We start from the raw sequence: 57,671 nt of genomic DNA on the forward strand, positions 1-57,671 counted from the left end.
GTCGCCGGGCGGGTGCTGCAGGGCATCGGGGCAGCGGCGCTGAGCCCCGCCTCGCTCGCCCTGCTCACCGCCGCCCACCCGGTGCCGCAGGAACGGATCAAGGCGATCGGCCTCTGGGCCGGATTCAGCGGCATCGGCCTGGCGGCGGGCCCCGTGGCCGGCGGCGTGCTGACGGATGCCTTCGGTTGGCCCGCCATCTTCCTGATCAATCTGCCCATCGGCGTGGTTCTCCTGCTGGTCGGTCTGCGCAGCCTTGAGGAGTCCCGCAATCCGAGTGCCCCCGCGATCGACGTCCCGGGGACGGTGCTGTCCGTCCTGGGGGTGGGGGTGCTGACCTACGGGCTGATCGAGGGTGGTGCACGCGGCTGGACGTCGCCGGTGATCCTGGCGAGCTTCGCCGCCGCGGCGGCACTCCTCGCCGCCTTCGTCACTGTCGAAGCACGCCGTTCCGCTCCGATGCTGCCGTTGCGACTCTTCCGGCAGCGCCTGTTCACCGTGTCCAACACCGCCATGGTGGTGGTGGGGTTCGCCCTCATGGGTTCGTCGTTCTTCTTCTCCCAGTTCTTCGTGTACGTCCAGGGCAGCTCGATCCTGCGCGCAGGTCTGCAGACCCTGCCGGTGTCCCTCGCCATGGTGTTCGTCAGCCCGTACGCGGGCCGGCTGGCCGCGCGCTACGGCTTCCGGATCGTGGTCACCACCGGCCTGGCCCTGGCCGGCCTGGGGCTGCTGGCGCTCGGCGTGGTGCACGCCGACACCGGATACGGGAACGTGTGGTGGCGACTGGCCGTGGTCGGCGTCGGCTTCGCCCTGACCCTGCCCCCGCTGACGGGAGCCGCCATCCACGCGGTCAGCCCTCAGGAAGGCGGCCTCGCGTCCGGCATCAGCAGCACGACCCGGCAGATCGGCGCGGTGCTCGGCGTGGCGGCGCTCGGAGCCGTCGTCCGCACCCGCCAGTCCGGCGGCGCTTCCTTCGAAACCGGCCTCAACAGCGCCTTCGTCACGGCCGGCGCCATCACCTTGGCCACTGCCGTGGTCACCGGCCTGTGGCTGGCGCACTCCAAGCCCGCGGAAGGCTCCGCGGTCCCGCGGCGCCCCACCGGTCCAGAGACGGTCGCCACCCCGGGCGAGGCATCCGCGAACAGTACGAACTAAACCGCTGTCACGGCGCGGAAAGGGGCGCCTCCTCCGGTCCGAAGCGCACGTGGCAGCCCCGCACGAGACAGCACCCGCGGCGGAGCCTCCAGAAGGCACGCGGGCCCCGAACCGTACCGTTCTGGACGTGAGCCGCGGCCTTCATGGTCTCGTTGGTGCTCCGCAAGCGCAACGCCTGAGTCGGCTGACCACCAGCGTGCGAGAACTCGAAGCCGCTGCCCGGCGCTGTGCAGCGCTCGGTACCGTTGCCGGTTTCCGCCCAGTGTGCCTGGACGTTGGAGTTCATCGCACCGACCGCCCCGACGATCTGGAAGCAGGTGACAGGGGAGAGCGTCGAGGCTCCGCACACGGACTCCGGCCCGCCCCCGACCACCGCGCCCGCTGGACAGGTCAACCACCTGCCGCAACTCCCACCGGAACGACGGCGGTCGGCCCTACCATCGCGGGATGACCTCCCCACCACCCTCCCACCGCCGGTCCCTGGGCACCGGCCCGCAGCACCACCCCGGCGCCCCCGCGGCGCTGCCGTCCTCGAACCCGGATGCCGCCCCCCGCCGTACGGTGCGCGCGACGGAGGCCGACGTGCAGCCCGCCGCCCTGTTGTACCGCCCCGGACAACTCGCCGACGTCGCCGTCCTTCGAGCGCGCGGGGTCCTCGGAGGCACACCCGACCCACCGGCCGAGACGCGACCCCGACTGCCGCGCCGCGCACGGTAGGTCACGGCGGTCCGCCTTCGGAGACGAGCCGTCGCGTCGACCGCTGAACCGGCCTCGGTCGCCGTGCCTTGCCCACAGAAGCGGGTGCGGACAGGGCATCGGCCGGGCCCCGGCGACAGCCCGGACCGGCCTGGTGACAGCGCGGACCGGCCTGCGAACAGCCCGGCGGGCATCTGGCGCGCCTTCAGCCGCGCGGCTCTCGACAGCGGAGAAGTGGTTGATGCGATTCCGCGCAAACTCCCTATCGCGGGCGATCTTGCGAATGCCACGATCAGCGCGGCGTATCCGCCTCGTGTTCGTCTCCTGACCGAAAGAGTGACCTGCAGCAGATGCGAAGATCCCTCGGCGCGGCGCGCCGAACCGCCGGTGCGGCCGTGCTCTCCCTGGCCACCGCCCTCACCGGACTCGCCTTCCCCGCCACCGCGCAGGCAGCCGTGACCTGCTCGGCCGGTGTGTGGAAGGCCCAGTACTACGCCAACACCTCCTTCACGGGCACTCCGAAGTCCACCGTCTGCGACACCTCCATCGCCGAGAACTACGGCCAGGGGGATCCCGCGGGCGTCACCCTGCCGCGGGACAACTTCGGCGTCCGCTGGAGCATGACCCGCAACTTCGGCTCCGGCGGCCCCTTCGACCTCGCCGTCACCGTCCAGGACGGTGCCCGCGTCTACCTCGACGGCACCCGCAAGGTCGACCTGTGGCGCAACGTCACCCGGGACCAGAAGAAGACCACCCGCCTCGTCATCCCGCGCGGGGTGCACACCCTGCGGGTGGACTTCGGCGCCTACACCGGCGCCGCCAACATCGCCTTCTCCCACAAGCCCGTCATCGGCGCGGCCCACGACAAGACCGCCCCGCTGAGTCCGGCAGGCCTGAAGGCCGGTTACGCGCCGGCCACCCTGAAGACGAGCCTGACCTGGGCCCGCAACCACGAGCTTGACCTGGCCGGCTACCGCCTCTACCGCCGCGCAGGCAGCTCCGAGGCCTGGAGCCTGCGCAACACCGCTCTGATCACCGGCAACACCTTCACCGATACACCTCCGGCGACCGGCGCCACCTACGAGTACGCCCTGCGCGCCGTCGACCGCTCCGGCAACGTCTCCCCGCTGACCGGCGTGACGCGCGTCGTCAGCGCGGACAGGACGGCCCCCGCCGCCTGCACCGGACTCACCGCCACGTACGACGAGTTCGGCGCCCGGCTCTCCTGGTCACCGGTGAGCGGGGCCAGCTCCTACGAAGTGCAGCGGGCCCTCGCGCCCGAGGGACCGTTCTTCTCCCTCGACGTACCCACACAGAGCCCCTCGCTGACGGACGTCGGCGCCGTCGCGGGCACGACCTACCACTACCGGGTGCGGGCCCTGGACAGCGCGGGCAACGCCTCCCCGTACTCCGCGCCCGTCCAGCTCGACACGCCTGTCCTCGAACCCGCTCCCCGGGCACCCGCGGTCGTCTCCGCCAACGGCTGGATCGACCGCAACACCGTCGGCTGGAAGTACGACGGCGATCCGGCCCACCAGTTCCACGTCTACGCCGCCGAGTCGGCCACCGGCCCGTGGACCCGGCTGACCGCGACCCCGGTCACCGGCCGCGCCTACGACGACTTCACCGCGCCGGTCAGCCAAGTGCGTTTTTACCAGGTCAGGACGGTCGCGGCGGACGGCACGGAGTCGGCCGCGTCGACGACGGCCTCGGCCACCCGCACCGGCGACCTCACTCCGCCGCGCATGCCGCACGGCCTGGACGCGTGGAACGGCACCGATGGCGTGCACCTCTCCTGGACGGCCAACACCGATGACACGGACCACTACCTCGTCATGCGCAAGCCGCTGCTCGGCGCGTGGGAGCAGATAGCCGTGGTGCAGGGTGCCAGGTACGTGGACGCCGACGCCCCGGTGGACGTGCAGTTCGGCTACACGGTCCGCGCCGTCGACGCGGCGGGCAACGTCTCGCCCATGCCCGAGCCCGGCTACGGCACCGTCTACGGCAAGCGCCTGCCGGTCAACGAGAAGCCCGCCGCGCCCGCCGCGCTGACCGCGACGGCCGAGAGCGGCAACGTCAAGGTGGAGTGGACCGCGAGCACGTCGGCCGATGTGGCCGGCTACTACGTCTACCGCACCACCTCTTCGGACCCCGCGACGGCCTACGCGGTCTCTCCGCTCCTCACCGGGACGACGTTCACGGACAGCAACGTGCCCGCCGGCAAGACGTGGCACTACGTGGTGCGCGCCGTCAGTACGCGCAGCATGTGGTCGGACTTCTCGCCGATGGCCGAAGTCACCATCGGCTGCCCGGTCATGACCGCACCGCCCACTCCCCGGATCACCGGGGGCGGCAGGGGCGCGGACTCCGTCCGGCTCAACTGGGAGGCGGGAGCGTGCGACCAGGGTGCCACCGTCTCGTACAACGTCTACCGGTCCACGTCCGGATCGGACGTCTTCACCCCTGAGCGTCGCATCGCTTCGGGTGTGACGGCCCTGACGTACACGGACCTCGGTCTGGCGCGCGGGTACTACCACTACGTGGTCACCGCCGTGGCCGCCGACGGCACCGAATCGGCGCCGCAGGCAAAGCCGTTCGAGATCTCGCTGATGGCGCCCTGAGGCCCAGACGCGCGGTTCGATCCCTTGGCCCTCGTGGTCCGGGCGCTTCACGCGTCCGGACCGCGAGGGCCTCTGCCGTTGCCCGGACCCGGAGGTACGGCCACGGGACGAGCCCCCGAGGCCGCTGGCCGCCGTCCTATCCGTCCGTGTCGAACGAATCAGCCGCAACCAGCTCCTGGACGAACGTGCGGAAGTCCGCGGCCAGCGGGAGTTCCGTGCCGTTCTCCGCGTCGAACCACGTCACGGACGGCTCCCCGTGCTCTCCGCGTGCCCGGTAGTCGAGAGCGATCCACCAGTGGCCGTCCCCGGAGAGCAGAACCAGAGGAGACGGCAGACCCCACTCCCCCACCAGGTAGGCCGAGTCCAGCAACGACAACTGGCCGTCGCGACGGCCGATGCCCATCAAGGCGTCGAGCGGCACATGGTCCTCGCTCCACGAGGTAGGCGCCACGGTCGGGAACGCGTTCCACGACTCGGCCACCAGCCCGCCGTTCTGGACCCGCAGGACCTCAAGCAACGAGGCCGGCAATCGGACGCCGAGCCGACGCTCGGCGTCACGCACGACCTCATCGGTCAACGAGGGCTGCACCCCGTACAGCCCCTCGCCCCAGAACGTCGCCTTGACCTCATCGAACCGAGCCACGAACACATCCTATGGACTCCGCGGACCGGCTTGACGATCTCCAGGTGGTTCCTCGACGGCCAAGTGGCCGGCGCGGAACCGGTGTCACCGGTGCACTACCACGCCAGGCTCGTGGGGACGTCCGTCGCCGAGCAGGCGCGGTCGGCGCGGCAACGGCTGGCGGACCGATTGGGCAAGGAACCGGCCGATCGGCGCGTGGCCGTCCTGCACGCGCTGGCCGGACGCGAACGTGACGTCGACCAGGCCCTGCGCGTGCTGTAGGGGGGACGGCCCGACGGCGAACCCCTGGCTCACACCGCTAGCCTCCCGGTGGCGGCTGCGTGTCGACCAGGAAGTCGAAGGCGAGGCCGCTGGAGCCCTCGCCCCTGCCGGTGCCCCGGCGGGCGCTGAGCCAGACCGCGACCCTGCCGTCGCGCCACCGGGTGCGGTTGTACGACACGGTGATCCGGGTGCCGGACTGCGGCACCTCCTCCTCGTTGACGTAGTACGGACGCCCCTGGTCGAACCCCTCGCGCAGCAGCGCCGTGCGCGGGCGGACCGGCCGGCCGTCGACCACGCCTGGCATCGCGGCCCGCTGGAGCTGGACGTCGCGGTTCTGGCCGGGGACGTGCACCGGGATGAACGGAATCCAGTTGTCCGGTACGGAGTTCATCGCCTCGTACGCGACCGGCGCGGCCGGGGCCGGCGGTGTCGGCGGCGGGCGCAGGCGCAGCCGGTGCGCGAGGAGCTCCGCCGCGATCTCGGCTCCGCGCCTGGCTTCTCCGGTGGCCGTGCGGACGGTCTGTTCGACGCCCCACACCATGTTGGCGCTTTCGTCCCTGATCAGGGCGACCTCCTCAAGGACCGGCCCTTCCGCGACCTTCGGGACGCTCGGCGGCAGCAGCAGGCCGGTGTCGGCGGCCACGTCCTCGTCGCCGATGGTGTCCAGGGTGAACATCGACCAGCGCTGCCAGTCGGCGTCGCTGCCCGATCCGGCCGGGGTGATCCAGCGCTTCTGCCCGAAGACGTCGGTGACCGCGAGGCCCTGGATCTGTGCCAGGGTGCCCGCGGGGAGGTCGCAGGGCAGCTGGTACCAGTCGTTGCTGTAGACGAGGGCGAACTCCAGGAAGATCAGCCGTGCCAGGTCGGTGCTGTCGGGGCGTACGGCGGCGAAGTTGGTGCGCCCGTCCTCCAGGGCCCACCAGCGCGGCAGCGGCATTCCGGAGAAGCGGACCGGGGCGGGGAAGACCGTGCGGTGGAAGGCGGTCGACGTGGGTGCGGTCCCGCCGACGGGAGGTCCAGGGTCGATCGAGAACGCGTGCCAGTCGAGGGTCCCGCCGGGGTACTCCTGCACGGTCAGGGCCTTCTCGCCCGTGCCGCCCGGTACGGCGGCCGCGACCGTGAAGCGGTGCTCCAGACGGCGCGGGTCCCAGGTGGCGTTGGCGGTGTGCCGGGCCGCGTCCTGCGCGGGCTGGTCGATCAGCGTGTCGAACCAGGCGACCAGCTTCTTGCCGAGCCTGACCAGTTCGGCGTGGTGCAGCCCCAGCAGTCCGCTGATGCCGTCGTGCGCGAGCCCGCCCGCCTTCAGGTGGCGGTAGAACTCGTAGCCGTCCATCCGCCGCCCCGACACGGCCTGCAGCGTGGACCAGACCTCGGGGTGCGCGACCCGCGGGCTGTCGCCGTCCGCCGCGGGGTCGGGCAGGGCGATCGGATAGCGGGCGATGTACTTCTGCCGGACGTTCAGGCTGAGGATGTTGAGGATCAGGTTCTGGCCGAGCAGCTTCATCCAGCGGCGGCCGATGGCGAGGCGCAGATCGTAGGAGATCCGGTCGGCGCCGAAGGCGAAGGGCACGGCGCGCCGCTCGGCGAGCGTCTCCAGCGGCCGGTCGGCGGGCAGCGCCTCGGCGGTGCCCCCGGCCGGCCGGAACCGGCTCGGTGCGGCGGTGGCGACGGAGTAGGTCGCGGTGACCGGGGATCCGCCGTCCGTGCCCCGGAACTCGCCGAGCTGCCACTGGCGGGTGAGCAGCCACAGCGGGTCGCGCACCTCGGCCCGCAGCGCACGCTCGAAGTCGACGGTCCGCGGCCTGCCTTCCAGCCGGTTCCACAGCCCGACGGTCGGGGTCGCGCGGTTGTCCAGTTCCTCGCGGAGGTTCTTGACGGGCGGCTCAGTCATGGGATTTCCACCGGAGGTTGGAGGTGGCGAGATCGGTGCTGATGGTGATGGGCCTGCGGGTCGCCGACATGACGGTCGCCGGGAGGAGCTGGGCGTACGCGGTGTCGTCCAGGTGCCCCGGCTCCACCGCCCTGATCCTGGCCAGGTCGAACGTCTCGTGCACCGCTGCGAGCAGATCGCCCTGGGTCCACTTCTGGCCCTTCACCGGGGGCACGACCAGCAGCAGTGCTTGTGGCGGCTCGGAGTCGGGGCCGTCCACGTGGACGGCGATCCCGGTGGTCTCCCGTTCCGCGGGCACCACCTCCGTCCACTCGTCGAGGAGCAGCCCGCAGCGGCCCGCGCCGATGAGGGGCTCCGCGGCGTAGTGCGCGGTGAACAGCAGCCGGTCCTCGACGATCTTCGTACCGGCCTTGAACTCCATGGCCAGCCAGGTGTCGGCGGCCCTGTAGGGCAACTGCACGGGCGTCAGGGCGGGTTCCTGCCATCCGGCGATGTTGCCGAGCAGCCCGCCGGGGCCGCGCAGCGCGTCGCCCAGGGCGACGGCCTTCTCCCACAGGCGGGGTTTGTCCCTGACCCGGGCGATGCCGTGCACCCAGTCGTCGACGGGGAAGTCCCGGCCGAAGTCGTCGGTGAGGTGCTTGATCAGGCGCGTGCTGTCGTTGCGGGCCTTGCGCCAGTCCGTGGCCAGCGGCTCGGGCGGGGTGAACTCCGGTACGGCCAGGACGTCCTCGCCGATGAGGGCCTTCAGCGCGTCGGTCGCCGCGGTGACCCGGTCGGGTCCGGTCACCGCCTGGTCGTAGGCGGTGAGGGCCAGGTCCGCGACGCGCAGGCGCTCGGCGATGTCGCGCTGGAGCGCGTTCCCCCGCTCCAGCAGGTCCCTGCCGTAGGCGACGATCCGGTCGCCGAAGGGGGTCAGGTCCAGGCCTGTGGGGTCGAACTCGGCCAGGGGAAGGAGCGCGCCGACCTCGGCGAGCAGTCCGCTGAGGGTGGTCCTGGTGGTGCGCGCCACCTGTTTCAGCTGCTGGAGGCGGGAGTTGAAGGCGACGCGCCGGGTGGTGAGCTTGGCGCGCAGCTGGGAGGGGCGGGCGGGGCGGGGGCTGGTCGGCTTGGTGGTGAGCAGCCGCTCCGCCTGTTCCAGGAGCCGGAAGCGCTCCTCGTCGGGTGTGGCGGCGGGCAGTGCGTCGTAGCGGGCGATGAGCGTGTCCGCCTCGGCGAGTGCGCGGCCCATCCGCTCGGCGACCACCGCGACGGCGGCGAGCACGTCGACGTACACCCCGCGGCGCCAGCCCGTGACCTCTCCCCATCCGCTGCGCACCATGCCGAAGCCGCCGGCGAAGGTGACGAGTTCGGCGTAGGTCGTGAGGAATCCGTCGATCCCGGTGATGATCTGCTGGCGCCCCGGGGCGGCGGGCTCGGGCGGGTAGAGCGGGGCGAGGTCGGCCAGGTGGTCGGCGAGGTCGTCGCGCAGGTCGACGAGGGCCTTGCGGACGGCGGCGGGGCGCTCCTTGGGCAGTGCCACGGAGTCGTCGGCCGAGCGGTCGACGGTACGGGTCCCCGCGGTGGCCACCAGGTCGGTCGGGCGCAGCGGGCGGGAGGTCGTCAGCAGGGAGCGCAGGGCGTCGACGAGCGGCGACAGTTCGAACAGGGTGATCCGGCCGTCGACGCGCTGGGTGTAGCGGATGGTGAGGACGGCGTCGGGGCGCGGTGCGTCCCGGTCGACGACGGCTCCGATGATGCGGTCGTCCAGGTCGGTCATGGCCGCCTGCCCCGCGGGGCGCAGCGCCCACAGGAGGTCGATCGGCTGGAGGCCGAGGTCGGACTGGGTGACGACGCGGCTGCGGGCCTGGCCGCCGACCGGGTCGGTCCAGGTGACGAGGACCCCGACGTCCGCCTGGCGGGGCAGGAGTGCGGGGAGCCAGGCGTTGACGGCGGGTTCGGCCTTGGCGCGCGGGCCGTTGCCGGTGAAGAGGGTGGAGCCGTGGTCGGGGCCGAGGCCGGGGGTCAGCTGGAGGGCGAGGCGGTGGGTGAGGGTGATGCCGCTGCGCGGGGTCTGGACCACGGCGGGGTCGGGCGGGAATCCCTCCTTGGCGTAGGCGTCGAGGGTGGCGGCGGCGCGCTCGGTGTTGCCCAGGAGCGCCTGGTGGGTGCCTTCGGCGACGGCGAGGTCGGCCAGTGCGTCGTGGACGTCGAGGAGGCGGTCCACCTCCTTGTTCATGGCCTGTTTCTCGTCGTCGGTCGCCGGGGGCATGTTCGGGGCGCCGAAGGGGTACGTGGGGGCGGCGGGCGGCCGGGTGGCGCGCCGGACGAGTTCGAGCCCGTCGACGACGTTGCGTGCCTCGACGACCTCGACGGGGACGCCGGGCCCCGGTTTCACGTCGGAGAGTTTGCCCGCGCGCAGCGGGAAGGCGCCGCGCAGGGCGGGGAGGAACTTGTCCAGTTCGATGCCGGGGTGGCCCTCGTGCAGACCGCGTTCGAAGCGGTAGCCGAGGAGTGCGCCCAGTGACTGGCCCTGGCGCAGCCCGTCGAGGAGCGAGAGGGCGGTGCGCACCCGCTCGGAGCTGAGGTTCACGGCGAAGGAGTCGGCGTCGGCGGGCGAGCCGTTGGCGAGGTATCCGGCGCGCAGGACGGCGGCGGTCCTGGCGTGTGCGGGCGACGGCGCGTGGATGTAGCCGCCGTTCCCGGGATCGTGGGTGATGGACGTCGTGCCGAACACTTCGGCGAGCTTTCCCGTGAGCGGCACCTGGGTGAGGTGTCCGCCCGGATCGGGGACGATCTTCTCCAGCCAGCCGTACGCCCCGATGTGGATCCCCTTGCGGGGTGCGGACGTGCCGTCGGAGCCGTAGCGCAGCTCGGAGAGGCGTTCGTTGGCGAGGCCGAGGAGCCAGGCGTCGAGCCGGTAGGTGGCCAGGTCGACGTGTTCGGCCAGGACGCGTTCCAGGCGGGCCGTGGGCAGCCGGGACAGCTGTCCGATCGCCTTGGTCTGCTCGTCGAGGAGCGCGGTGGCCTGGTGGGTTCCGATGACGCCCGGGATGAACTGGTGGACCAGCAGGTTCGGGTCGGAGCTGCCGGTGATCGCGGGGTCCGGCGCGTACAGCTGCCGGAACCTGCTCTCGCTGACCGGCGGCTGCGACTCGCCTGGGCGCTGGGTTCTGACGTGGACGAAGAGCGGGTCGGCGAGCGGGGGCGCCGGGCGGCCCGCGGCGACCGCGAGGCGGCGGGCCGCGTCCTCCCAGCCGAGGAACACGGCGTGCCGCAGCAGCAGGTACAGCAGCGCCGCGGGCGGGCGCCCGCCGTCGAAGCCGTCTTCGAGGCGGACCGCGTCCAGGTCGGTGCGGGAGTGGTGGGCCAGCCACTCCAGGTAGTTGAGGCCCTGGGGCAGCGGTGTGTACGGGCGGACCGGGTCGCTCTCGGAGAGCGGCCGGTCGTCGACGAGGGGGCCGACGAGGGGGTACTGCTCCCCCACGAAGAGCCGTCGGATCAGATCGGGGTCGGGGCGCTCGGGCGGGTGCGGCGGATAGCCGAGCCGGGTGAGCAGGGCGCGGATGGGCTGGGGCATCCGCAGCAGGTTCTCCAGGGCTTCGGTGACGGTGGTGCCGAGGCCCGCGAGGTTCTCCCGGTTGAAGACGTCCTCGACGCTCTGCGCGTACCGCTGGTGGTACTCGGCGGAGGTCGGGTGCAGTGCCAGGATGTCCAGGAGCCGCTGGTGCGGATCGCTGCTGCCGCCTTCGATGTGGGCGACCTTCGCGGCCGCGGTCGTCCAGTCCTTGCGCGCCTCCTGGAGCAGCCCCAGCAGGAAGCGCCGGTGGGCTGCCAGGGGTGACGCGGCGGGCCAGGCGAGTTTGCCGAAGGCGGTGGTGACCAGGAGTCCGTACGGCTGCCGGCCGATCTTGACGGAGGGCAGCGGGCCGCGCCCCGACACGTTCTTGAGGAAGAACTCCCTGGTCTGTGCCACGGCCGTGGGCGGCACCGCCGGGTACAGGGTGGTCTGGAGGAAGTTGCCCCAGGTCGCGGGCCACAGTGCGGTGTTGGCGGCGCGCGCCTCGCGCTGGTCGGTGCCGTCGGCGTGCGGCATTCCGGTCAGGACCGCGGGGTCGAGGCCGAGGAGTTCGGCGAACCACTGGCCGTCGGTCTTCGTCGTCCAGTCGGCGGCCGCGGCGCGCGGCCCCTCGGCGGTGCGCAGTGCGGCGTCGGCCTCCGTGCGGGCGTCCTGGCCCGCCGGGGTCCGCTCGGAGTTGTTGGTGGCGGTGCCCTGGGGCAGCAGGCCGTAGCCCGACGGGCTCTGGAGCTGCCGGGTGATGAGCGCGCCCAGGTCGGCGCCGGACTGTTCGGGGGTCTTCAGCTCCCGCAGTCCGATGGCGACGAGGCGGTCGAGGCCGCCGCGGAAGCGGTCGGTGAGCGCGATCCGCAGCCCCATGCCGCGTCGTACCGCCTCGTCGAAGTCGGTCAGCCACTTCAGCGCGGCAGGGACGCGCAGGGTCCCGCGTTCCTCGTCCAGCTTCAGCTGGTCGCTCTCGCCCGGGTCCGGGCTCACCTTCAGGTCGCCGGTGATGGTGGCTCCGGTCGCGGTGAGGACCTGCTCGCCGTTGACGTACCCGAAGACGGTGAAGCGGTCGGGCAGCAGCTGGGCGGTGGCGGGCTTGGTCCAGGAGTCGGCGGCGATCGCGGCGGGGCGCGGCAGCACCAGGAAGGCGACGACGACGTTGTCGTACGTGCTCGTCGCCGCGGCCTCCACGCCCGCGGGCGGGCGGCTGCGGACGGCCTGGGCGCGGGTGGTTCCGACGGCGGTGAGCAGCGCGGCGTCGGCGGCCCTGAGCTTGACGCGGTCGCCGTGCGCCTTCCAGACGGCGGTCCAGTAGGTGACGGTCGGCTGCCGGTCGTTCGCGGCCGGGGCCGCGGCGGTGAGGATCACCAGGACGGCGGTGTCCCCGGGCACGGAGGCGGGCTTCTCGGCAGGGTTGGCGGGCGGGAACCTGCCCGTCAGCCAGGAGGCCCTGCCCACCGGTACGCGCGCGGTGAACTCGTGCCACGCCGCCTGCTCGGCGACGGCGCCGCCCGCCGCCCGCCACAGTCCCGTCCAGTAGGCGCCGAGCGCGCCGAACTCGGCTTCGCTGGGGAGGGGTTCGGCCTTGTCGATCGCCCATTCGTCGGGGAAGAACCGGACCAGCAGCTCGGTCGCGGTGAACCTGGTCTCCAGCCGTACGGGGCCGAGCAGCACCGGGTAGTCGTCACTCAGCGGGTCGGCCATGGGGCAGCATCTCCTCTGCGTGTACGGCGATCAGTACCGGCGCCTGGAAGAGCATGTAGGCGATGTCGGCGGAGTTCAGCCGTTCGGACCAGAGCGGCAGGGCCGCGTCCTCGCGGCGCTGCTCCTGTTTCTCCGGGTCGTCCTCGGACCCGTCGAAGGGCAGCAGGGGTACGGTGACGGCCGGGTCGAGCTCGATGAAGTTCCGGTTGCCCGGGTCCACGTCCCGCCAGGACAGGTCGTTCCACACCTCGACGGGGGTGCCCTGCCCTTCGTCGGCCCCGAACCGCGGGTCCCCGGGCCGCTCCTTGATCACGAAGAACCATCCGGCGTCGTCCGGCGCGTGGCCCCGGGCCTGTGCGGCGGTCAGGTCGAAGCCCAGCAGGGTGATGTCGGGGGCGACCTTCGCCTCGTAGATCGGCAGTTTCACCAGGTGCGGCGGGGGCCGCTCGGCATCGGGGAATTCGGCCAGGACCCGCTCCTGGCCCGGGTCCGGGCGGCCTGCCGCGTCGCGCGCCCAGTCGGCCTTGTGCGCGTAGACGGCCGCCGTCGGGTACTTCTTCAGCAGTTCGCCCCGGATGACGAGGACGAGTTCCTCCTCCTGCGGCCCGCCCGTGTCCCGGTTGTCGTGGCCGCCCAGCGGCGTGTCCTTGCCCCAGGTGTGGATGCGGGTGATGTCGTACAGCCGCTCTCTGCGCTGCTCGGGGGTCTCCCCCGGCAGGGGCAGCGCGGGACGCGGGTCCCAGAACTGGCGGAAGACCGAGCCCATCTGGTCGGTCGGGTACTCGCGCCAGAGCAGCTCGCGGGCCATCTCGTGGTTGAGGCCGACCATGAACGCCTCGATGAACTCCTGGTCGGTCGCGAGCAGGGTGATCGTGTTGGGCGGGACGAGGTTGAGGTTGGGCACGAAGGTGTCCACGGACAGGTCGATGAGCGACTGGAACATGGGGAGGTCGAGCACCGGGTAGGCCATCGCCTCGATGAACCGGTCGGCGAACGGCCGGAGGCGCTCGGGCAGGCTGACGGCGCCGAGGAGCGTCCTGGGGACGGTCGTGTCGGAGCGCAGCCCGGTCAGCATCCGGTCGCCGGTCTCGGTGACGCCGAGCGGGTCGCGGGGGTCCGTGCGGCCGCCGACCTCGGCGTCGGCCCAGCCCCGGTAGAGGTCGCGCAGGCCGTCCTTGAAGCGCCGGGCCTCCGGGCTGTCCGTCCCTCCCGGGGTCGGGACGATCCCCTCGCCGGGGACGCTGACGAAGAAGTCGTCGCTGGTGGGCAGCGCGTCGACGGGGTCGCCCGCGGCGGCCGCGGCGGGGCCCGGCGGATGCAGGACGCCGTCGAGGTCCTTCGGGGTGACGACCGCTTCGGGGACCGTCTTGGGCGCCGCTGCGGTGACCGCTCCGGTGGCCCGGTCCATCTTCGGGAGCAGGACGTCCAGTTGTTGCCTGTGCCCGGTGCCGAACGGGAGCTCTCGCACGAGCCGTGCGCCCGGCCGGGCCACGCGGCGCATCTGCGGTGACACGGGCGTGGCGGCGAGCCGGCTCCTGGACACCTTGAAGCCGACGGCGACGTCCGCGGCGAGGTCTCCGACGGCTTCCGCGAGCCCGGCCGCGACGCCCGGGGCGCGAGGGGTGTCGGGGGCGGTCACCCGGGACTGGGCGGGTGCGGTCAGACGCAGGCTGCGGCCCGATTCGGCGGGCGCGTCGACACCGGGCGGTGCGGCCGGGGGCGACAGGTGCTTCTCCTGGAGCGCGTGCCCGACCTCCCGGGCCAGCTGGGCCGCCCTGATGCGGCTGTTGGCGGCGAGCACGTCCCCCACCTGCTGCCAGGCCGCGGCCATGAACTCCTCCTGCCGCGCCTGGACGACGCGGGTGCCGAAGTTGGCGGCGATCCTGAAGCGCGGGTCCAGATTGAGCCGGTGCACCCAGTTCTTGTTCAGCGGGTCGGGAACCGGCGTGCCGTCCCGCTCCCTCAGCAGCCGGGAGGTGCGGGCGTGCCAACGCCCGTACAGCGGCGGGGTGATGACGGGGTCGACCTCCTCGGCCAGGGTCAGCGCCTCCGGCGCTCCGGCCGCGGCGGCGTGGTCGGCGTTGGCCGTGGCGGGGGTGTTCACCAGATAGGCGTCGGCCAGGTTGACGAGGCCCGCCAGCGCTTCCTGGAACGGATGCGGGTAGGGCTGGGTCGGCGGCGGTTGCGGGAAGCGGCCGTCCCAGTTGTCCCACACGTCGGCGGTGCGCTCGGGGATCCGCAGCGCCCCGCCGAGCTTGAGCACGCCCTTCAGGCCGGCCGGTGTGGTGATCCCGGGCAGCCCGGGGCCGGGAGGGCGCTGTACGTCGACGTCCCGCCGGGCCACCCGCTCGTCGGGCTCGCGGGGCTCCAGGAGCCGCACCAGGTACTCGAAGTCGCCCGCGTCTCCCGTACCGAAGAACCACCGGTGGTAGTAAGGGAGTTGACCGGCGGCCTCCCTGCCCTGGTAGTTCGGCCCCCAGCTGGAGTGGAGGGCGCTGGGGGCACGGCCCGGCTGAAGGCCGAGCCCGGCGAGCCGCCCGGTCTCGAAGGTGGGCACCAGGAAGGCGTGGTACGGCGTGTTCGGCTTCAGACGCCGGGGGCAGATCAGCCGGGAGCAGGCGCTGTCCGCGTTGGTGCGCAGCACCTCGCGCAGGGCCGCGAGGGCTGCGGGCATGTTGGCGGTTTCGGAGACGATCCGGTCGTCGAGCCCGCCGTTGACGTGCACGTGGGCCCAGGCGCCGAGTTGGTCGGCGCGCGGCAGGGTGGCGGCCGGGTCGGTGACGACGATCGCGGGCAGCGGCCGGTCCGCGTTCGCGACTTCGGTGAACTCCGCCGGCTCACCGGAGTCCCGCTGACCGGCCAGCACGATCAGGGCGAGCCAGGGCAGTACGCTGCCCCTCCCGTCGGGGGCCGCGGGGCTGTAGCGCCAGAGGAAGTTCTCCTCGTAGAACTCGATGTGCGCCAGGTAGTTCGGTTCGGCGTTGGTGACCCAGGGGCGTGGTTCGGTGCGCGAGACGGCCCGTGCGTCGACACCGGTCACGTCCCCGGGGCCGTACAGCTGGATCCGCTGCTCGACGGTCCTGGTCCGCGCCTCGCCCGTGACCGGATCGCCCCGCAGGTTCAGTACGACGGGGATGGTCGCGCGCACGGGCTCCGCGGCCGCGGCGGCGTTCCCCGCGGCGTCGGCGCCGATCCTGGTGGCGATGCCGGTGCGCAGCCACGGCAGGAAGGAGTAGGCGTTGGCGCTCATGCGCCGCCCCCGACGCCGAAGACCTCGGTGGTGGCGGTCAGCTGGGCGAGTGCCGGGTCGGCGGCCGTCAGGCCCGCGCCGGTGGTCCCGCCCGTGACGAGGACCTTGCCCGCCGCCAGCGCGACGGCGCCGGGAGCCCAGCGGCCCGTGGGGAGACCGGCGGCCGCGGTCCAGGACTTCGCCGCGTCGTCGTAGATCAGTGCGCTCTGGTAGCCCGCCCCGTTGTGCTCGTCGTCGGTGCCGCCGACCACCAGGAACTTGCCCGAGCCGAGTGCGGCCACCCGGTGCAGGGTCCGGCCGCCCGGTGCGCCGGGCAGGGCGGTCCACACGCCGGTCGCCAGGTCGTAGCGCTCGGCCGTCGTCGCGGTGTACGGGTCGAAGGTGCCGTCGCCCGGCGTGCCGGGGGTCGCGCCGCCGATGACGAGTGCGGTCGTGTCCGTGGCGAGCACGGTCCGCTGCCCGCTCCTGGGCTGGAGCAGGCTCCCGGTCGGCGTCCAGGTCTTCGCGTCCGGGTTGTACAGCTCGCAGAACGCGAGCGGGACGGTGTCCCGCCCGGAGACGGGCGCCGCTCCCCCGCAGACGAGGACCTGCCCGCCCTTGAACAGCACGGCGGAGTGACCGGTGCGGGCGTCGGTCATGGGGGTCGCGTCGGCCCAGGTGTCCGTCGCCGGGTCGTAGATCTCCGCGGACGTCAGGGCCTTGACCGAGTCCCCCGACCGCACCGCCACGCCTCCTGCCACCAGGACCTTCTTGTTGGCCAGCAGCACGGCGCTGTGCCCCCACCGGCTCTGGCGCATGCTGGCTGCGGGCTTCCACGTCCCGTCGGCGGGGTCGTAGAGCTCGGCGGCGGTCAGCCCCGGGGACAGCGGTGACGAGCCGCTGGTGCCGCCGACGACGAGGACCTTTCCGTCGTCCAGGAGCGTCGCGGTGTGGAGCCTGCGGGGGAACTGCAGGGGGTTGCCCGCGGTCCACTTCTGGTCGGCGGGGTTGTAGACCGCGGTCTTGTTGAGCGCCACGCCCGCTCCGTCGGTGCCGCCCGCGACCAGTACCTTGCCGGTCTTCAGCAGCAGCGCGCCGTCGAACTGTCCGTGCCAGGCGGCGGCCGTCGGCAGGTCGCCGGCCTTCGTCCAGGACCCGGTGGCCGCCAGTGTGGGACTGCTCATGGCGTCGACCCTTTCGTGGTGGTGTCCGTGGTGACGGTGGCCGCGCTCACGGTGTGAAGATCTCGGTGGTGGCCGTGGTGACATCGGCCCCCGCGGGGGCCGCCGCGCCGGACAGCGTCACTCCGCCGACGGCCAGGACCCGTCCGTCGGCGAGCTCGACCGCGCCGAAGTCCCGGCGCCCGGTGGCCAGTCCGCCGGTGGTGGTCCAGGTGCGGGCACCGGGGTCGTAGAGGGCGGCGGCGCGGAAGCCCGCCGTGCCGTTCCCGTCGCCCGAGCCGCCCAGGACCAGCACCTTGCCCGTGCGCAGCGGGAGGCAGCGGTGCCGGGTGCGGCCGCCGGGCAGGGCGGGGAGCGTCGTCCAGGTGCCGGCGGCCGGGTCGTACTGTTCGACTCCGTCGAGGGACGCGCGGCGCAGACGGCCCCCTGTGGGGATTCCGGTGCTCTCTCCCCCGGTCACCAGCACCGATCCGCCGGGCAGCGCGATCGCCTGGTGGCCGTGGCGCGGTGCGGCCAGGCTCGCCGCCGGGGACCAGGTGCCTGTTGCCTGGTCGTAGAGCTCGCAGTACGCGAGGGGGGCGCGGCCCGCGCCGGTGGCGAGCGCACCGCCGATGACCAGGATCCGGCCGGTGCCGCGCAGCGCCACGGCCCGGTGGCCCGCGCGGGCGTCGGTCATGGGCGCGGCCGGTTCCCAGGTACCGGTCGAGGGGTCGAAGAGCTCCGCCGACGCGAGCGAGGTCTCGCCTTCGGCGCCTCGGGCCGCGGTGCCACCGGCGATCAGTACCTTGCCGCTGCTCAGCAGGGTCGCCGTGTGCTCCGCGCGGGCCCTCTTCATGGGGGTGACCGCGGTCCAGGCCCCCGCGACGGGGTCGTAGATCTCGGCGGAGTCCAGCTCCGCACCGCTCGCTCCCCTGCCGCCGCAGACGAGCACGCGGCCGTCGGTCAGGACGGTGTGCGCGTGCAGGCGCCGCGCCGCCTTCAGGTCCTGCGCCGGGGTCCAGAGCCGCGTGACCGGGTCGAAGAGCGAGGCGCTCGCCAGTGCCCCTCCCGTACGGTCCGTGCCTCCCGCGACGAGCACGGCGCCGCCCGCGAGCCGCACCGCGTCGAGGTCGGCGGCCTCGGCGCGCAGCGGTCCGCACTCCGTCCAGGTACCGGGCGCGGTCAGCGGCGCCGACGCCTCGGACTCCGGGATGACGTGCAGGGTGCCCGCCAGTCGGGGGTCCTGGTGGATCCACTCGTCGAGTGCGTCGGCGGCGCTCGCCCGGCTGCGGAAGCTGGTGGCTCCCCTGGCGACGTCGGCGGTGGGCGGGAAGGCCTGGAGGTTGTTGCGCAGCTGGGCCACGACGTACCGCTGCCCGGTGACCCGCACGGTGTCCTCGGCGGCGAAGGGCTGCCTGAGCTCCGCCTCCCGCTGGGACAGCGGTGAGCGGCTGGTGCTGCTACCGTCGAGGAGTTGGTTGAACACCGCCGGGCTGACGTTCTGGAAGCGTTTGGGTGCGCTCGGCGGGACAGCGGCGCCGACTCCGGCCCGCGCCCCGCGCGCGGTGCGGCGCGCTTTGTTGTCGATGATGTGCAGCTCGTAGCGGGCGCTGCGGCGCACGGCCCGCGAGGAGGCGAACGCGTCCTTGGCGCCCAGTTCGAGGCCGGCGTCCTGGCTCTCGTACGCCGGTTTGGACAGTTTCGCCGCGTCGTCCATGTCCTGGAACTGGGCCATGGCGAACTTGTCGTCGGTCACCGACAGTTGGACGAGTCCACTGTCGGGGTCCGGGGTGACGGTGAAGCGTTTGCCGTCGCTGGGGCGCTGGGAGCCGACGCGGTCGACGCGCACACCGAGCGGAATGGTCCGCTGCCGTACGAACAGGGTGCCGAGCGGATGCAGCACGAGCCGCTCCGCGTCGGCCAGTTTGCGCAGGGTGACCAGTGCGTCCGTACGGCCCGTGGGCAGCCGGGTCTCCCAGCCGTCCGCCTTGTCGAGCTCTCCGGAGAGCAGGGCGAGCACCTCGACCGGGGGCAGGGTGGTGGTGCGCTCCTCGCCCCAGGTGATGTCGAAGTCGGCGGAGATCTCGAAGAACAGCAGGGAGATGGAGCCGCGGCCGTGCGCCCGCCAGGGCGAGACGCCTTCGAGCTGGAAGCGCAGGTCGATGCCGAAGAGCCCGACGCCGAAGGCCTTGAGGGAGACGCTGGCGGAGATGCTGATGACGAAGGAGAACGGGGAGAAACGGAACAGCGCGTCGAAGCTGAGCTGCCCTTCGATGCCGAAGTCGGAGAAGCCTAGGCGCAGTTCGGCGTGGGCACCGAACTGGACCGTGTTGCTGGTGACGGCGAAGTACCCGGAGACCCTGATCAGCCGTCCCGGCATGTTGATGATGTCGACGCACAGCCGGTTGGGGACGGGGAAGGGCAGCGGGGGCGGGGTGAACGAGGGGTGGAACCCGCCGACGGTCAGCACCAGGTCCGGGTTGTCGCCCCAGGCGACGAGCAGGCCCATGCCGCCGTCGATGGTCATCGTGAGGATGCGGGAGTCGAAGAGCTGCGCGTAGAACCACATGCGCGACTTGTCGAATTCGAAGGCGCCGATGAAGTCGACCTGGAGGAGCAGCAGGGCGAGTTCCTCGGTGGGCAGGGCGCATTTGAGGACGCCGAGGACCGCGAGGTTGCCCGGGATCTCGATGATGACGCCGAGCGAGACGGTGAGCAGCGGCGGGGTGCCCCAGCCGATCTTCGCCATGGGGCCGATCAGGAACTTCCCCTGCTCGGGCGGGAAGTAGGCGCGCAGGTCGCTGATGATCCTGGGGGCGTTGGCGACGACGTCCCGGGGGAACATCACCGATTCGATGCGGCCGGTCCGTACGCCTTCCACCAGTGCCCGCAGGTTCATGCTGCGGTTGAGGCCGATCAGCCCGCCGACGGCGAGGAGGGTGAATCCGTAGCCGAGCTGGATGCCTCCGCCGCCGAATTCGGTGGTGATCACGACGAGCAGCGAGAAGCCGTCGGAGCCGTCCGGCATGCGGGTGCTGATCAGGCCGATGGCCTTCAGCTCCAGGAAGTGCGCGAACTCCAGCTCCAGCGCGCCCGCGTACTCGCCGCGCTCCGGGTCCGCGTACAGGTAGCCGCCGCCGGAGATGACACCAGCGTCGACGCTGAGCCCGATGCCGCTGGGCGGTTTGAAGGCGAAGTCCAGGTCCAAGGGCCCGAGATTGCCTCCGCCGTCCTCGCGGAAGCGGGCCGTGACGATCAGTCCGACCCGGTCCACCGCCGCCTTGACCGGGCCGAGTTCCGCGGTGAAACCGCCGGACACCTCCAGAGGAAGCGCGCCGCCTTCGGCGATGCCCGCACTGAGGTAGAAGGTGGTGATCTCGACCGGGCCGAGTTCGATGTGGACGGGGATCGCGAGGTCGAGCGATCCGCTGCCCTCCAGCTGGAGTCCCTTCGACGGCGCCCACAGGGCTCGCAGTTCGAAGGTGGACTCGATCTTTCCGCCGCCGGTGACGGTGCTGATGAAGCCGTCTCCCGACGAGAGGTCGATCACCAGGTGGCCGCCGTCGAGCTCGGCCCTGGCGGCGGGCTCGACCGTGACGGTGCCGCCCGTGCCCGCCTCGGCCCGCAGGCCGAGCGCGACGGCGAACCTCTTGATCTCGATGCGCGATCCGTTGGTCTCCCCCAGCAGGAGGATGGGCTCGCCGCTCTCCCGTGCGGCCTCCAGCGCTACGGAGGCGTCGAGGGTCAGCCCTCCGGCGTGCGGCTTGAGTTCAATGGCGAGCGGCGGTGTGAAGCGCGCCTCCACGCCGGAGGCGAAGCGGGCTCGCGCGGCGGCTGACAGGGTCCACAGCGGGCCGAGTTTCACCGTACGGGTCAGGTCTTCGGTGGCCGCGATGCGCAGGTCTCCGGAGAGCGCGGCGGGACGTGCGGCCGGATCGGCCCTCAGCCGCACGAGGAAGGCGTCCAGTGTCGGCACGCTGTCGGGCGGGCCCTCGTAGACGAAGGGCAGCCTGCGCTCGACGAGGTACTCGGCGACGATCCGGAAGAGCTTCGTGCCGTCGAAGGACGCCCCGCCGAAGTCGAACACCTCACCGAGGAGTTCCGCGGGGTCGGTGAAGAGCGTCAGCAGCCGGCCGAGGTGCAGGGCGCGCCTGCGGACCGGGAGGACGGTGGGGTCGTCGGGGTCGACGACCGCGGGGAGGTCCTCCACGATCCCGATGAGTGCGAGGACGTCGACGACGTCGGCGCTCTTGCCTTCGAGGTAGCCGATCAGGGAGTGGTCGAGCATCCGCTTGGGCAGCTGTCCCGTCTCGGCCCGCAGGCGCGCGCGCTGCGCGTCGCTCAGGCCCGCCGCGGCGGCGACCGCGCTGTCGAGCGCGGGGCCCAGCGCGGTGAGCGCCGTGAGGACTTCGCGGACCGTGCCCAGCAGGGTGCTGCCCTCCTGGACGATGCGTGCGGTGTCGCCGCGCTCGATCGCGTCGGTGAGCCGGACGACGACCGGTCCCAGGCCCGCGGAGTGCACGGCGAGGGTGCCGATCGCGCCAGCCGCGGCGTCCAGGCCGTTGCCGGGCAGCCACAGTCCCAGTTCTTTGAAGAACGCGGTGCGCTGGTCGGCGGCGAGACGCTGTTCGAGGGGTTTCAGGGCGTTGGCGATCTCGCGGGCGATCAGCTCGACTGTTCCTGCGGCCATCTCAGTTCACCTGCGCGTGCTCGTCGAGGTCGAGATCGGACAGCAGAGCCCCGGGGAGGGCGAGCAGAAAGGCGCGGTGCGCCGCGATGTCGGCCCGCAGGGCGGGGCTCGCGGCGCGTGCCAGGGCGTCGAGGAGGCGGGCGAGTCCTTCGGCCGCGGGTGTCCCGTCGAGCGTGGCGGGCAGCGGGGCTTCGGTGTCGAAGTCCGCTTCTCCCAGGAGGAGTCGGCGCAGGAGGAGCGGTCCGTGCATCCGGTGCCAGGCGACCAGGATCCGCCGGTCGGTGGTCGCGAGCCGGGTCACCTCGGTGTGGTGCGCGGCGATCAGGGCAGCCGCGCGACGGCCGGCCGGGGTCCCTCCGGCGCGGGCCTTCAGCCGTTCGGCGAGCTCGGCCGGCGGGAGGTGCGCGGCCGGGTAGGCGGCCACGGGGAGGATCAGCGGCCCGGCCGCGCCGGGCTCGGCGTCCGCCGCCGTGGCGGTGGGAGGCGGCACGGCCTTGACCGCGTTCTCGGCGTTCACCCTGCCGTACCCCCAGCCGCTGTCCAGCTGGGTGGGGGGCACCGGGGGAACCGGCTTGTCGCAGGTGTCCTGGAGGATCTTCTTGATGTTGACGTGGTCGAGGTTCTTGTTGACCTGGAGCATCAGCGCGATGACGCCCGCCACGTAGGGCGCCGCCATGCTCGTGCCGTACTCCATGTGGTGGGGGTTGGGGGGCTGCCCCAGGTTCTTCGCCGTGGGGACGGCGACGCCGGGCCCGCACACCTCCGGTTTGACGCGGAGGTCGGTGGTGGGTCCCCGGCCCGAGAAGCCCGCGAGCTGTCCGCCGTCGGTGTTGTACGCCCCCACGGTGACCGGGAGGCGGGCGGTGCCCGGCGAGCAGACGGTCCTGCTGCGGATCTGGTCTCCGGCGACGAACCTGCCGGGCGGGTCGTCCTTGGCGTTGTCGATCCAGCAGTCGAACGTCGTCTCGATGCCCTCCGTCTCCGTGAGGCTGATCGAGTACGTCCCCATGGCGATCTTGTTGCTCGGCGCCAGCGGGAGGAGCCTGACCTCGATGAGCCGCTTCGCGGTGCCCGGTGCGAGCAGATAGGACGTGACGTACACGTCCGTGCTCCCGAAGGTGTGCGCGTGGGTGGTCGGGGTGAAGGCCGGGTGGATGACGGCGGGGAGGGCGGGCGGGGTCGTCGTGGTTCCCGTGCTCGCGGGCGCCGTCATCGTGAAGTCGAGCTTTCCGGGGCCCGGGTACCAGATCCGCAGGGTGTCGGACTTCTTGTCGTTGTCCTCGACGGCGAAGCGGAACGTGAACGTCGAGTTGGCGGCCATCTTGCGGAACGTGTGCTGGCCGCCGCCCGGTTCGGCGCGGGGCACCGGCAGCGGGGTTCCGGGGGCGGGCGGGGTGTAGAGGTCGCCCTCGTTTCCCGCGGCGATGGTCATCGCCCGCCCCGAGGAGTCGGTCAGCAGGTCGTCGAGCATGATCTCGAAGGGGTCGGTGCCGTCACCGGCCCCTGCTGAGTTCCCGAAGCTCATGTTGATGACGACGGGCTGCTTCGGGGTGCCCGGCGCCAGCCACGGCTGGTCCAGGAGGTACTGGACGCCCTGGAGGTTCTCCGCGTCCGTGAGCGGCGAACGCACGACGACGAGGTCCGCCCCGGTCGCGACGCCGATGGGGATGTCCGAGGTGCAGCAGCCCATGTCGATGGGGGTGCCCGCGGCGACGCCGGCGACGCTCGTGCCGTGGCCCTTCATGTCGCGGGAGATGAAAGGCGGGAACGGGCCCTGGAGAGCGGCGTTGATCTCGGCCGGAGTGATGGCGCGGCCGGGCGTGACGATCATTTTGGGGTTGGTGCCGCCGGTGGGCTGGAAATCGAGGCGGAATCGCGAGATGTCCGCACTGTCCATGTGCCTGCTGTCGAACTGGCCGGTGAAGTCGACCACCACGGGCGTTTCCGGAAGAGGGCCTCCCGAAACGGTGAAATCGCCCGGCCTGATCGGGCTCGGCGGGTTCGGAAGTGCTTCCAGGGCGGTCTGGAGCGCCGCGGCGGTGACGGGCAGGTTCAGCGGGACGGTGGATGCTTCCGGCGCCGTGCCCGGCGGCTTCCACCGCACGGCCAGCACACCGCCCGTGGGACTGCCCTGGCACGAGATGGTCTGCCGCAGGGTGAGGTCGAGCAGGGAGACGATCCGTGTCTGCTTGGGGTTGCCGGGCTTGATGAAGCACGGGTGGAAGATGTCGATCCCCGTGTCGATGATCCCGACGAGCACCCCGCGCCCGGTGACTTCGGACGAGAGGGTGCTGACGGGTCCGGCGGCACGCCCGGCTCGCGCATGCCCGGCCGCCGTGCGCCCGGCCAGTGCTCCCATCAGGCCCGTCGGCAGGTCGGGGACTTCCAGCGGCCGCATCTGGCGGTTGCTCCGGAGCGCTTCGACACCGGTCGCCGACGCGACTGCCAGCAGGTCGCCGACGGCGACCGTGCCGACCGCGACCCGCGCGGTGTGGAACTCGGTGGCCAGTCCGGCTTCCTCGGCCGCCGCGAGGGCGTCGGGGCCCGCGATGCGCACCAGGACGGTGACCCGGTCCCGCCCTTCGAAGCCCGCGTCGGAGTCCGTGCCGGCCCGTGCGGTCCGCTCCAGCGCGCGCACGCGCGCGGCGAGCGGTGTGTCCAGTTTGCCGTACACCATGGGCGTGCCCCCTGACTTCCCGGCCCATACAACGGGGAATGACGGGGAATACAGGATTCGACTTCTGACGCAGAACACGCCATGACACTCACCCGTATAACCATCACCAGAATGAATCTCGGGAAAGCACAGTGTCAACCGTTTATTTCTGGCCAACAAATAAACGATTTGCCCGGCGACCGGGCGCACGGTAATTGCCGTGAGATATCTCCGGTCCATCGTGCATATATCTAAGGAGTCTCACTCTTTCGAGTTAACAAGCGAACTGAACCAATTTCGATTCAGACGGCTGCGGTACCCTTCCGCGCTTCCCGACCAGCAGGCTTCCGGACGACCATGGCGCGAAACGGGCACCGGCGCCCCGGCTGGAGCCGCAGGGCTCGGGCGGCGCGGTCAACGATCACGCAAAAGGCGGTAACCGCACAGGTCATATGATGCTAAGTACAACTTACGGCCCTGGCCGGGCCGGAACGGGGAACGAACGATGACGGCTGACGAGGTGGTCGGCGACCTGGGCTTCACGCTGCTCAACGGTGTCATCGCCCAGCGGCACGGAACCGCCGTGACGCTGGGCCCGCCCCAGCGCCGGGCCGTCCTGTGCGTTCTGGCCCTGCGCCGTCGCCAATGGGTCTCCGTACCCAGCCTGCTGGACGCCCTGTACGAGGAGGATGCCCCGCTCCGGGCGAACAAGGTCGTCCAGACGCACGTCTCGGCGCTGCGCGGCGTGCTGGAACCGCCACGGCCCGCCGGGACGCCGCCGTCCGTCCTGCTGTACGGGCACGGCGGCTACCAGCTGCGCGTGTCCGACGAGCAGCTCGACCTCGGCCGCTTCGAACGTCTCGTCGCCGAGGCCGAGCGGGCCCGCGCCCGCCTCCAGTGGCAGGAGGCGGACGCCCTCTACACCCGGGCGCTCGACCTGTTCTGCGGCGAGCCGCTGGCCGGTGTGCCCGGCCCGTACGCGGAACGTCAGCGGATCTCCCTCGCCGAACGTCGCCTGGTGGTCCTGGAGGACGGCCTGGAGAACGCGATCGTCGGCGGGCGGGCGGAGCAGGTCGTCGACCGGCTCCGCCTCGCGGCCTGCGAGCACCCTCTGCGGGAACGTCTGCACGGGCTGCTGATGCAGGCCCTGCACGCCGGAGGCAGACAGTCCGAGGCACTTCACGCCTACCGTCGCGCCAGGGAACTCCTGGTGGAGCAGCTGGGCGTCGAGCCCAGCAGCGAGCTGCGGGACCTGCACGCCCGCATCCTGGTCGGCGAGGAACCGCCCGATCCGTACGCGCGGACGCGGACCGTGGTGTCGGACCCGGCGCGAGTGCCGATGCCGGTGCCGGTGCCGCCGACCGTCGTGGCCGTGCCTGCGTCCGAGCCCTCCGCGCCCGCGGTCGTCCCCTCCGGGGGCGTGCCGGGTCCGGACGGCGGGCCGCCGTGCGTGGGCAGGGAGTCCGAGATCGGCGCCATCACCGCACTCGCCGCCCAGGCCCGCTCCGGTTGCGGCGGGATGGTGGTGGTCTCCGGAGGGACCGGGACGGGCAAGTCGCTGCTGCTCCGCGAGACGGCCCGCCGACTGCCCGCCGCACGGTGGATGTCCCTGTCCGGTACGGGTGGCGTGCCCGCTCTCGTCAGCGGTCTGCGCGACGCGCTCGGGCCGTCCCCACAGGACGGGCCCTTCCCTCCGGCGGACGTCGACGCCCGCCGACTGGCGGAGTGGGCCCTTCGGGCACTGGACGAAGTCCGCGGTCCGGTCGTGCTGTTCGCCGACGACGTGGCGGAGGCCGACGGCACGTCCCTGGAAGCCCTCGCCCTCGTGGGCCGGGGACTGCCGCGCCGCCCCGTACTGCTGGTGCTGGCCGCGTCCGACGTACCGCTGGACGACCCCGACACCGCCCGGTACGCCGCACTGGAGGCCCACGCCCGCCTCGTCCTCACCCCGGGGCCGCTCGACGTACCGGCCATCGCCGCACTCGCGCACCGACGGCTCGGCGCACCGCGCCCCGAGGACGCCACGACACCCACGCCCGCTTCCGAAGCCCCGGCCGCACTCACGCCCCTGGCGACGGCGGTGCGCGAGATCACCGGTGGCCTCCCCGTCCTGGTCGCCGCGCTGCTCGCCGACCTCGACCCGGTCCGCCACCGCGACGGCATCACGCCCGACCTCGTGTCGGACCGGTTCGCGCGGGCCCTCTGCCACCTGCTGCACCAGCACGGACCCGCTGCCGTACGCCTCGTGCGGGCGCTCGCCGTCCTCGCCGAACGCGAGCCGGACGTCGAAACACTGGCCGCGGTCTTCGAGCAGGACCCCGCGGCGACGCGCCGGCTCTGCGCCAGGCTGGCCCGCCGCGGGGTCCTGGCCTCCGCCGAGCCGCCGCGGCTCCCCCACCCGTTCTTCGCCACCGCGCTCCTGCACGCGTGCACGCCCGAGGACCGGGCCCGCATCAGCGTGGCGGCGGCGCGCCGGGCCCAGATGACCCACCGGCCGACCCGCGAGGTGGCCGATCACCTGCTCGACCTCTCCGGCACCCAATGGGCGCCGTGGGCGGCCACTCTCGTCGACGCGGCGACCGACTGCCTCCGCGGCGGGGCCGGCCCACGGGCCGTCCGCTACCTGGAAGCAGCGGCACGGATCACCGCGTCGTCCGAACACGCCGCCGTGCTCCTGCACCTCGGGCAGGCCGAACTCCAGACCAATCCCCACGCCGCCCGCCTCCACCTCCAGGAAGCGCTCCAGATCCAGCGCGAGCGCGCGGAGACCCCGACGGCGGTCGTCCCCCTCGCCTGGGTCATGGTGTCGCAGGGAGAAGCCCAGGCCGCCGTCCGGCTCATGGACACCGTCACCGCCGAGACCGAAACCGTCGACCCCTGGGGCGCCCTGGCCATCCGGGGTGCCGGATGGTTGATCACCTCCCTCACCCCCGGCCCCTGGCACGCGCTGATGCGGAAGATCAGGGCCACACCGCCCGAACTCGTCGCCCACGACCCGGTGGCGACCGCACTGCTGGTCTACGACGACGCCGCGAACATCCGGCTCACCGCACAGGAGGCGCTGGACCGTTTCCCCACCCCCCGCACCGTGGCCGAATGCTCCGAGCTGCCCCGCCAGCTGGTCGGTCTGTTCGCGATGCTCAGCATGTGGGCCGACCGGATCTCCGTGGTCGAGGAGCTGTGCGAGCAACCGAGCGACCAGGACTTCGCGGCCGTCGACCTCTACCGGGTGCTGCTGCGGGCGGAGATGGCGCTGCGGCGCGGGGACCACCGGCGGGCGCTGGCCGAGTGCCGCCTGCTGACCAGCGTGCCCCTCGACCAGGACGTGCACCGGCCCCACGCCCTCGTCGCACTCCACGCACGGGCACTCCTCGGACTCGGGAGGCTGGACGAGGCGGAGCAGTGGCTGGACAGCGTCAAACACCACCCCGACACGGAGTCCTGGTCCTGGACGACCGTCCTCTACGTCCGCGCGATGCTCTGCTCCGCCCGGGGAGACGCACGGCAGGCGGCGGCGCACTTCCTCGAATGCGGCCGCCAGATCGCGCTCTGGGGGGTGACCCACCCGGGCCACCAGACGTGGCGCTGCTCGGCGGCGCTGGAACTCGCCCGGCTGGGCCGTCACGAGGAGGCGCGCGCCCTGGCCGAGGAGGCGCTCGACGTGGCCGTCCGCTGGGGCCCTCCCCGCTACATCGGGCTGGCCTGGCGGGCGATGGCCGCCACGTCCCCCGCACACCGCTGCGTCCCGCTCCTGGAGAAGGCCCTGGCCTTCCTGGAACGGGCCGAATCCCCGATCGACGTGGCCACGACACTGACCGACCTGGCGGAGGCGTGGGCGGGCGCGGGCGCACCCGAACGCGCTCGGCCCCTGCTGCGCCGGGCACGGGCGACGGCCGAGGAGCTGCACGCCACGCTCCTCCTGCGGCACATCTCAGCCGTGGAGGAGCAGACGGCCGACGACCGGGTACCCCTGCCCGAGTCATGGCTCGTCCCCGTACCCACCGGGACCGCGGCTTCCTGACCGGAAGGACGCGAACTGCCGGACGCCCCCGCAGGGAGGACGGCGCCCCCGCCGGGAGGGCGGGACCGTCGTGACGGATCCGGTGACGGATGCGCCCTCCGCGGGACTCAGGGCAGATTCGTCACCGCACGGACCGGTCCTCGCCCTCTTCGAACCGGGGCGCCGACGAGCCGTGCCCGCCGGAACTCCGTCCGGCCCACTCCTCCGGCCACCGGCCGCCGGGCACCGTCCCGGACACACCGGTGCGCCTCCTCCCACTCATTTGGAATCACGCATGAACGACTCACGTCACTCCCGGCCCCGCGCTTACCGCAACCGCTACGTCCTCGGGGCCACCGCCGCCGCCACCGCGGTGGCGGCGGGACTGCTCGCCACCTCCGCGTCCGCGGAGCCGAAGCAGGAGAGCGTCACCCCGGTCCACCGGACCAAGCCCACCGTCGTCCTGGTGCACGGCGCGTTCGCCGACGCCTCGGGGTGGAGCGCAACCGTGGACCGGCTGCGCCGGGACGGCTATCCCGTGATGGCCGTCGCCAACCCGCTGCGCGGGCTCGACTACGACTCCTCGTACCTCACCGGCCTCCTCAAGGACGTCGCGGGCCCGAAGATCCTGGTGGGGCACTCGTACGGCGGCGCGGTCATCGGCAACGCCGCGGTTTCCGTGCCCGACGTCAAGGCGCTCGTGTACGTCGCGGCGTGGGTGCCGGACAAGGGCGAGTCGCTCGGCGGGCTGATCGAGCAGCACACGGATCCCGCCGTCGAGCCGCTGCCGTTGAAGAACGTCACGTACACCAGGCCCGGCACGACCCCGGGTACCGACGTGTTCATCGACCCGGCCCGCTTCCGCACGTCCTTCGCCGCCGACGTCCCCGCGTCCGAGGCGGCGCTGATGGCCGCCTCGCAGCGCCCGATCAGCGTCGAGGCGTTCGGCCAGCCGAGCAAGGAGGCCGCCTGGAAGACCTTGCCCTCCTGGGCGCTGGTCGCCAAGCAGGACCAGGCGATCGGTACGCGTCTGGAGCGGTTCATGGCCCGTCGCGCGGGCGCCCGCATCACCGAAGTCCCCGGCTCCCACGCCATCATGGTGAGCCAGCCCGACGCCGTGACCCGCATCATCCAGCAGGCCGACCGCGCCACTCGCTGACCCTCGTGGCCGACGTGGCGGGCCCGCTGCGTCGGCCACGAGGCCCCGCAAATCGCCGGACAGGCCGCCGATGCGGCCTGTCCGGCCCCGGCCGGTGCGGTGCGCGACGTGGGCCGGGAGGTCAGTCCGCCAACCGCAGCCCGTTGTCGAAGTCCACCCGCGCCAGTTCGGCGCGGGCCACGATGCCCACCTTCGGAAAGACGTTGGACAGGTGGTGGCCCACCGTCCGGGGGCTGATCAGGAGCTGGGCCGCGATCTCACGGTTGGTCAGGCCGTCGGCGGCGAGTTTGGCCACCCGCAGTTCCTGCGGAGTCAGCAGGGGCTCCCGGCCGTCACCGTACGGTTGGGGGCGGGACAGGCGCTGACCCGTCAGTTCCTGCTCGTGCAGGGTCCGCGCGAGCAGGGGGGCGGCACCGAGCCGCTCGAACACCTCCGCCGCTTCTGCCAGCTGCACGCGCGCGTCGGTCCGCCGACGGGCCCGCCGCAACCACTCGCCGTACAGCAGACGGGTGCGGGCGTGCGCGAAGGGGTGCCGCGGCGCACCCGGAACCGCCAGGGCCCGTACGAACAGCTCCTCCGGGTCCCCATCGGCCAGCAGTGCCCGACCGCGCCACGCCGCCGCCACGGCCCAGGCCGCCCCGGTGCGCTCCGCCCACTCCGTCAGGCGCCCCAGGGCGTCCGCTCCCCGCTCCGGACGGCCCGTGCTGCTCGCCGCTTCCACCGTGTCGGCGGCCGCGAGCAGCGCGAACGTCGTGTGCGCCGCCCGGTGCCCCGGTTCGGCCAGCCGTACGAGGATCTCCAGCGCCTCCTGGGAGCGTCCGGCGAACAGGGCCGCCATGCCCCGGTTCCAGTAGGCGGCGGCCGTCAGCGCACGCACCCCGCGCGGCACCGACAACTCCATTGTTCTGGCGGCCAGTTCGGCGACGGTGGCTTCGTCGCCCCGCAGGGCGGCCAGCCACCCGAGGGTGTTGCGGCACTGCGAGGCGGCGTGGTCGGCACCGATTTCCTCGGCCGTGCGCAGGGTGTCGGCGGCGTTGGCCTCGGCCTCCGTCCACCGCCCGCGCACGATGTCGATCGTGGCCGTCTGCGGGACGGTCAGCACCAGGGGACTGACCTCACCCGTCCGGCGCAGCACCTCAAGCTCCCTTTGGTACGCCCTGGCCAAGGGCTGCTCCACGCCCCAGGCCACGGCCAGTGGCGCGGGCGGGATCAACCGCCAGGACGCCTGGGCGAGTCGGGCGAACGCCTCGTCGGCAGGGGGCAGCACGCCGGTGTCCGGCCCGTCGCCCCACCACCTGCCGATCAGGGGCAGGAGGTCCGCCTCGGCGGGCCGCGCGTCGTCCGCCAGTTCCTCCAGTCTGCGCAGCGCCTCGGCCTGGCGCTCGGCGGAGCCGCCCGACCAGCCGGCCCGTACCGCCAGGCACGCCAGATGCACGGCCTTTCGCGGATCGGCCACCGAGCGGGTGGCGTTCAGCAGCAGCCGGTGCGCCTGTTCCTGGTCGCCGTGCGCGAACTCGATGATCCCCCGCAGTCCTTCGCTCTCGCGCACCACCGACTCCGTGTCCGACAGACGGCCGGCCCGGTCGAGCAGCTCACGCGCCGCACCGACCTGCCCGTCCCCCCAGGTGGCCAGCGCCCCCAGCGCGTACCGCCGGGCGGCGTCCGCGGACGCGGGGGACAGCTCGGCCGCCCGGCACAGCGCCCGCGCGGCCGACGCGTAGCCGCCCCGGGTCCAGCCGTTGCGCGCGCAGTGCTCCAGGAGCGCGGCCACCTCCTCGTCGGCCGTGTCGGCCGCGGCGGCCAAGTGCCAGGCCCGCAGGTCGGTGCCGTCCGCAGCCCGCAGGGCCTGTGCGAGTGCGCGGTGCACCGGCTGCCGCCGGGCGAACGGGGCTTCCTCGTACACGACGGCGGCCAGCAGGGGTGTCCGGAACCGTATGCGCCCGTCGGCGACCAGGAGGAGCCCGGAGCGCATCGCCTCGTCCCAGGCGGTCGATCCGACCCCGAGCGCGGTCGACGCCTCCCGCACCGTGCGGTGGTCCCCCAGGTCCTCGGCCGCCGCGACCAGCAGCACCGTCCGAGCGCACGGGGAGAGCCGGGCGGCGCGCGCCCCGAAGACGCGCCTCAGACGAGGGCCGACCGGCACGCGTTCCATCGCCTCACCCGACTCACCGGAGTCTCCCGCGAACGGCAACTCGCGCAGTGCCAGGGGGTTTCCGGCCGCAAGCCGAACCGTGCGGTGCACGTCCTGCCCGTTCGCCCCCGGCCTGGCGTGGCGTACGAGGTCTCCGGCGTCGCCCTCGGGCATCGCGGTGACTTCCAGGCCGGGCAGCAGTTCCCAGCGGCTGTCCGTCGCGGGGTCGTTGTGTCCCGCGAGCAGCAGCGCGACCGGCTCGGTGCGCAGTCTGCGCACGACGAAGGACAGGCACTCGGCCGTCGGCTCGTCGAGCAGTTCCGCGTCGTCCACGGTGATGAGCACCGGCTTCTCATTGGCGAGTTCGGAGAGCAGCGTGAGGGTGGCCACTCCGATGAGGAAGCGGTCCGCGGTTTCCTTGCTGTGCCCCAGCGCCCCGTGCAGCGCGGCCGCCTGCGGCGCGGGCAGCGCCTCGATCCGGTCCGCCGCGGGCCAGAGCAGCTCGTGCAGGGCGGCGAAGGCCAGCCCTGACTCCATCCGGGTGCCGCGACAGCTCAGGACCGTGAAGTCGGTCGCGGCGGCGGTCGTGTACTCCAGCAGAGCGGTCTTCCCGATGCCGGGGTCTCCCCAGAGCATCAGTGCCGACCCCGTGCCCTTCCGTGCCGAGTGAAGGAGGCTGTCGAGCTCCGTCTTTTCCTTGCCGCGACCAAAGAGAATCATTTCTTGCCATCCGTGCAACATCGTCGTCCGCCTGTCCGACCACCCTGGTCGGCTCGGTCAACGGGTCTGCAACAGGTGGTAAACGCAGATGCCACGGGCCCCGCGTACGAAGCCCGCCCCGGTGCACCTCCTGCGAGGTGCACCGGGGCGGGCTGACTGTTGGAGAGTGTGCGGGTGATCGGGTCGGGGGGTGGGTGCGGCCGGGTTCTTCCGCCGCACGCGTGGCTACAGCGTGCGGGACAGGCTGTCGGTGAGCAGCCTGGTGAAGCGCGCCGGGTCGGGAAGGTCGCCCCCTTCGGCGAGCAGCGCGCTGCCGTACACCAGCTCGGCGATCTCCGCCAGTGCGGGATCGTCGGCGTTGGCGTCGTGCGCGGTGCGCAGGGCGGTGATCAGCGGGTGTGCGGGGTTGAGCTCCAGGATCCGCTTGACGGTGGGCAGCTGCTGCCCCATCGCCCGGTACATCTTCTCCAGGGTCGGGGTCACGTCGTGGGCGTCACCGACGATGCACGCCGCCGACGTCGTCAGGCGGGACGACAGCCGGACCTCCTTGACCTGCTCGGACAGGGTGGTGGCCAGCCACGGCAGCAGGGCCGCGAAGTCCTCCTCGTGCCTGGCCTTCTCGGCGTCGGCCTCCTGGTCGCCGTCGGCGGACCCGTCGAGGTCGACCTGGCCCTTGGCGATGGACTGCAGACGATGGCCGTCGAAGGCGGGAACCCGGTCCACCCACACCTCGTCGACGGGGTCGGTGAGGATCAGGACCTCGTACCCCTTGGCGGTGAAGGCCTCCATGTGCGGGGAGTTCTCCACCATCGCGCGGGTCTCGCCGGTCAGGTAGTAGATGGTGTCCTGGCCGTCCTTCATCCGCTCGACGTACTGGCGCAGCGTGGTGGTCTCCTCCGGGTCGCGGGTGGAGGCGGCCGACACCAGTTCGAGCAGGGCCTCGGTGTTGTCCGCGCCCTCGACCAGGCCTTCCTTCAGCGCCCGGCCGAACTGCGCCCACACCTTCGCGTAGCGCTCGGCGTCCTTGGACTGCATGTCCTTCAGGGCACCGAGGACCTTCTTGACCAGGCGTCGGCGTACGGCTTGGATCTGGCGGTCGTGCTGGAGGATCTCGCGGGAGACGTTCAGCGACAGGTCGTGGGCGTCCACGACGCCCTTGACGAAGCGCAGGTAGTCGGGCATGAGCGCTTCGCAGTCGTCCATGATGAAGACCCGCTTGACGTACAGCTGCACGCCGCGCTTGGTCTCGCGGGAGAACAGGTCGAAGGGCGCCTGCGAGGGGATGAACAGCAGCGCCTCGTACTCGAAGGTGCCCTCGGCGCGCATGTGGATCGTCTCGGCCGGGGGCAGCCAGTCGTGGCTGATCTGCTGGTAGAACTCGTTGTACTCGTCCTCGCTCACCTCGCTGCGCGACTTGGCCCACAGCGCCTTCATCGAGTTGAGCGTGTCGACCTCGCTCGTGGTCGCGCCCTCGGCGTCGGTGCGCTCGGTGGCCATCCGGATCGGCCAGCGGATGAAGTCCGAGTACTGCTTGACGATCTGGCGGATCTTCGTTTCGGCCAGGTAGTCGGCGAGCCCGTCCTCGCTGTCGACGGGCTTGAGGTGCAGGGTGACCGAGGTGCCCGCAGGCAGGCCGTCGACCTCCTGGAGCTCGTAGGTGCCCTCGCCGTCGGACTCCCATCGGGTGCCGGATTCGGTGCCGGCCCGCCGGGTGCGCAGGGTGACCTTGTCGGCCACCATGAACGCCGAGTAGAAGCCGACGCCGAACTGCCCGATCAGGCTCTCGGCCGCTGCGGCGTCCTTGGAGTCCTTGATCTTCTCCAGCAGGCCCGCGGTACCGGACTTGGCGATCGTGCCGATCAGCTCCACGAGCTCGTCCCGGGTCATGCCGATCCCGTTGTCGCGGACGGTCAAGGTGCGGGCGTCCTCGTCGACCTCCAACGCGATGTGCAGGTCGCCGGTGTCGATCCCGCCGAGGCCCGGGTCGGTCAGCGATTCCAGCCTCAGCTTGTCCAGTGCGTCGGAGGCGTTCGAGATCAGCTCGCGCAGGAAGATGTCCTTGTTCGAGTAGATCGAGTGAATAACCAGTCGGAGCAACTGGCGGGTCTCGGCCTGGAATTCCAGCGTCTCGACACTGCTGCCCATGTGGGTCTCTTTCTGTGGGAACGTCGTGAACTGATGGGACGCGGGCCGAGACGGGCGGTAGCCCGCCGTCGGCGTGGTTCGGGGCGGAGCGGGCCGGGCCGCGCCCGCGCTTCGCGGCTCCCCCGGGCGGGGGTCAGCCATCGCCGACTGTCGCCGTGAGCCGGCCGTCGAGGGCGTCCAGGGACGCGGCGAGGTCGGTGTGGCGGGTGTCGAGGTAGGGGCGCATGCCGGTCAGCGGAGAAAGGAGCTCGGCCACGTCGGTGGCACCGAGGGCGGCGTGCAGGGCGGCCTGGGCAGGGCGCGCTTCGGGCGCGAGGTGGGCGAGCGCGGCGATCTGTCCGGCGAGGCGGCGCAGATCGGCGGCGTTGGCGCGGGCCCAGGTAGCGGCGGCGCGCTCGGCGGCCCTGGCCCTGCGGGTGGCCGTCACGCGCTGCTCGCCGGTGGTGCCCACGGCACCCCGGCGGCCGCGCAGGTACCGGCGTTCGGCTGCCTGTCGGCTGGCGACGCCGAGGGGACCGGCGAGGTCGGCCCAGCTGGCGCCCGCCTCGCGGGCCGTCTCGATCAGGCCGGTCTCCCAGCCCGCGAGCTGCTCGCGCACCTGCCGCAGCAGCATCAGGGAGGCGAGTGCCTGCTCGGGGCCGGGACCGGCGGCGTCGGAGTTCTCGTGCCGGGCATCGCGCAGGGCGCCGTCGATCGCGGCGAGGGCCGCCGCGGCGGCGAGGAAGGACGCCGGGCCGGGTGCGTCGACGCCGGCCGCGGACGGCTGGTCGGCTGCGGTCACGAGCTCCCCCTCGGATTGGTCATCAGGCCGATGACACCATACTTGTCGTCCATTGGATGACGTATCGCAACGATGTCCGAGAAGCGCCCCGGAAATGACGGACAGGAGACGGGACGTCGAGCGAACGGGCGTGGCCGTACGCCGGCCCCTGCCCCTGCCCCTGCCCCTGCCCCTGCCCCTGCCCCTGCCCCTGGGAGCACGCCTCGCGGGCCGGTGCCCGTCTAGTTGCGCGTACGGCTCCGAGAATCGGATTCGGCTTCGTCAGGATCCGTTACGAGAGCGGCCACCGTCCGGCCACGGGCAGACGCTTGCCCGCGTCGACACCGCCCGGCCGGCCGGATCGAGGACCAGGGTGACGAGACACGGACGGGCGGACAGGCCGGTGAGATACGGGGCCAACTCCAGCAGCCCCTGAGGGTGGGCCGGGAACAGCGTGCGGGCGGACACGAACAGCGCCAGTTCCAAGGGTCCTTCGGCGGCCCAAGCGACGCTGAGGCCCAGGCGGCGGCCCGACAGTCGGCGCACCCCGTCGGGCAGGCTCTCCTCCAGCCCGCGCAGTGCCTCGGCGTGGCCGGTCGCACGGAGGAAGGGAAGTAGGTCGCCGAGGCCATCGGCAGTCAGCCGGAAGTACAGCTCGGTCCGTTGCCGGGCCGGCTCCGCACCGAGCATCCGGGGAATCGTGCCGTACGGCAGCCGTGCCAGCCCGGACGCCACGCGCTCCGGCAGGGGCAGGCCGGGCGGCAGCGCCGACAGTCGACCGCCGGGGTGGCAGGCGGCCGCAGCCGGTGACGTGCCGGACGGCCCGGAGGCGGCCCGGCCGCCCCGGGGGACGGCCTGGCCGGGCGCCGTGGGCTCGGCGGTCAGCTCGGTGTACACCTTGAGGCGGTCCCCGCGGCCCGCGATCCACGCGCCGAACCGCAGGTCCCGCCCCGCCTGGTGGGAGACCAGCGCCTGCCGGGTGGCGGAGGGGAGCGGGGATCCGGTCCTGTCGAGCAGGCGCAGTGCCCGGTCGAGCCGGGCGGGTTCCGGTAGCTCCGGACCGGCCACCTCCGCGGACCACTGCCATGTCCGGTCGGGCAGTACGGTCACCTCGACCGGGAAGCCCGACGGGGTGAGCCGGCTCCACGAACCGGCCACCTCCGGCCACGCGCTCGCCTCCAGCCGGGCCACCGCTTCGTCCAGCGCCCTGGGCAGTCGGCGCTCCGTCGGTCCGGACGGGCGGGCGGCCCCCCGGCCGGCCACGACGTCAGCCGCCCCGGTGCCCGCCAGCGGGGCGACGAGCGACTCCACGGCGGAACGGATGCCCGGAGCGTGGACGTCGGGCGGTGTCATGCCAGGCCGATCCCGATGATGGTCTCCTCACCGTCCACCGGCGCGTGCTGGACGAGGCGACCGTCGGCGGTGACGACGGTGACCCTGTGCCGGAAGGAACGACGGGCCGGGTCGAGCAGTGCCACGCGCAGGGGCACAGGTTCGGTGGCTGTGCCCGGAATGTCGATCCGTTCCGTCCGGTCGTAGGAGTTCGCCGGGTCGTGGTACTCGACGTCGAGGAACGCCTCCCGGACCTCGCCCGGTCCGAACAGCGGCACGGCGCGGATGTCCAGCGCGTCGGTGAAGGGGTCGTCCACGGGCAGGAACGTTGCCTCGCCGGTGAACGGGGCGCCGGTGCGGGAGGTGCCGTTCCTGAGGTGGTGGGTGAACCTGGCGGTCCAGCCGCGTCGCGCCGGGTCGCTCAGCCGCAGCCGCCACAGCTGGGGGTCCCCGCCGGGCACCACGCGGAAGGTGTCGGTGCGGGCGAAGGCCGCCCCGTCGTCGTAGTCGAGCCGGACGTCGATCGCCTCCACGATCCCGGCGTCGATCCGGCCCGGGAACACCTTCAAGGCTAGGAACCCCAGGTCGTCGCCCGGGTCGACGGTCAGCGTCCGGTCGAGGCTGGCCCGCGGCGGCAGCTCGTAGCCGAGCTTCTCGCCGACCCAGCCGGAACCCGCGTCGAAGTGGTACTGCACCCCGACCCGGAAGCCGAGGTCGTACGCCGCGTCCAGGAAGGTCTCGAACCGTTTCGGGCCCCGGTCGTTCGCGGTCAGCCGGAACTCCTCGTGCCTGCGGTGAGCGGCGTCGGCGGGGTCGCCGTAGTCGATGGACACCTCGGCGGAGGAGAGGCCGACGCGCTCGAAGTCGGCCGGGGAGACGATGTCGACGGTCAGTTTGCGGAAGAACGGGTCGTCCAGGTCCACGTCGATGAGACGGCTGTTCTTGTCGGGCAGCCGGTCGAGCAGCAGGCCGATGAAACCCTGCGGCGCGTAGGTGCGCTGCACGGCCTTCTTCCGGTCGTAGACGAGCTTGAGCGTCTTGCGCTCTTCCTGACGGACGAACCTCAGCCGGAAGGACACCAGCGCGGGGACGGAACCGCTCTGCGGATTCGTGGGGTTCGTCGGATCGGTCGGGTCGGTCGGACGGGTGGGGTCGGTGGGGTCGGTCGGAGGGGTGGTCGGGCGGGGCTCGCGGGAGAGCGTGGCCTGGAGGGAGACGGCCTGGCCCGGCGCGGCCACCAGGCCGGTGATCTCGGCGACCCGGTCCTGGACCCGCTCCTCCTCCGGCTTGACCCCGCCCGCGGCCCGCCCCCGGCTGAAGCCCGCGGCCTGCGCCGCCGTGATCGCGGCCCGGTTGGCGATGATCCCCCTGGCGACGGCCAGCCGACGCTCCGACAGCCGCTGGTTCAGCGCGACGATGTTCGGCGCGTCGTTCCCGTCGTAGCTGGCGTGCGCGCTGACCGTCACCTCCTTGGCCCCTGACAGCCGGGCCAGCCAGGCGTGCAGGGCGGCCGCTCCGCCCGGCGGAGGGCTCTGGCCCGGCGCGGCGCTCTGGCTGAACCTGGGGTCGGGCGGGAGCGGGGAGTTCAGCAGGTACGAGGAGTAGACGGGGTTCGAGGAAGAAGGGGAGAAACCCTGCTCGTGCGGTTGGTCGAAGGTGAACAGCAGCTTGAACGTCTCGGTCACCGGGGCCGGGGCCGGCCAGCGGACGGTGACGGGATGCGTGGTGCCGGGCTGTACGTCCACGGTGATGTTCCCGCCGGCGTCGGCGCTGCGGGGCTGTCCGTCCACGGTCACCACCGCGCCCGCCGGGCCCTGCACGCGCAGCGTCTCGGTGGTGCCGGTGGCCGCCGGGGTGTGGCTCAACCCGTGCCCGGGTGGCAGGGGGTTGGGGCTGGTCGTGGTGGTGACGAGTTTGGCGGTGGGCAACGCTCCGGGGGCGCCGCCACCCGCAGGGGACCCGCCCCCGGTCCCGGTCCCAGCCCCCGTCCCGCCCCCGGTCCCGCCTCCGCCGGGTGTGCCGCCCCCGGTCGTCCCTCCGCCCCCGGTCGTCCCGCCTCCCGCGGGAGTTCCGCCGCCCCGGAGCTTCTTCAGGCGCTCCAGCACCGCGTCCAGGCCCTCCGGCGGATCGGCGCCCTTGAGCTTGCCCAGGTCCAGTGACGGCTCGAACCACTTGGACAGCAACTCGCTCTTGAAGAAGTCGAGGGCCCACTTCTCCTTCTCCTGGCGGTCCTGCGCGCTGTCGTAGTCGATCACGTTGATCTTGATGGCGCCGTCCTGCACGAGCTTCTCGAACCCGGCGTCGATACCGGCCCGCAGCCAGTAGATCTGTGCCTCCAGACCGGCGGAGAAGTGCGTGTAGACCCGCTCGAAATCGGCGGTGATCTCCACGTGCAGGTCGGGCGTGAGCGCGGAGTACTGCAGCTCGTAGATCACCCCGATCGGGGTGGCGCCCTTCTCGAACGCCTGCTTGAGGATGGTGGCGCCCTCCTGAGACAGGGCCAGCGAGAAGACGGCCGTCTCGTCGCCCACCAGGGACGGTTTGGTCGCGCCGAGGATCGTCGTGACGGGGACGAAGGCGCCGGGCGGGGGCTCGACGGTGGTCCCGCCGGGGCCCGAGAGGTTGAGCGCAACGCAGCGCACGGTGCCGGTGTCCACCGGTGCCGGAGCGAGTCTCGGCTCGGCGCCGCGGATCAGGCCTGCCGCTCGCGCGAGGATCCTCGCCCGGGTGGCGGCGGGGAGCGTCACCACCGACTGGAACATCAGGAATCCGCCGCCGGTGATCCCGGCGTCGCCCACGGCGGGCCGGTAGCGGATGAAGGTGAACGCCGGCGAGCCGTCCGGCAGCGTGCCCAGGGAGACCCTGGAGGGCAGGTACCAGAACTGGGTGGGGTCGGCGGAGTCCCTGAGTACTTGGACGCCGTCCTCTTCGAAGGTGTCGGAGCCGAGTTGCAGCACGGGGGCCTCCCGGGTCAGGTGGTCGCGGGGACGTTCACCACGTCGTCGTCGAAGCGGGTCCAGTCCCGCTCCTCGGAGAGTCCGTTGCGGAAGAACCTGCGGATCTTCAGCTCGTAGGAGTCCCGCGCGGGATCGACGAAGTCGAACTCGAACACGCTGGTCATGCCGGGACCGGTGAAGTCGACGGTGTCGGAGTACGACAGCCCCGCGACCGGGTCCTGCGCCCGCGCTTCGACGTGGACGCGCTCCAGCCCCTTGGCCGCGAAGTCCGCCGGCGAACGCAGGGTCACCGCACGGTGGCCGCGCAGGTCGGCCCGGACGAAGACGCGTGATCGCAGCGTGGTCGACCACGGCCCTTCGAACACGGTGGAGTCGCGCATCAGCAGCGTCATCCGGTAGCGGACCAGAGCGGCCCGCGGATCGACCCGGTCCACGACGAACGGCCGGACGACCGTGGTGTCCTCGCTGATCTCGATCGTGTCCTCGACGTGGACGCCGTGCGCCGCGTCCTCGTAGGAGAAGTCCAACCAGGCCCGTTCCACCTGGGTGAAGTCCAGTGCCTCCACGACCTCCACCCGGAGCCGCGCCGGGAACGGGTCGGCCACGTCCACCTGGGGCGCGGTCAGCGGGGCCGACGGCAGGACGTGGTCCCGCTGGTCCGCGCCCCGGTAGGTGATCTCGGCGAACACCGGGCCCGCGGGCTCGCCCACGAGGAACCTGTGCCAGGTCGCGTCCGGGCGCTCCGCGCTCAGCCGGACGACGTCGTCCTGGTGGATCCGGTGGGCCGGGTCGTCGTAGCGCAGCCGTACGTCGACGTGCGGGTACCGGTCGAAGGGGAACCCTGGTCGGGTCAGCAGGGGGACGGGCTCCTGCGCGAACAGGTCGCGCGGCTCGACGGCCACCGTGTCGCCCAGCACCCGGACCGGCTGGGAGGACAGCCTGCCGGGCCGTTCCCCGCCGTCCGCGGGCACCAGGTCCACGGTGAACGTGAAGTCCACCGGCTGGACCATCGCCCCGCCGGAGAGGGCCGAGGGCCAGGTCATCTCGCCCTCGGTGTGCTGGGCGTCCAGCCGTACCGTCTTGACGGTGCCGCCGTACGTCGCGGACGCGGTGAGGGACCGTACGGGATCGTGGACGAAGTCGGCCTGGGAGACGACCTTGAGCCGGCGCCGCTTGAACCACGGGTCGTCGGCGTCGACGCTGACGATCAGCCGGTCCGGGTCGAGTCCCGCGCCGAACTCCCTGAAGAGCCCGCTCAGATGTCCCTGCGGATAGATCGTGCGGCGCACGGTCGTCCGCTCCGACAGGTCCACGTCGAGCCGCTTCCTGTCCACCCGGTTGTAGTGCGTGCGCTTGTAGGTGAACGCACCCGAAGGGGTGCTGCGGCTCGGGGCGAACGCCCTGACCACCTCGCGCGCCCGGTCCCACCCGTCGGGCTCCTCGCGCAGCGGCGCGAGCGAGCTCTCGAAGAACGCGTCGGTGATCATGTCGCGGGCGCGGGCCGCGGCCGCGTCACGGCGCTGCGCGAACGTGCCGGTCTCGTCGTCCTCCGGTACGAACGTGTCGACCTCGTAGACGATCGCCCGCTCCTCCTCCAGGCGCTCCATCACGTCCTGGATCTGCAGCGAGTCGAACAGGCCCTCGTGCCCGAACGACGTGTCCAGGATGTCCTGCACCCGGTCCCAGTCGATGGAGAGCTTGACGTGGTAGGCCGGGCGCAGCGCGAGGTAGTCGAGGCTGTACACGACTCCGATGGGGGACAGTTCGCCGCGCATCGCCCGGTCCAGAACGGTCGTGCCGCGCTCGTCCAGCTCGACGGAGAACGCGGCCCTGTTGTCCCCGTACAGCGAGGGCTTGGCGGCGTGGCGGGCGGTCCGCACGAAGACCGAGCCGCCGCCCGTGCTCCCGCCGCCCTCGTCGCTGCGGCCGAACAGCATCAGCGACACCGACCCGTCGACGACCGGCAGCGGTGACACCAGCGGGGTCTGCGACAGGCCGGACAGGCTCTGCAACGAGGCTGTCACGTCGGCCAGTTCGGCCGCGGTCATCCCCAGGTGCACGTCGAAGTCGGCGAAGCCGCCGTTGAGGGTCTCCGAGCGGAATTTGACCAGTTGGAACGACGGCACCTCCACAGCGCCGTCCGCGCGGGTCACGAAGCGCGGTGCCAGCGGCATGCAGTAGAACTGCCGGGGGTCGGCGTGGTCACCGAGGATCAGCTTGTCGTCGATCCGGTAGTACGGGGGCTTCTCCTGGAGCATGTGCGCGGCCCTCTCAGGCGGGGTTCTCGATGATGAGGACCTCGTCGGTGCCCGCGCCCTGGGTGTGGTGCGGGGCGCCGCCGTCGAGCGGGAACAGGTCGGCCTGCCACTCGTAGCGCTTCAGCGTCCGGTCAAGCACGACCCGTTCGTAGGTCTTCTCCGCGTCACCCTTGCGGAAGACGAAGGTCTGCGTGTCGTCGATCTGGTTGCCGGGGTCCGTGTAGTGGAGCGTCACCTTCGCCAGCTTGGTGGCCGACCAGTCGATGAGGTCGGGCACCACGGTGACCGTCAGGGTGTCCGACGCGGGTCCCACGAGCAGCAGGGATCCGGTGAGCGTCTGCTCGCCCGAGTCCTTGTCGCTGCCGTCGCGGAACGTGGTGACGGTCCGCCAGGTGACCTTGCCGCCCCGCTCGTCGATCACGGGGAAGCGCCAGTCCACGAACCGCTTGTCCTTCGACAGGGCGACCGACTCGGTCTGCCGGTAGCCGTTGACCTCGTCGTCGTAGGACAGGTCCAGGAAGACGGTGTCCACCGAGCGTTCGAAGTCGCCCCGGGTGCGCACCTGGACCGTCCGGTTGGCGGAGAACGGGTCGTCCACGTAGAACCGCTGGCCGGTCAGGCCGCTCAGGTTGCGGACGAACTCGCGTCCGTCCTGCATGAAGTACTTGATCGATCCGCCGTACGGCTGGACGGGCTCCAGCAGTACCTCCTTGACGGCGAGCCCGGCCGTCTGCGCGTCGATCTGGAACCGCTGGACGAGCGGCGTGCCGTTCACCGGCGGGTGTTCCAGGGTCAGTACGGCCCGCCTGACCTGATCGAAGTTCATGTCGCCGAGCTCGACGTCGACCAGCCAGAGCCCCAGCTCGTCGATGTTGATGACCAGGTCGGTGGTCGTGTCGGTGACCCACGGGGAGGTGAACGTACGGCTTTCGCCGACGTAGTTGACCACGTACTGGTACTTGAACTCGGTCGATCCGCCGTCGGTGAACGCGGTGAACTTGCCGATGTCGTCGGGCTTGCGGAAGGTGAACGTCTGGATGCCGTTCCGCGCGGTGTGCGGAGGGTAGTCGATCTTCACTTCGACGCTGAAGATCGGGAGTTCCGCGAAGTCGGCGTTGACCAGGACGTTCAGGTTGAGCTGGCGGAAGAACGGATCGTCGGTGTCGATCTCGTCCATGTAGTCCGACCAGTTGTAGCCCTGGCTGGGCAGCGACTGCACGTTGTTCTGCGGGGACACGTCGATGCCGATCACCTGGTTCCTGGTCACCTCGATCCGCACGTCGGCGATCTTGTTGGTGGTGACCGCGCGGTGGATGTTCTCGAAGTCCTCCTCGCGGTACTTCGAGAAGTCCCGGTTCTCCGGCGGGATCGTCTCCAGCAGGTTCCGCTTGACCGCGTCGTCGAGCTGCTGGCCGACCGAGAGCTCCAGCGCGGTCAGCATCTTGGCGACCTCCGGGTCGGTGACCTCCAGCGTGCCGGGGTCGGAGAACACGCGACGGGACTCGGAGTTGAAGAAGAGCTCGTCGACCTTCTCGCTGAAGTCGTCCTCGGACCAGAAGTTCTCCTCGAAGTCCACGTCCTGGACGAAGCTGTAGAACTTCTGGGCGGTCCAGGTGCCGGTCACCGTGACCGGAGGCACCCGGCCCGCGAAGTGCAGGTGGTACTCGACACGGACGCCGCCGATGCCCTGCCCACTCATCACCCCCTCGAAGATGGGCGCGCCCAGCTGGGTCAGCTCGGCGGAGATCGCCACGACGTTGTTGCCGTACATCGACGGTGTCCCGGCGTGGTTGACCTTCTGCACCGACGCGCCGCTGTTCGACAGGATCTCCACGACGACGCTCGCCTTCGTCACCGCGGGCTTGGAGAGCGTGACCTGCTCTGGTCCGACGGGCGGGACGCCCGGCCCGCGTCGCGCGGTGACGTGCTGGGCGAACCGGACGCGGACGGCCTGGTCCTGTTCCGGGGACAGCGCCAACTCGACGTCCATGAACACCATTCCGGCCCCGACTTCGCCGTTCGGCAGCGGTCTGGCCGTGCGGTACTTCACGAACTTGAACAGCGCCCGTCCGCCGGTGTCCTTGCGCAGCACCACGTTCTTCGGCAGGACGTAGCCCAGTGTGTCGTCGGTGTCGTCCAGGTAGACGACGGCGTCGGGGAGGTCGAGCGCTCCGAGGAACTGCAGCATGTCGTTCTCCTCAGTCGTGGGGGGGGTGTCGCTTCAGTCGTGGGGGGGTTTCGATGAGTTCGGCGATGTCCCGGGTCCGCCGGACGGCTCGTCCGGCGACGGTCAGTTCCGCGACGATTGCCATCCGGTCCTTCGTCCCGGCCAGCGCGGCCCGTGCCGCGTCCCGTCGGTCGCCGTCGAGCGCGGCGGACAGGGCGGTGGTCCAGGGCGGGATGCCCGAGCTGGTGCCTTCGGCGACGGCCGTCCAGACGCCGTCCGGTGACTTCGTCTCGACGGCGACGCGGGTGACCCGCACCGGGGCCGGACGGATGTCGGCGCCGGGTCCGAGCCCGCTCCGTACCGCGTCCCGTCGCCCGTCCGGCAGGTCGATGCGGCTGGTGACCTGGAGGTACGAGACCGAATCCGCGTCGATGAGGCCGATGGCGTTCGGGTTGTCGAGGAACGGCCCCGGTGGGACGTAGGTCCAGCTGCCCGGACGGTCGGGGTCCGGACGCAGCTCGATGCCGTCCACGAGGACCGGTGGGTCGACGTCGATGACGAGGAAGTCCCTGGGGGCCACCGGGTCGGACCAGTCCGCCGCCCCGGCCCGCCAGACCACTCCGGGCCGGAACGGTGAGGTCGCCACCCAGCGGATGTCCGCCTGCGGCCGGGCGGCGTCGAGGCGCACGGTCTGCGGCTCTGCCTCCTCGTCGCCCTCCGGCCGCCACTCGACGGCCAGCGGGCCGGTCACCGGCGAGTGCCTCAGCCGGGCCGGATGGGCGCCGAAGCCGGGGAGCGTGGCCGGGTCCAGCTCGATCCGCCGCCGGTCCACCGGCACCTCGACCGGCCGTCCGGCTCCGAGCGGCCGTACCGTGATCGCTGCCGGGGGGTCGTCCTGCGTGACCGCAACCGCGAGCACCGGGCCCGCCGCGTCCACCCGGCCGACCGTCACGCCGGCGGCCGTGCGCACCTCGGCGACGGCGAGCGCGGTGAGTGCGCGGGTGGCGCGGACCACGGCCAGCGGGACGGGGAACGCATCGGGGGGCAGCGTCAGCAAGGTGGTGTCCGCGGGCCGCCACGGGCCCTCCAGCTCGCCGATGCCGTCCAACACGGCCCGCAGGCGCACCTCGCCCTTGAGCCGTTCCCCGGGCGCGAGGAGGATCCGCGTGGCCGTCACGCCGCCGGGCGCGGTCAGGGGCACGCTCGCGGTGACCTCCTGCGGCCGCGCGGCGGACGGCGGAACCCTGAGATCGGCGAAGAGCAGGGCCAGTCCCGCCACCGGGGCGGGCAGGTTCGCGGCGAACGTCACCGTGGTCCAGCCGGTGGGCAGTGCGGGCGCGTCGACCTCCCGGACGTACCGCGCCGGATCGCCCGCGGCCAGCGCGCGGGCCGCCGCGTCGAGGTCGAGGGTGAGGACCCGGTCCGCGTCGACCGCCGCGTGCTCGGCCAGGTCCAGGGTGAACGCGGCTGTCGGCGCCTGGTCCAGAAGCCGGTGCAGCGGTCCGGCGACCGGCTCGGGCCGCGACACGACGGGCCGCAGCCGCAGGGCGAGCGCGGCGGCCCGCTCCGGCTGCGAAGGCGCACCGAACACGGCCTCGTCGAGGGCGGTGGCGAGCCTGTCGAAGGGGAGGACCGCACCCGGGCCGAAGCGCCGGGTCAACGTGTCCAGCAGGGCCCGCGGATCGACGGTCGCCCGGAGCGGCAGCGTCGGCGCGACGGCCCGGAAGGTGAGCCGCAGCGCCGCGTCCACTGGCACCGTCCCCGCGCGCACCAGACGGGCGGCCAGCACCGCCGAATCGGCGGGGAGTTCGGCGACGACCCGCGTCGTGGTCAGTGTGTCCGGGCCCAGGACGACGGGAGGGAGCAGCGCCGCGCCGATGGTGCCGAACCTGGCGGACAGTTCCAGGACGCCGCGCAGCGGCTCGGCCGCCGACAGGAGCAGCGGGGTCCCGCTCGTGGCGGCGGCTTCACCGGCTTCGGTCAAGGGGGTCCCGACGGCGAAGCCCGCCTCGATCCGGCCGCCGGTCGTGGGTCCTTCGCGCAGGAGGGCGACCAGCAGGGCGACGCCGCCGTCCGGCAGCGGTTCCAGGGTGAGTGCGCAGGGCAGGACCACCCCGAGGCCGAGGCGGTCGCGTGCCTGGAAGGCGGCGCCCGGCAGGATGTCGAGCGGCCGGTCGAGATCCGGGAGGCCGGTGAGCTCCGTCATGGCGTCGGCCCCGTCCGTACCGGCACGAGGATGGTCGCGGACGTCTGCCGCCACGCGCTCTCCCCGACGCCGCCGCTCTGCCACCAGGTCTCCGTCTGGTAGCGCAGCGGTGGCGTCGGCACACCGGTCAACAGCGGTTGGATCGGGGTGCGTACGGTGGTCGCGGCCGACAGCTCCGACTCGGTCAGCCGGACCGTGCCGCCGTTCTCCACCACCACGACGAACGCCACCACCCGGTCGGTGGGCCGGTCCGCCGCGGTGAACATCGACGCCACCGCTTCCACTTGGATCCTGCGGGTGAGCTGCGGGTTGGCCGTGCGGTCGTAGATCCGGTCCCACACGGCCCGCCGGTCGGGCTCCGTCACCACACCGCTCTGGTCGAGCACGAGCCGGACGGGTCCGCCCGCGGGCAGCGGCTCGCCGGGCACCAGGACGACCTCCGCCCGTTCACCAGGGGCCAGCCTGCGGCCGCCGGTCAACCCGTCGACGCGCAGCGGCACCTCACGCTCGCCCAGTACGGCGCTCACGCCGAGCCGGTCGATCCGGGCCGGGCTCTCGGTGTCGTTGGCGAGGGTGCCGGTGATCCGGTCCGGCCGCACGTCGTCCAGGGTGAGGGTGAGGGCGTCGCCGACCATGTTCTCCAGGCGCAGTTCCAGAGGGATGTCCTCGGGCTGGTCGCCGCCCGCGCCGATCCGCACCTCGCCGCGCAGCAGGCTGAGCGAGGAGCCGAGCAGCGCTTCGTACACGAGTCGGAAGTCGGCGTACTTCAGGGTCTCGGCGTGCGTGACCCCCAACTCCAGGTCGATCAGCGCGCCGGGCCGGTAGGTCAGCGCCGAGGGCGCGGCGCCTCCCTCGGGCAGGGCGAGCCTGAGCACCGGCTGCGCCTCCGGCAGCACCTCCACCCGGACGGGGGCGGTCGCCCCCTCGGTGCCGGCCCGCTCCTGCAAGGTGGGACGGGCCTGTTGCAGTCGGCGCGGATCGGTCACGGCGCGGGCGAAGAACTCCGCCGTGATCCGGATGTCCGCCTCGCTCTCGGCGTCGGCGGCACGCACCCGCAGCGCGGGTCCTGTGGGGGTCCTGGCCAGCAGGAAGCGGTCGGGCACGAAGAAGAACTGCTCCGGGCGGACCGGGTCCTGCCAGTAGGAGTGTCCCCGCCCGTCGAAGGAGATCCGCAGCCGCCGCATCGGGGACACCGGGCCCCCAGCGCCGCCGAGCCGTTCCAGCTGGGCCGCGGAGAGCACCAGGGGCGTGGGCGGCGAAACCCATTCGAGCTCCACGACCCGCTCCTGGTAGGCGAACTCGCCGGTGTCCTCCATCCGGTAGTCGGTGGGCACTCCCACGAAGATCCTGCGCATCACGGCCAGGCTCACGTCGGACTGCGGCGACGACATCGCGGCCAGGAGCTGTTCGCGCAGTCCCGGCGTGGTGAGGGGCATCTCGGCCACCATGGCCGGGCCGTCCCAGGTGACCTTCGTGAACTCCAGCTCGTGCGTCATCTCGCCGCCGCCTCCGGCCACCGGCAGCCGGTAGGCGAACGCGACGACGACGGAGTGCGACAGCATGCCGACGCCGGGCCCCGCAGCGGGCGAAGGCGTGGTCATCAGGGTCACCAGCAGGGTGTCCACTCCCCCGCGGTCCGCGATGGTGATCCGGGGCTCGTCGACCCCGCCGACGCGGTCGAAGACCAGCATGTAGCGGGGCAGGGCCCATTTCGCCGAGGCGTCCGGGCTCTCGAAGAGGTCGGTGTCGGTGGGGGCCGCGTTCGGTGCGGCGGGCACCGTCAGATCCGCCCGCCGTACATACGGGAACGGTTCGAACCTGAGGTCCGGGTCCCACCCCTTGACCTTCGGTCCGGCCCAGGCGGGAAGCAGGTCCTTCGGTACGACTCTCGGGTGCGCGGGCCCCGGTCGAGGGTCCGGTGGGGGATCCGGTCGGGGGTCCGGTCGGCGAAAGGAAGCCCGGAAGGCGTCGCGGAACCGCAGTCCATCCGGCGGGCCGACGAACTCGTCGCTCACGTCCATCACGCCTTCATCCCGCTACGGGATCTAGATTTCCGATTTTCCGCAAGTCGGACTTATCGAACTTAAGGCCACCTATCAACATACATGGCGCAGAGGTGGGGCGCCCGGTGTCGTGGTCCGGAAGACCCTGATAGGGGAATTGGCGCTCGCGGAGGAGACGAACAGGGCCCCAGGGCTTCGGCGTTGCCCAAGCGACCGCGGATAGCGCTCCGGCTGAGCGTCACCGCATCCCGCACCCCTCGGTCACTGCTGGGATGCGTTCAGTTCGTACCACCGCCGCAGATCCTGGAGCCGCTCCACCGTGTCGGGATGCCCCTCGCCCAGGACGCGTTCGCTTTGGGCCAGAGCCTCTTCCTGCAAAGCGACGGCTTCAGCGGTGCGTCCGGCGGTCCAGTAGCTGACAGCCAGGCTGGAGCGGGCGGTCAGGGTGTCGGGATGCGTCTCGCCGAGCAGCCGCTCCCGGTCGGCCAGGACCTCCTCTTCGAGCGTGATGGCCTCCTCGACGCGCCCTACGCTCCAGTAGCTGGCGGCGAGGTTGGAGCGGGCGTGCAGGGTGTGGGGGTGTTCGGGTCCCAGGAGGCGTTCACGGTCGGCCAGGACCTGCTCCTCGATGGTGATGGCTTCCTCCCCGCGCCCGGCCGTCCGGTAGCTGAAGGCGAGGTTGGCGCGGGCGTGCAGGGTGTTGGAGTGCTGGTCACCGAGGAGGTCCTCGCTGTCGGCCAGGACCTCCTCGAACAGCGTGATCGCCTCGGCGGTACGCCCTGCGGTCCAGTAACTGGCGGCGAGATTGCCACGCGCGAGCAAGGTGTCGGGGTGCCGGTCGCCGAGGAGGCGCATCCGGCCGGCCAAGACCTGCTCTTCGAGGGCGACGGCCTCCTCGACGCGCCCGGCGGTCCGGTAACCGACGGCGAGATTGGCGCGCGTGCGCAGGGTTTCGGCGTGCTGGTCACCGAAGACGTGCTCACTGTCGGCCAGGACCTCCTCGAACAGCGTGATCGCCTCGGCGGAACGCCCTACGGTCCAGTAACCGGCGGCGAGGTTGGCGCGGGCGACCAGGGTGTCGGGGTGCCGGTCGCCCAGGACGCGTCTCCGGTCGACAACGACCCGCTCGCTGAGGGCGACGGCCTCGGTGGTGCGCCCGGCCGACCAGTAACCGGCGGCGAGGTACGCGCGGGTGGTCAGGATGTCGGGGTGGTCGGCTTCCAGCAGCCTTTCCGCGCAGCCGACTTGGTGTTCCCAGTAAGTGACGGCGGCTGCGGGGAGGCCGTTCCGCCGGTGGCTGTCCCCGGCCCGGTAGAGGAGGGGATGCCTGCCGGGCCGCCACAGGTGGTCACCGGCCAGTGGCCACAGGTGGTCGACGTTCGCGCGCAGGACCCCGGCACGGGCCAGGTCGTGGTGGTCCTCGTCGGGCCAGAGCTCCAACAGCGCGTCGGCCGCCGCCCGTACGACGGCGTTCTCCCCCGCCGCGGGAAGGGCCTCGCGTGCGGCACGTGCGGTCAGGGCATGGATCCGTACGGCACGCTGCGGGTCGTCCCGCCGGATGGTGACGAGTCCGTACCGGTGCAGGAGCCGCATCGCCCTGCGCGCGGTCCCCGCGCTCACCGCCACGGCGCTGCCCTCACCGTCAACGCCGCCGGTCCCGCGCGCCGACGCGGCCGGGGGCACCGCGTCCGCTCCCCGGTCACGCTCCCGGCCGGGGGCGCCGTGTCGGTCGGCACTCCGGGCACGGGCGAGATGAGCCGCGACGGCATCCGTCAGCCAGAGCTCGGCCGGATGTCCGGCCGGGTCGAGGTGCGCCGCCAGGCCCAGTGCCGGTGCGGCGAGACCGACCGGCTCGGCCGCCTGCGCCGCCCTCAGAGACAGCAGCAGCGCCGCCGCGACTTCACGGTCGTACGCCTCCCCGCTCCCCCCGGCGGGCAGTACCTGGACGAGCCGCTGTTCCTGGTCGCGGAAGTGCTCCACGTACGCGGTACAGGGCTGGTCCTCGTTGATCATCCAGGCGGCCGCGTATCCGAGGGCGAGCGGCAGCTGCCCCAGTACGGCACCGACCTCGTCCACGGCGTCGTCCAGAAGGTGTTCGGCCTCGTCCCCCGCAAGCCGTTCGCGCAGGAACGCCGCTGACTCGGCGGCCGTGAACGGCGCGACGTCCAGGACGCGCCGACCGCCGCCGCTGATGTCGGCGCCCTTCAGCCGGGTCGTGATCACCGCCCGGTGCGTGCCGCTTCCCGCCCGCACCGTTCCGGTACTGGTGGGCGGCCACCAGCCGCGCAGCTCGGCGGGCTCGGTGACGTCGTCGAGAACCATCAGCCAGGACCGGCTCGTCGCGGCGGCCCAGTTCAAGAACGCCCGTGCGTCGGCCTCGACGTCCTGCCCGGCCGTTCCCGGTGCCCGGACCAGAACCGCGGCGGTCGCGTACGCACCCAGGATCTGTTCGGGCCGCGCGGCGTTGGCCCACAGGACGAGATCAGTGCCCTCGCCTCCCGCCTCGTGGGCCAGGGCGGCGGCGAGCTGGGTCTTGCCGACCCCGCCCCCGCCCGACAGGACCTGGCTCAGCACCACGGTCCCGGCGGAGTCCTGGGCGTGGTGGATCCGTTCGCGCAGGGCGGTCCGGGGCTGGTGGGCGGTGACGGTGTCGGGGACGGCGCCGATGCGCAGGGGCCAGATCACGTCACCGCGGGGTGACGCGGGAGGGGCGTGGTTGATGAGGGTGCCGATGGAACCGGCCTGGACGACAGCGCCGTGCACCGTCCCGGACAGGTTGTTCCGGACCTGGATCGCGTCGGCGCCGCCAGGGTCGCGACCAGGACCGCCCGTGTCCGTGGGCCTTCCGCCAAAGTCCGGTTCCCCTGCCCGGTCTTCCATCGACTCCACCCCCGAACCCGGCCGTTCACCGTCGAGCCGACTCCACGGTAGAAGGCCGTACGGCCCTCGGGGCGGGAAATCGCACACAGCACGAAAGAACCGCGACCGCCCGGCCCAGGCCGCTCGCGGGGGCCGTCTCGGCGTCCACGTCCGTACCTTCGTGTACGGCCTCGGCCAGCGCGGGGAAGCGGCCCGTGGCGCACTGGGCCCGCACGTTCGCGACCGCCGGGCGCGAGAGCACCGGCACCTGCGGCACAGCGCGCCCTTTCGACGGCCGCGGAAGGTCGACGGCCGCGGAAGGGCTACTTCGGTGCCGGCCAGAACTGAAGGAGGTAACGCTCCACTCCGACGCCAGTTCCCTCGCCCTCCGACAGGGCCGCCGCCGCGGCCCGGCCGACGCAGCTGACCCGCACACGCCACGAACCACCCGTGTCCGCCAGGACGACGTCTTCGTCCGTGCGCCCCGTGTGCATGGACCACACCGCGACCCGCCCGCTCGTCGATTCGAAGTCGGCCTCCGCCTGTTCGTCCCAGCCGGCCGGATCCTCCGGGGGCGCCGCGTCCCACACCTCGACATCGAGCGTGGCGGTATGGGTGTGGCCGCCGCTCGTGATGTCCAGCCGCCCGGGATGAGTCCCGAGAAACACGTCCTGGTGGAAAGCGTCCGGGAACGGCACGGGAAGGTCGGCGTCGTGCGACTCCTGCAGCCCGAACGAGAAGAACCCCACATACGCGCTCAAGCGCTGTCTGCGCACGACCTGTGCCACGGCCACCCCTTCGCCTCACTGGAAACGCCGACGGCGCCCGCCGGGGCGTGCCGTCCCGCGCGGTCCGCGATGTGGAAGACCCCGAACCCGCCCTCGCCGCTCCGGATCTGCACGTGGTGATGTGCTGTGCACTGTGCACCTTTACCTGTACGCCGTGCTGAGCTGCACTGTTGATGGGGAATCGAACCCCGCGTTGCTCTTCACGCGCCACAGGTGAACCGGAATCCCGCCGGTTCTCGGGGTGTGCACGCCTCCGGAGCAGCTACCTGCTCCACATCGTCCCGGCTTGCCGGACCGGTCAGTCCAGCAGGTCGGCTTCCCAGTTCGTCCGCTGGATCCGTACGTCGATCTCCCGGATCTCCCTGGCGAGGACGTCCGCCTGGGTGCGCAGTTCCGCGACCGGGAGCGCGGAGAGCACCATCAGCTCGGATCGCAGCTGCCGGCCGTATCCGCGATCGCCCGTACCCGCTGCCGCGTCCGCCGCGGCGGTGACCACCGAGTGGCGCAACCGCAGGATGTCCCGGCGCGCGAGCGCGTCGGTGAGGGTACCGTCCGGGCCCATGTCCACCGCGGCGTTGGTCCGGTTGATGCGCCGGATCAGCGTCTCAAGAGTGTCCAGTACCTCACTGGCCTCGGCCAGCAGCTGAGCCGCGTCCTCCGAGGGCGTCTCCCCCTCCTGGTACCGCGCGTTGCCGACGACGCGCGCCCGCAACTGCTCCACACGCCGCGTGGCATCCGCCCGCTCCGCCAGTGCTTCGGCAAGCTTCACTGCCCCCACCTCCCGTCATCCTTGAGCTCGCACGAGTATACGGGCGCAAACCAGCGCATTTTCACTCAGTCCCGGCCAGGGACGACCGACAGTCTTGGATCGGACCGCTGCCTCTTGCGGCGACGGACCGAACAGGCCGACCTCACGGAGTCAGACGACAACCGTGTTGAGTTCCGCGTCCCTGCGGGCCGCACGGGCGGTCGGGCGGGCTCAGCTCTCTTCGGCCGCGTCCGCCGTCCTCAGCCAGACCTCCTGGGCCGGATCGAATTCGCTGGTCGTCATGTTCCGTGCGCGCCAGCCGAAGCCGCAGACCGCCAACGGGCCTTCGGCCAGGGGGTCCAGGCCGAAGCCGCGCTCGATGTCGACCTCGTTGATCGCCGAGGTCACGAACGCGCCGAGGCCGAGTTCGGTCGCGCTCAAGTACAAGGTCTGGGACAGGTGCCCGCTGTCGAGCACCAGGGCACGGTAGGCCTTGGCGTGCTGACGGTACTTCCAGAAGCTGCGCGCGTACCGCGGCGCCAGGACCGCCAGCACGGGCGCGTTGGAGAACCAGTGCTGGCCGGCCAGGGCACGTCGCGCGAACCGCTCCAGTGGTTCGTCCGGGGCGGGCATGCGCTCCAGCGCGTGATCGACCGCGTGGTAGTGGTACAGACCGGGCGCGAGACCGTCGACGTTCTGCACGATCAGGTAGGCCTCGGTCGGATGCAGGCCGCCTCCTGAGGGCGTGTGCTTCTTCAGGAACACGGTGTCGTCGTCGATCCGTACCTGCGACTGCGCGGCGAACACGCGTTGCAGCATGTGCGCGCCCAATGCCAGCGGCAGCGCCCGCTCGCCGTCGAAGTTGCGGCAGGTGGAGCGCCGCGCCAGCAGCGCGTCGAACTCGTTGCCTTCGACGCGCGGCAAAGGCACCCGGCCCGATGCGTCCCCGCGCTCAAGCGCGTGCGTGGGCGGCGGGCCGAGCTTGCGCCGCATGTCGGCGGCGGTGGTCATCTCGTTCGCTTCCATGCTTCGGACGCTGTCCAGGCCCTCCCACCGCGCGAGCCGGTGCATCATCGCCGCGGGCGGCCACCAATGACCGGCGCGCAGCACGTCGTCACGTTCACGATGAGCGGTGTGGCGGTCGTCGTCGGCGATCACCAGGCCGCTGTCGATCAACTCGGCCACCAGGGACGATTCTTCGGCGTCCAGCGAGTCGGCCTCTTGCCATTCGCCGGGGCTCAGCCGGCCGAGCAACTCGCGGTGCCGCGCGTCGACCTCGACCTCCGCGTCGAGATGCGCGGCCAGGGCCAGCCAGCGCCGGGAGCGGCTCAGGCCGACGCCTCCGGTCAGCAGCGATTCCAGGTCGAAGTCCACGTCTTCGCGAGGCTCCAGGAACAGCACGGCACAACGGCGAATTCGCATCGGGATCCGTTCGGCGGATGGCGGATGGCGGATGGCAGACAGCGGACGGCGGACGGCGGATCCGGAGTGCGGGATCCGGTTTCGACGGCGTCACGGAAGGACTCCCGTGTCACACGATGGTCGGTTAGGGTTTTTACCATGCGGACTCAGGTACTGGAGCACGAGAAGCTGCGCCTTCCGGCCGATGTCGTCGATCGCCTGCTCGATCTGCTGAGCACCGACGACCGCTTCCGTCGGCTGTTCACACAGAACCGCCACGAGGCACTGGTCCAGGCCGGTTGCGCGCTGACCGCGGAGCAGCTGCGCGCGGCCACGCCGCTGCGCTGTTTGACCGTGGATCAGCTGGCCGGCAAGGAAGCCATCGCCGGTGCCCGGGAAGAACTTCGCGCACATCTGCTGGCCGACGCTGCGTACAGCAATCCGCACGCCCTGGAATCCGGGGCGATGCACGCGGTACTTCGTCACAACTGACTCTTCGCTCTGATCTGTTGGAGGGACACACCATGCCGTCAGCCGCGCTCGACACCAAGCCCCGGATCCCGCACAGGGTTGCCGATCGGCTGCTCGAACTGCTCGCGACCGACGACGCGTTCCGTGAGCTGTTCAAGGCCGACCGGCACGCTGCCCTGGTCCAGGCCGGCCTCGACGCCGATCCGTCGCAGCTCAAAGAAGCCTCGGCACTGGGTTGTCTGGTCGTGAACGAGCTGGCGAGCAAGAGTGACATCGCCGCCGCACGCGACACGCTCAAGGCGCACCTGACGTCGGATGCCAGCCACACCAACCCGCACGCCTTCGAGGCCGGGGCGATGCACGCGGTGCTGCGCGAGGGCTGACGCGCCTCGCCCGGTCCGCTCGCGACGCACTGCGGCCTCCTTTGTCGGGGCTTCCCCTTCACACTGGAGGCCGCGGGGCCGAGCCGTCCCTCGCTTCCCCCGACCCGGCCGTCACCGCACCCTCCCGCGACCAGATCCACACGGCGAGGACCACACACGCGGCCAGACAGCCGGCTGCGGTGATCTGCAGTGCCGTATCGGCGGCCGCTTTCGAACCCACGCCACGTTCCTGATCGGTGACCGCCCCGGCGAGTCCGACACCGAGACCGGCGGCCACGGTGATGACCGTCTTGGTGACTCCCGAAGCCTCCCCCGCGCGCTCCGGCCTGATCACCGCCTGGGTCGCGATGAGCGTCAGCGAGTTGGCCACTCCGAGAACCGCGCCGCCCACGGTGGCCACGGCCACGTACAGGGTGAGGGAGGAAGTCCGGGAGAGGCCGGCCAGGACGAGCGCTCCCCCGCACAGGCAGCCCGCCATCAACCGGACCGCGACGCGTGGCGGCACCCGCCCGGCGAGCGGCCCGGCGAGCGCCATGGTCAACGCGGGGGCGAGGAACGCGGTCCCCGCGAGGACGACCGAGAGGTCCCACTGGCCCTGGAGCGTCAGGGGTACGACGAACAGGAACATCACGGTGGTGGTGTTGGCCGCGGCACCGGCCAGGGTGAGCGCCATGTACGGCCCGTTGCGGAACAGGCTCAGCTCCACCAGCGGAAAGGCCGCGGCCCGCTCGCGCCGTACGAACAGGAGCAGCAGCGCTGACGCGACGGCCACGCCCGCCAGTGCGGCGGGCCACGGCCAGCGCGCTCCGCGGTCGATGACGACGCAGAGCGCGGCGAGCGCGGCCGTGACAGTGGCCAGGCCGCTCCAGTCGACGCTGCGGGACGCGCTGGTGTCGTAGCTCTCGGCGGTACGTGAGGCACAGACCGCGCCGAGTACGGCGAGCGGGACGTTGAGCCAGAACACGGCGCGCCACGACACCGCCTCGGTCAGGGCGCCGCCGATGAACGGACCGCAGGCGGTGGCGATCCCACCGACGCCCAGGGCCCAGCCGATGGCACGGCCGCGCACTTCCGCCGGGTAGACGTTGGTCAGCAGGGACAGCCCCACCGGCATGATCATCGCGGCCCCGGCACCCTGGGCCACCCGGGCGCCCACGAGGACGGGCAGGGTCGGGGCGAGTGCGCAGACCAGCGAGGCCGCGCCGAACCCGACGAGCCCCGCGATCAGGAGCCGCCGTCGGCCGAAGAGGTCGCCGAGCCGTCCCGCCCCCAGCATCAGCGTGCCGGTGGACAGCAGGTACGCGCTGATCACCCACTGGAGGCCGTCTCCGCCCGCGTGCAGGTCGCGGCCGATCTGCGGCAGGGCGAGGTTCAGCCCGAACGAGTCGAGCTGGATGCAGAACACGCCCACGGACATGGCGAGGAGTGCCCATCGCCGGGTGGTGAAGGGCGGCGTCGTCACACCGCCGGCACCGCCCCTCAAGGTCTCGCCTTTGCTCACGATCGCCCACTTCTCCTCACGGTCGGCCCCTTAGGGGCGGTCCTTGCTGTCGCCGCATGGCCGTGCGGCGACACGAGACGCTGGTGGGGGGGAGGTCGCAGCCGAGGAGCGCTCCTGGACACGGAGCGCCGCTGCGGAAGAGGAGAGAGGTCCAGGAAGTGGGGGCCGAGTTGAAGGGGCTGCCCACGGGAAGTCCGATGTGCCACGTCGACGGGATCACTGCGCGGATGACACACGCAGATCCGTGCCTCGACGGACGAAGGAACGGAATCACCGTAACCGACCCCTCGGGCACTTGCCAACCCACCCTTGCACGGCGCCAGAGAGCGGAGGAGTCAGATGATTTACGGAATCCTCGCTGAACTGCCGATATATGATGCTCTATCAGGCACGAGGAAAGCATTCAGCCATCATGGGCGACATTGCGGACCGGACCCTTCCAGTCAGCTTGAGAGCACTCCCCTCCCCCTGGCCCAGCAGAGTCGCACCCTGCGCATTCCGCGGTGAACTCCCAGCTGAACGCCCCTCGTCGATCATTCAAGGGGCAAGAGGTATCGCGCCACGACCCCGTCGACCGCACACGGCGCGACCGCACCAGCACCATCCGCACCACCCGGCACGGTTCATGTCGCCTACAACGATCGAGTGCCTGGTCAGTCCCCGTAGCGCACCCGCCGAGCGCCCGCAGATCGGGGCCGCCCGGCCGGACGGCCTGATCCCTACCCCTGACCCTTGGCTTCCGATTCGACCTCCTGTTAGTAATTTCATGCGGCATACGAATGTCATTTCATGCACCCCTCCCACCATGGACCAGGCGGATGTGATGTCGTTATACGCGCAGGGAACCGCTGCCCCCGTACCCCGGACAGCACCCACCCGCAGGACTCGCTACAAGGCGGAAATCGCATCGGTTTCCCCGGAATCGAGCAGGAACACCTTCGAGCAGCACGAAACATGCTTTCTCGGTGTCAGTCTGGAAAACAGCAACTTCACCACCCCCAAACTCACGAGCATGGTCAAATGGATCTCCCGAAGGTTCGGGCGATGCACCGTGCTCATCGGCGACAGCATTCACCGGCTCACCTTGGAGTCAACTCAGGGACTCCCTCCCGCCAGCGCCCGGGAGCGGGCTCTGGAACTCGGTCGTAGCTTCGTGGAGACCGAACGGAACGTGTTCGAAGAGCATGGCGAGAGCACCGACTTCACGATCCTGACCTGTAGTGAAGTGCAGGCCGGCGAGAGGTACACCGAGTTCCACGGCAAGTTGCGGGCGTTCTTCGACGAGGACGAATCGTTCCGCTCATCGGTCGAATCGTTCGGTCACGCCTACCACCGGAAGCGTGCCGACGGCGTCAGCGAGGCCGATTTGGAAAAACGCATCCGCATGTCCAGCGACTACTTCCTCGAAGAGTTCGCCATCTTCGCCTGCCTCAAAGAG

30 protein-coding genes and 1 pseudogene (2 of these 31 cut by a window edge) are annotated in these 57,671 nt (G+C 71.9%); 9 read left to right on the top strand and 22 right to left on the bottom strand.

What is annotated here, in order from left to right; all coding sequences use genetic code 11:
- The 3 genes from ACIBNE_RS23325 to ACIBNE_RS23335 form a co-directional block, all read left to right on the top strand.
- Positions 1-1,152, top strand: the 3' portion of a protein-coding gene (locus tag ACIBNE_RS23325) for an MFS transporter (protein WP_399274477.1). Its footprint begins 318 nt before the window's first position; only the last 1,152 of its 1,470 coding nucleotides appear in the window; its start codon lies off the left edge, out of view; it ends in the stop codon at positions 1,150-1,152.
- 447 nt (positions 1,153-1,599) lie between these two features.
- A complete protein-coding gene (locus ACIBNE_RS23330) occupies positions 1,600-1,869 on the top strand; it encodes a hypothetical protein (RefSeq protein ID WP_399274479.1) in 270 nt (89 codons plus the stop codon).
- Positions 1,870-2,198: 329 nt separating this feature from the next.
- The gene (locus ACIBNE_RS23335) at positions 2,199-4,469 is read left to right on the top strand and encodes a fibronectin type III domain-containing protein (RefSeq protein ID WP_399274480.1); all 2,271 of its coding nucleotides are present in this window, start codon (positions 2,199-2,201) and stop codon (positions 4,467-4,469) included.
- Positions 4,470-4,605: 136 nt separating this feature from the next.
- On the opposite strand, the gene ACIBNE_RS23340 is transcribed toward ACIBNE_RS23335, so the two are convergent.
- Complete coding sequence (locus tag ACIBNE_RS23340) at positions 4,606-5,112, bottom strand: SMI1/KNR4 family protein (RefSeq protein ID WP_399274482.1); 507 nt, start codon at positions 5,110-5,112, stop codon at positions 4,606-4,608.
- A 30-nt stretch (positions 5,113-5,142) separates the two neighbouring features.
- Between ACIBNE_RS23340 and ACIBNE_RS23345 the strand changes: the two genes are divergently transcribed.
- A complete protein-coding gene (locus ACIBNE_RS23345) occupies positions 5,143-5,373 on the top strand; it encodes a hypothetical protein (protein ID WP_399274483.1) in 231 nt (76 codons plus the stop codon).
- Positions 5,374-5,410: 37 nt separating this feature from the next.
- Here ACIBNE_RS23345 and ACIBNE_RS23350 read toward each other — a convergent pair whose 3' ends face one another.
- The 6 genes from ACIBNE_RS23350 to ACIBNE_RS23375 are packed head-to-tail and all read right to left on the bottom strand — an operon-like array spanning position 5,411 to position 24,265.
- Positions 5,411-7,264, bottom strand: a complete 1,854-nt coding sequence (locus ACIBNE_RS23350; protein WP_399274485.1) for a hypothetical protein — start codon at positions 7,262-7,264, stop codon at positions 5,411-5,413.
- Positions 7,257-12,509 (bottom strand): hypothetical protein, encoded by a 5,253-nt coding sequence (locus tag ACIBNE_RS23355; RefSeq protein WP_399274487.1) that lies wholly within the window; start codon positions 12,507-12,509, stop codon positions 7,257-7,259. The genes ACIBNE_RS23350 and ACIBNE_RS23355 overlap by 8 nt, the downstream gene beginning before the upstream one ends.
- The gene (locus ACIBNE_RS23360) at positions 12,490-15,759 is read right to left on the bottom strand and encodes a hypothetical protein (protein ID WP_399274489.1); all 3,270 of its coding nucleotides are present in this window, start codon (positions 15,757-15,759) and stop codon (positions 12,490-12,492) included. Before ACIBNE_RS23360 ends, ACIBNE_RS23355 begins: the two co-directional genes overlap by 20 nt.
- A complete protein-coding gene (locus tag ACIBNE_RS23365; protein ID WP_399274491.1) occupies positions 15,756-16,922 on the bottom strand; it encodes a Kelch repeat-containing protein in 1,167 nt (388 codons plus the stop codon). The genes ACIBNE_RS23360 and ACIBNE_RS23365 overlap by 4 nt, the downstream gene beginning before the upstream one ends.
- 46 nt (positions 16,923-16,968) lie before the next feature.
- On the bottom strand, positions 16,969-21,588 hold the full coding sequence (locus ACIBNE_RS23370; protein ID WP_399274493.1) for a DUF6603 domain-containing protein: 4,620 nt from the start codon (positions 21,586-21,588) through the stop codon (positions 16,969-16,971).
- A gap of 1 nt (position 21,589) precedes the next feature.
- The gene (locus tag ACIBNE_RS23375; protein ID WP_399274495.1) at positions 21,590-24,265 is read right to left on the bottom strand and encodes a S8 family serine peptidase; all 2,676 of its coding nucleotides are present in this window, start codon (positions 24,263-24,265) and stop codon (positions 21,590-21,592) included.
- A gap of 484 nt (positions 24,266-24,749) precedes the next feature.
- On the opposite strand from ACIBNE_RS23375, the gene ACIBNE_RS23380 reads away from it, so the two are divergent.
- Together ACIBNE_RS23380 and ACIBNE_RS23385 are read left to right on the top strand one after the other, a co-directional pair.
- Positions 24,750-28,265 (top strand): BTAD domain-containing putative transcriptional regulator, encoded by a 3,516-nt coding sequence (locus tag ACIBNE_RS23380; RefSeq protein ID WP_399274497.1) that lies wholly within the window; start codon positions 24,750-24,752, stop codon positions 28,263-28,265.
- A 274-nt stretch (positions 28,266-28,539) separates the two neighbouring features.
- On the top strand, positions 28,540-29,403 hold the full coding sequence (locus ACIBNE_RS23385) for an alpha/beta fold hydrolase (protein WP_399274499.1): 864 nt from the start codon (positions 28,540-28,542) through the stop codon (positions 29,401-29,403).
- Between the two features lie 121 nt (positions 29,404-29,524).
- Here the strand turns inward: ACIBNE_RS23385 and ACIBNE_RS23390 are convergent, their stop codons facing one another.
- From ACIBNE_RS23390 to ACIBNE_RS23455, 14 genes and pseudogenes are all read right to left on the bottom strand, one after another.
- Positions 29,525-32,275 (bottom strand): AAA family ATPase, encoded by a 2,751-nt coding sequence (locus ACIBNE_RS23390; RefSeq protein ID WP_399274501.1) that lies wholly within the window; start codon positions 32,273-32,275, stop codon positions 29,525-29,527.
- A 204-nt stretch (positions 32,276-32,479) separates the two neighbouring features.
- Positions 32,480-34,399, bottom strand: coding sequence for a molecular chaperone HtpG (gene htpG, locus ACIBNE_RS23395; RefSeq protein ID WP_399274503.1), 1,920 nt, complete (start codon positions 34,397-34,399; stop codon positions 32,480-32,482).
- Between the two features lie 133 nt (positions 34,400-34,532).
- On the bottom strand, positions 34,533-35,180 hold the full coding sequence (locus ACIBNE_RS23400) for a type III effector protein (protein ID WP_399274504.1): 648 nt from the start codon (positions 35,178-35,180) through the stop codon (positions 34,533-34,535).
- 261 nt (positions 35,181-35,441) lie between these two features.
- Positions 35,442-36,512 carry a hypothetical protein gene (locus ACIBNE_RS23405; protein WP_399274506.1) on the bottom strand — a complete coding sequence of 357 codons (1,071 nt, stop codon included), beginning with the start codon at positions 36,510-36,512 and terminating at the stop codon, positions 35,442-35,444.
- Complete coding sequence (locus tag ACIBNE_RS23410; protein WP_399274508.1) at positions 36,509-39,448, bottom strand: hypothetical protein; 2,940 nt, start codon at positions 39,446-39,448, stop codon at positions 36,509-36,511. The genes ACIBNE_RS23405 and ACIBNE_RS23410 overlap by 4 nt, the downstream gene beginning before the upstream one ends.
- Positions 39,449-39,462: 14 nt before the next feature.
- Entirely contained in the window at positions 39,463-41,706 is a 2,244-nt protein-coding gene (locus ACIBNE_RS23415; RefSeq protein WP_399274510.1) for a hypothetical protein, read from the bottom strand.
- A 13-nt stretch (positions 41,707-41,719) separates the two neighbouring features.
- Positions 41,720-43,894: a hypothetical protein gene (locus ACIBNE_RS23420; RefSeq protein WP_399274512.1), complete on the bottom strand. Its 2,175-nt coding sequence runs from the start codon at positions 43,892-43,894 to the stop codon at positions 41,720-41,722.
- Positions 43,895-43,904: 10 nt separating this feature from the next.
- The gene (locus ACIBNE_RS23425; protein ID WP_399274514.1) at positions 43,905-46,133 is read right to left on the bottom strand and encodes a hypothetical protein; all 2,229 of its coding nucleotides are present in this window, start codon (positions 46,131-46,133) and stop codon (positions 43,905-43,907) included.
- On the bottom strand, positions 46,076-47,857 hold the full coding sequence (locus ACIBNE_RS23430; protein ID WP_399274516.1) for a hypothetical protein: 1,782 nt from the start codon (positions 47,855-47,857) through the stop codon (positions 46,076-46,078). Before ACIBNE_RS23430 ends, ACIBNE_RS23425 begins: the two co-directional genes overlap by 58 nt.
- A 486-nt stretch (positions 47,858-48,343) precedes the next feature.
- The gene (gene fxsT, locus ACIBNE_RS23435; protein WP_399274517.1) at positions 48,344-50,962 is read right to left on the bottom strand and encodes an FxSxx-COOH system tetratricopeptide repeat protein; all 2,619 of its coding nucleotides are present in this window, start codon (positions 50,960-50,962) and stop codon (positions 48,344-48,346) included.
- Positions 50,963-50,987: 25 nt separating this feature from the next.
- A pseudogene (locus tag ACIBNE_RS23440) lies at positions 50,988-51,167 on the bottom strand (hypothetical protein); the annotation flags it as partial.
- Positions 51,168-51,264: 97 nt separating this feature from the next.
- Complete coding sequence (locus tag ACIBNE_RS23445) at positions 51,265-51,729, bottom strand: hypothetical protein (RefSeq protein ID WP_399274519.1); 465 nt, start codon at positions 51,727-51,729, stop codon at positions 51,265-51,267.
- Between the two features lie 298 nt (positions 51,730-52,027).
- Positions 52,028-52,498 carry a DIP1984 family protein gene (locus tag ACIBNE_RS23450; RefSeq protein WP_399274521.1) on the bottom strand — a complete coding sequence of 157 codons (471 nt, stop codon included), beginning with the start codon at positions 52,496-52,498 and terminating at the stop codon, positions 52,028-52,030.
- 210 nt (positions 52,499-52,708) lie between these two features.
- Entirely contained in the window at positions 52,709-53,899 is a 1,191-nt protein-coding gene (locus ACIBNE_RS23455; protein WP_399274523.1) for a putative peptide maturation dehydrogenase, read from the bottom strand.
- 138 nt (positions 53,900-54,037) lie between these two features.
- Here ACIBNE_RS23455 and ACIBNE_RS23460 point away from each other — a divergent pair, with 138 nt between their 5' ends.
- Positions 54,038-54,370 (top strand): NHLP-related RiPP peptide, encoded by a 333-nt coding sequence (locus tag ACIBNE_RS23460; protein WP_399274525.1) that lies wholly within the window; start codon positions 54,038-54,040, stop codon positions 54,368-54,370.
- 32 nt (positions 54,371-54,402) lie between these two features.
- Positions 54,403-54,732 carry an NHLP-related RiPP peptide gene (locus tag ACIBNE_RS23465; protein ID WP_399274527.1) on the top strand — a complete coding sequence of 110 codons (330 nt, stop codon included), beginning with the start codon at positions 54,403-54,405 and terminating at the stop codon, positions 54,730-54,732.
- 58 nt (positions 54,733-54,790) lie between these two features.
- Here the strand turns inward: ACIBNE_RS23465 and ACIBNE_RS23470 are convergent, their stop codons facing one another.
- Positions 54,791-56,233, bottom strand: coding sequence for an MFS transporter (locus ACIBNE_RS23470; protein ID WP_399274529.1), 1,443 nt, complete (start codon positions 56,231-56,233; stop codon positions 54,791-54,793).
- A gap of 805 nt (positions 56,234-57,038) precedes the next feature.
- On the opposite strand from ACIBNE_RS23470, the gene ACIBNE_RS23475 reads away from it, so the two are divergent.
- A protein-coding gene (locus ACIBNE_RS23475; protein ID WP_399274530.1) for a tRNA-dependent cyclodipeptide synthase crosses the window boundary here: on the top strand, positions 57,039-57,671 show its 5' portion. It continues 132 nt past the right edge of the window; the window shows 633 of its 765 coding nt (coding positions 1-633); its start codon is at positions 57,039-57,041; its stop codon lies beyond the right edge, outside the window.

It is taken from the genome of Streptomyces sp. NPDC050504, assembly GCF_044458065.1.
Lineage (GTDB): Bacteria > Actinomycetota > Actinomycetes > Streptomycetales > Streptomycetaceae > Streptomyces.

Excerpts from the sequence above, each read along its gene's own strand:
- ACIBNE_RS23330 (WP_399274479.1), top strand. The coding sequence starts at position 1,600 with ATGACCTCCCCACCACCCTCCCACCGCCGGTCCCTGGGCACCGGCCCG.
- ACIBNE_RS23335 (WP_399274480.1), top strand. The coding sequence starts at position 2,199 with ATGCGAAGATCCCTCGGCGCGGCGCGCCGAACCGCCGGTGCGGCCGTG.
- ACIBNE_RS23350 (WP_399274485.1), bottom strand. The coding sequence starts at position 7,264 with ATGACTGAGCCGCCCGTCAAGAACCTCCGCGAGGAACTGGACAACCGC.
- ACIBNE_RS23355 (WP_399274487.1), bottom strand. The coding sequence starts at position 12,509 with ATGGCCGACCCGCTGAGTGACGACTACCCGGTGCTGCTCGGCCCCGTA.
- ACIBNE_RS23360 (WP_399274489.1), bottom strand. The coding sequence starts at position 15,759 with ATGAGCGCCAACGCCTACTCCTTCCTGCCGTGGCTGCGCACCGGCATC.
- ACIBNE_RS23365 (WP_399274491.1), bottom strand. The coding sequence starts at position 16,922 with ATGAGCAGTCCCACACTGGCGGCCACCGGGTCCTGGACGAAGGCCGGC.
- ACIBNE_RS23370 (WP_399274493.1), bottom strand. The coding sequence starts at position 21,588 with ATGGCCGCAGGAACAGTCGAGCTGATCGCCCGCGAGATCGCCAACGCC.
- ACIBNE_RS23375 (WP_399274495.1), bottom strand. The coding sequence starts at position 24,265 with ATGGTGTACGGCAAACTGGACACACCGCTCGCCGCGCGCGTGCGCGCG.
- ACIBNE_RS23380 (WP_399274497.1), top strand. The coding sequence starts at position 24,750 with ATGACGGCTGACGAGGTGGTCGGCGACCTGGGCTTCACGCTGCTCAAC.
- ACIBNE_RS23385 (WP_399274499.1), top strand. The coding sequence starts at position 28,540 with ATGAACGACTCACGTCACTCCCGGCCCCGCGCTTACCGCAACCGCTAC.
- ACIBNE_RS23390 (WP_399274501.1), bottom strand. The coding sequence starts at position 32,275 with ATGTTGCACGGATGGCAAGAAATGATTCTCTTTGGTCGCGGCAAGGAA.
- htpG (WP_399274503.1), bottom strand. The coding sequence starts at position 34,399 with ATGGGCAGCAGTGTCGAGACGCTGGAATTCCAGGCCGAGACCCGCCAG.
- ACIBNE_RS23405 (WP_399274506.1), bottom strand. The coding sequence starts at position 36,512 with ATGACACCGCCCGACGTCCACGCTCCGGGCATCCGTTCCGCCGTGGAG.
- ACIBNE_RS23415 (WP_399274510.1), bottom strand. The coding sequence starts at position 41,706 with ATGCTCCAGGAGAAGCCCCCGTACTACCGGATCGACGACAAGCTGATC.
- ACIBNE_RS23420 (WP_399274512.1), bottom strand. The coding sequence starts at position 43,894 with ATGCTGCAGTTCCTCGGAGCGCTCGACCTCCCCGACGCCGTCGTCTAC.
- fxsT (WP_399274517.1), bottom strand. The coding sequence starts at position 50,962 with ATGGAAGACCGGGCAGGGGAACCGGACTTTGGCGGAAGGCCCACGGAC.
- ACIBNE_RS23455 (WP_399274523.1), bottom strand. The coding sequence starts at position 53,899 with ATGCGAATTCGCCGTTGTGCCGTGCTGTTCCTGGAGCCTCGCGAAGAC.
- ACIBNE_RS23460 (WP_399274525.1), top strand. The coding sequence starts at position 54,038 with ATGCGGACTCAGGTACTGGAGCACGAGAAGCTGCGCCTTCCGGCCGAT.
- ACIBNE_RS23465 (WP_399274527.1), top strand. The coding sequence starts at position 54,403 with ATGCCGTCAGCCGCGCTCGACACCAAGCCCCGGATCCCGCACAGGGTT.